Raw genomic sequence first — 57,671 nt, 5'->3', positions numbered from 1 at the left:
CTCGTCCTCGCGGCGGATGATGCGGATCACCTCATCGAGATTGAGATAAGCGATCAACAAACCGGCAAGGATGTGCAGCCGGCTCTCGACCTTATCGAGCCGGAACTGCAAGCGCCGGCGCACGGTCTCGGTGCGGAACTCGAGCCACTCGGCCAACAGATCGCGCAGGTTGTACACGCGCGGCCGGCCGTCGAGACCGATCATATTCATGTTGACGCGGTAGCTACGCTCGAGATCGGTGGTGGCGAACAAATGGTCCATTAGCTCGACCGCATCGACTCGATTCGAACGCGGCACGATGACCAGGCGCGTCGGGTTCTCGTGATCGGACTCGTCACGCAGGTCTTCGACCATCGGCAGCTTCTTCTGCTGCATCTGCTGCGCAATCTGTTCCATGATCTTGCCGCCCGACACCTGGTACGGCAGCGCAGTGATGATGATTTCGTCGCCTTCGCGTTCCCAGCGGGCACGGCAACGGACACTGCCGTTGCCGGTTTGGTAAATCGATTTCAATTCCGACGACGGACTGACGATCTCGGCCTCGGTCGGATAGTCCGGGCCCTTCACGAACTTCAGCAATTCGCCCAGCGTCGCATCCGGCTTTTCCAGCAGCTTGATACAGGCACCGGCGATCTCGCGCACGTTATGCGGCGGAATATCGGTCGCCATGCCGACGGCAATGCCGGTGGTGCCGTTGAGCAGCACATTTGGCAAGCGCGCCGGCATCGTCCGCGGCTCTTGCAGCGTACCGTCGAAGTTCGGCGACCACTCGACCGTGCCGTGCTCGAGCTCGGACAACAAGATTTGCGCATAACGCGTCAGCCGCGCCTCGGTGTAACGCATGGCGGCGAACGATTTCGGATCGTCTTGCGAGCCCCAGTTGCCTTGGCCGTCGATCAGCGGGTAGCGATAGCTGAACGGCTGCGCCATCAACACCATCGCTTCATAGCAGGCGCTGTCGCCGTGCGGGTGATACTTACCGAGCACGTCACCGACAGTACGCGCCGATTTCTTATGCTTCGACACCGCCGACAACCCAAGCTCGGACATCGCATAGATGATGCGACGCTGTACCGGTTTTAGGCCGTCACCAATAAACGGCAACGCGCGGTCGAGGATGACGTACATCGAATAATCGAGGTACGCCTTCTCGGTAAATTGCGATAACAACAGGCGTTCGACTTCGAAGCTCTTGCGCGGCGGTGCTACGGCTTCGCCTTTGCGCGCCGAACCTTTGCCTTTGCTCTTACCTTTACTGCTCGCTTTTTTCGTAGCCATCAGTGTTTCTTCGATTCCGCGATCTTCTTCAAGGCAACATTCATGCGCTCGATACCCGCTAACGTCCGCTTAGTAATGAAAGGCACGATCAACGGCGCGAGCAATCCGGAAAAATCTTCGCGTTGTATGAACGTCACGCCGTGGACACCGTTCGGCACCACAATGAACGTCTGTTCCCGATCGAATAAACCTCTCATAAAAATGTCGCGGCGCCAGCGCAGCTCCACCGCCGGCATCGCCTTCACGATGCGCGCCGCATATACCTGCGCCTGGCGTTTCGGTAACCGTCGACGAACTACTATCTGTTTGCCGACTTCAGCGCTGCCGATGACGCCGCGCAGATACGGATTCCATTTCGGATACTCCGTAAAATGTGTCAACACCTGCCACACCCGCTCCGCCGATGCACCGATCTCGACCAACGTCTTAAGCGTTAGCATCGCGTACTCCTCCCGTTTTCCCCTCTTGTGGGGGTCTGAAATGTAAGCGGACTCGTCCGCGTGCTGCTGTTAGAGCACTTCGGCTTTATCGCCCTTCTTCTCTAACCATTCCTTGCGATCGGCCGAACGTTTCTTGGCCAATAACATGTCGAGCAACTTTTGCGTGGTCTTGAGCTCGCCGAGCTCGAGTTGTACCAATCGGCGCGTGTCCGGCGCCATCGTCGTCTCGCGCAACTGGATCGGGTTCATTTCGCCGAGACCTTTGAAGCGCGTGATCATTACCTTCGCCTGGCGTTTCTCCGCTTGCAGGCGATCGAGCACGCCCTTCTTCTCGTCTTCATCGAGCGCGTAATACACGTCCTTGCCGACATCGATGCGGAATAGCGGCGGCATTGCTACGTACACGTGCCCCGCCTCCACCAACGGCCGGAAGTGCTTTACGAACAACGCGCACAACAGCGTCGCGATGTGGGCACCGTCGGAATCGGCGTCCGCCAGAATGCAAACCTTGCCGTAACGCAATCCATTCATCTGCGCCGAGCCGGGATCGATACCGAGGGCGACGGCGATATCGTGCACTTCTTGCGAACCGAGCACTTCGCCGTGCTCGACTTCCCAGGTGTTCAAAATTTTTCCGCGCAGCGGCAATACTGCCTGAAACTCGCGATCGCGCGCCTGCTTGGCCGAGCCGCCGGCGGAGTCGCCTTCGACCAGAAATAATTCGGTGCGCGTGAGATCGGTGCCGGAACAATCGGCGAGCTTGCCGGGCAACGCCGGACCAACGCCGATCTTCTTGCGCTCGATGCGCTTCTCGGCCTTCAGCCGCAGCTGTGCCGATTCAATAGCAAGACTAGCGATACGCTCGGCGTCTTCGACATGTTGGCCGAGCCAGATGCTGAAAGCATCCTTGGTGACGCCGGCGGCGAACGCCGCCGCTTCGCGCGACGACAACCGTTCCTTCGTCTGCCCGGAGAATTGCGGCTCGCGCATCTTGAACGACAACACGTACGCGGTTTTACCCCAGACATCTTCCGGCGCGAGCTTAATACCGCGCGGCAACAAATTGCGGAACTCGCAGAACTCGCGCAGCGCATCGGTCAGGCCGGTGCGAAAACCGTTCACGTGCGTGCCGTCTTGCACGGTCGGAATCAAATTGACGTAGCTCTCCATCACCGGCTCGGCAAGCTCCGCCGCCCAGACGATCGCCCAATCGGCTTCTTCGTTCGCGCCCTTGAAGTGACCGCAGAACGGCTCTGCCGGAATCATCTCGATGTCGCCGAGCTCGCTCAACAGATAATCCTTGAGCCCGTCTTCGTACTTCCACTCTTCGTCGTCTTTCGGCTCGGATTCGTTCTTGAAGGTGACGTGCAAGCCGGGACACAGCACCGCCTTCGCCCGTAGCAAGTGCTTCAAGCGCGGTACGCCGAACTTCACGGTGTCGAAAAATTTCGGATCCGGCCAGAAGCGTACGGTCGTACCGGTCTCGCGCTTGCCGACGGTGCCGATAGCACGCAGCTCGGAAGTCTTGGCGCCGTCGGCGAAGGTCATGCGATATTGCTTGCCGTCGCGCCGCACCAGCACTTCGAGCTTCTTCGACAACGCGTTGACCACCGACACGCCGACGCCGTGCAGACCGCCCGAGTAGGTGTAGTTCTTGTTCGAGAATTTACCGCCGGCGTGCAACCGCGTGAGGATGACTTCGACGCCGGAAATTTTTTCACCCTTGTGCTTGTCGACCGGCATGCCACGGCCGTCGTCGGTCACCGACAACGAGCCGTCGTCGTACAGCACCACGTCGATCGTCTGGGCATAACCCGCGATCGCTTCGTCGACGCTGTTGTCGACGACTTCTTGCGCCAGATGGTTGGGGCGCTCGGTCTGGGTGTACATGCCCGGGCGCCGGCGAACCGGCTCGAGCCCGGTCAAGACTTCAATGGCGGAGGAATCGTAGACGGTGCTCATAAGGGCTAATCCAATTATTCGCGGTCACGCGCCGTTAGCGACCGCAAAATTTCTTGCGGCGAACGAGGGCTGCCTCGATGGCAAATGTGGTAGTCGCGCAGCAGGTCGCGAAAAGCGTTCGGCCCTTCCTCGGCAATCGGCGCCCAACGCGGATTCTGCACGGCGCGGAATTTTTGCTCGGAGGTACCAATCGCATAGATTTTGTACTGTGCCGATCCGCAGCGCATACCTTCGTAAAACACGTTACGCGCCCCGCGCGCCGATTGCACGACTACCGCGAAACGCACTACCCCGTCCTGACCAAGGGACACGGACGTGCGGTCGATATCGATCGCGATGCCGGCGGATTTCTCCACCGGCACTTGCGCCAAATTGCTCGCATCCGGATATGCGGGGATGGCGACCTCAGCCAGCTCTTGCCAGATGACTTCCGCTGGCTCCGAATAGTTCTGCCGCGGCTTGTCTTTGCCGAATGCCAGCACCGCTGGCGAACCGCCAAGCAAACCGACGGCCGCGACAACCAGCAAGCAGGTACGCGCGTAATCAATCATTACTTTTTGCAGAAAGCCCCATGACACGGGGCGGCAGTATACCGAAGAGGTTGGGTGCATTCGATCATTCAACGCGAAGCGAACTAACTCCCCCTCCCCCTCGCAGGGGGTGAGGCGGGGATTTCGCGAACACACTTAACGTGTGTTCGCGCCGCCGAACGGGTGCGCGCGGTTCTGGCGCACCCTGGGCGGGAATGGCAAGGGGAGAGGGGGCGTTCCAATCCTTCCACCAGCCTGAAAAGCCTCACGTAGCTTAGTCGTTCAAATCGCACGCGAGCGCATCGCGCGTGTCACGCGCAACCGGGTCGGCGGCATGGCGATAGTTCGCATGATCTGTACCGAAAGCGATGTTCGCTCCCTGGCGCACGGCCTGCACCATGTCGCGCGTCAACTCGAAACGCAGAAAATGGACCGACGATGTCTTATTGTCGTCGGTGCGCTCCAGGTCCTCATCGGCAATGGCATAAATCGGATCAAAGCCGGCAATGCGTGCCCACACATGGCGCTCGACGTCGCGCAGCTGCGCGAGCGCGGTACGGCGTTCATCGACGTCGGGATACTCCAGCAAGAATGTGGCCTTCCAGTTACTACCATCCGGAATCAACGGATTGTAAGCATCGAGCTCGTCACGGATACCTTCAGCCTCGAAGATACGCTCGATGCGCAACATCTCTTGGATTTGGTACTGCATCGTTAATCGGTCTTCAAAGCTGAGCGTTGCGTTCGGTCCGATCGGCACCTGCCGCTGGCGCTTGTGCGCGATCACTTTGTCGCGGAACTCGGATCGGCGGCGAGCGTACTCTTCGAGAGAAAAAAGATCGTCGCGAGTTAATTTTTGCATAGAGGTTTTCCTAAAAATTTACCGGTCATTCCAGGCGAAACACAGAAACTTCGATCATCCGCCGCTCGCCTTACAGCCCGTAAGCCCGGCGTAACAACGTTAGCGGATGTGTCGGCTCGCGACCATCGCGCAATCCGTTTTCGATTTGATGACCCGCCATCGGACAGTCGCTGGCGTAATGCGCGGCTTCGGCGGCTTGCACGCGGCTCACCACCGGCCGGCAGATTTTCATGGACGTTTCATGGAACTCGGACTTCACGGCATAGGTACCGTCGTGCCCGGAACAGCGCTCGATCGGCTCGACCTCGGTATTCGGTACCAACGTCAATACGTCGCGCGTCTTCAAACCGATGTTTTGCACGCGCAAATGACAAGCGACGTGATAAGCGATCTTGCCGAGCGAATTTTTGAAATCGGTACGCAGCCGGCCTTCCTCATGACGCAACATCAGATACTCGAACGGATCGAACATGGCATCGCGCACTTTGCGCACGTCGGCATCGTCCGGGAACATGAGCGGCAGCTCTTGCTTGAACATGAGCACGCATGACGGCACCGGTGCAACGATGTCCCAGCCTTGATCGACGAGCTGCGCTAGCACCGGAATGTTGACGTCTTTCGCCTGTTGCACCGCTGCCAAATCGCCGAGCTCGAGCTTCGGCATGCCGCAGCAACGCTCGCGCTCGGCGATCCGCACTGGGATGCCGTTGTGCTCGAAAATTTTGATCAGGTCTACGCCGATCTCGGGTGCGTTGCGATTGCCGTAACAAGTCGCGAACAACGCGACTTGGCCGCGCGTATGCGCCGTCGGTTGCGGAACTACCGGTGACGTCGGCCGACGCTGGGCGCGCTTGCGCAATGTATCGGCGTGATATTTGGGTAGTGTTGCATCGGCATGAACGCCGAGGGTTTTATCGAGCACCCGGCGCATCGTTGGATTCTTGTTGGCAGCGTTGACCGCATGCACCACCACCGGAATACCGGCGAGGCGACCGACAACATCGGTATTCGTCAGCAGGCGATCGCGAAACCGCGTTTCGCCCTGCTTAAACTTCACCGCCTTCGCCCGCAGCATTAGGTGCGGAAAATCGACGTTCCAGGGATGCGGCGGCACGTACGGGCACTTGGTCATGTAGCACATGTCACACAGATAACAGTGATCCACAACCTTCCAATAATCTGCCTTGGCAACGCCGTCGACCTCCATCGACTCGGAGTTATCGATCAAATCGAACAGGGTCGGGAAGGAATTACATAGGCTGAAGCAACGGCGACAGCCATGACAGATGTCATAGACCCGCTCCAACTCTTTAAAGAGCGAGGCCTCGCTGTAGAAATCGGGATTCTGCCAATCGAGCGGATGGCGAGTCGGCGCTTCGAGGCTGCCTTCGCGCTGTTCCGTCGGCGTCGGTTTGGACATGACTGGCCCTCGTCCCGACCCGGCATACGCCGGGTCGGTTCGTCGTGACAGGAACGGCTTACTTGCCTAACGTGTCGAGCGCCTTTTGGAAACGATTGGCGTGCGAGCGTTCGGCCTTAGCCAGGGTCTCGAACCAGTCGGAAATTTCGGCAAAACCTTCGTCACGGGCGGCCTTGGCCATCCCTGGGTACATGTCGGTGTACTCGTGGGTCTCACCGGCGATGGCCGCCTTCAGATTGTTCGAGGTGGAACCGATTGGCAGACCGGTGGCCGGATCGCCGCAGGTTTCGAGGTATTCCAAATGACCGTGGGCGTGGCCGGTCTCGCCTTCGGCGGTCGAACGGAAAACCGCGGAAACGTCGTTATAGCCTTCAACATCGGCCTTGGCGGCGAAATACAGATAACGCCGGTTTGCCTGCGATTCGCCGGCAAAAGCGGCCTTCAAATTGCCTTCGGTCTTGCTGCCTTTGAGCTGTGCCATTGCAATACTCCTCCGGTTAAGGTTTAACAAGCTGCTGATTTTAAAAAGTAACTTATCGATCGGGAGATTTAGAATCAGTCTAAATTAGGGATGTTTTCACTGTCAACGCATAGCGAAAATAAGATTAAAAAACGCGGGTAGTGAATATTCCGTTCATCGCAGAAAGACGGCGCTATCGTCCATAGATTCAACCGCAACTGCGACTATTCTTACAGAGCGTCGCCAACCTGTTTCCCAGGCATCGTCGAGCCACAATTAAACACCACAACAACACCTTCGGGCATGTTTTTGTTATTTCAGTGGATCATTTGGCGTGACCCGCCGGGGTGCACTAGTATTCTTAGAACTAGGGATCAGCCAAACCGCACGGCGGTATCAATAAATAATCGATGGCAACCGTAAACCCCACCAACAATTTGAGCGGATTAGCCCTGCGGCTGGTGCGCGAGAACTTACTGACGCCGGCCGACGCCGAACGCGCACAGACCGATGCCCTGGCCGTCAAACTTCCGTTCGTAACATATCTCGTTGAGAACAAAAAGCTCAATGCCGGCATCATCGCCCGCATCGCGTCAGAAGAGTTTGGTGTCCCGCTCTTCGACATTTCCACCCTCGATTTAGAATCGGCGCCGGTTAAGCTGGTCGACGAGAAGATCCTGCGCCGGCACCACGTGCTGCCGCTGCACAAGCGCGGTTCGCGTCTGTTTGTCGCTATTGGCGACCCGACCAATCTGCAGGCACTCGACGAGATCAAGTTCCACACCGGCCTCGGCACCGAGCCGATCCTGGTGGAGGAAGACAAGCTCGCGAGCATGATCGAGAAGTGTCTCGAAGCGCAGGACACGCCGTTGCTCGATATGTCGACCGACGACAGTCTCGAAAACCTCGAGATCGTCGCCGGCCAGGAAGAAAAAGACGGACCGCAGACCGAAGAAGGCGTCAATGACACGCCAATCGTCAAGTTCGTCAACAAAGTGTTGATGGATGCGATCAACCGCGGCGCTTCCGATATCCATATCGAGCCGTATGAAAAGACCTATCGCGTCCGCTACCGCCAAGACGGCATCCTGAATGAAGTGGCCAGCCCGCCGCTGGCGCTGTCCGGCCGCATTTCTGCCCGCATCAAGATTTTAGCTCGACTCGACATCGCCGAACGACGTGTGCCGCAAGACGGCCGCATGAAGATGCGCATCTCCAAAAACCGAGCGATCGACTTCCGCGTCAGCACGCTGCCGACAATCTGGGGCGAAAAGGTGGTGATGCGTATCCTCGATCCGACATCGGCAACGCTCGGCGTTGAAAAACTCGGCTTCGAGGACGATCAAAAGAAGGTATTCCTCGAACAAATCCAACGTCCCTACGGCATGGTACTGGTGACCGGTCCGACGGGTAGCGGTAAAACAGTGTCGCTTTATACCGCGCTCAACATTCTGAATACGCCCGGTACCAACATCTCAACCGCCGAAGACCCGGTAGAAATTAACGTCGCCGGCATCAACCAGGTCAACATCAACGACAAGGCCGGCCTCACCTTCGCCAATGCCTTGCGCGCCTTCTTGCGCCAAGATCCGGACATCATCATGGTCGGCGAAATACGCGACCTCGAAACCGCCGAGATCGCCATCAAGGCGGCGCAAACCGGTCACATGGTGCTGTCGACACTACATACCAACGATGCGCCGGCCACATTAACGCGTCTCGTGAACATGGGCGTACCACCGTTCAATATCGCCTCAGCCGTCAACCTGATCGTTGCCCAACGCTTGGCTCGTCGTCTGTGCCCCAACTGCAAAGTACAGCTCGAGGTCCCCGAACAAGCGTTACTTAAGGCGGGCTTTGATCCCAGTGAGATCAACAAAATCTCGGTCTATGGACCCGCCGGTTGCGATCTATGCAACAAAGGCTATAAAGGTCGGGTAGGTATTTACCAGATTATGCCGCTGTCCGAACCCATTGGCGAAATTATCATGCGCGGCGGCAATCAGCTCGACATAGAACAGCAAGCGCAAAAGGACGGAGTCCCGGATCTCCGTCAATCCGGTCTGCGCAAAGTTCGCGCCGGCGTAACCAGTCTCGAAGAAGTCGAACGCCTTACTAACCAATAAATCCTATGGCCACAGCCGCAACCAAAACAAAACCTAAGTTCGATGCCTATGTTTGGGAAGGCACCGACAAGCAAGGCAAGAAGGTAAAGGGCGAGATGGAGGCGGCCAGCGTTGCCTTCGTCAACGCCACTTTACGCCGCCAAGGAATTAATCCGGCCAAGGTATCGAAACGTGGCAATAGCCTGTTCAAGGCGGCAAACAAGAAGAAAATTAAGACGAAAGACATCGCCGTATTTACCCGCCAACTTGCGGTGATGCTGCAAGCTGGCATACCGGTAGTGCAGGCATTTGATATCGTTGGCAAGGGCCACGAGAACCCGTCGATGCAAGATCTCATTATGAGCATCAAGAGCGATATCGAGTCGGGCACCAATTTGACGATCTCGCTCTCCAAGCATCCGCTCTACTTCGACTCGCTCTTCTGCAATCTGGTCGCCGCCGGCGAACAAGCCGGTATTCTCGACGGCATCCTAGAGAAGCTCGCCATTTACAAAGAAAAGATCGAGAACATCAAAGGTAAAATTAAATCGGCGCTGTTTTACCCAGCTGCCGTCGTCGTCGTCGCCTTCATCATCACCGCCATCCTTTTGGTGTTTGTGATTCCGCAATTCGAAGACCTGTTCAAAGGATTCGGCGCCGATCTGCCGGCACTAACAAAGTTCGTGGTCGATTTATCGCGCGGCTTCCAAGCAACGTGGTACATCATTATTCCTGGCGCCGTCGGCAGTATCATGTTTGCGAGCTATAGCTATAAACGCTCGATCAAGGCGCAGCACACCATGGATCGGTTGGTCCTAAAGGCCCCGGTTATCGGTGTCATCATCAAAAAGGCGACCATCGCTCGCTTTGCCCGTACCCTAGCCACCATGTTCGCCGCCGGCGTGCCGCTTGTGGAAGCGCTCGAATCGGTCGCCGGTGCCGCCGGTAATCGTGTCTACTTCGAAGGCACGCAAGCGATTCGTGCCGATGTATCGACCGGTATGCAGCTACAGGCGGCCATGAACGCCACCGGTCTGTTTCCCAACATGGTGATCCAAATGGTCGCGATCGGCGAGGAATCCGGCGAGCTCGATGCCATGCTCGGCAAAGTGGCGGATTTCTACGAGGCCGAGGTCGATGACGCCGTGGCCGCGCTGAGCAGCTTGCTTGAGCCGATTATCATGGCATTCCTCGGTATCGTCGTCGGCGGCATGGTAGTGGCGATGTATCTCCCGATCTTCAAGATGGCGTCAACCGTCTAACACCAGGTACGCATGCTTATCACACCGGCGATGCCGGCTATTTCATGACTGCATTAGCGCCATTTTTCGCCACCTACCCCGCGGCGTTTATCGTTACGATTTTCGTGTTAGGTCTGCTCGTGGGCAGCTTCCTCAATGTCGTTATTCATCGTTTGCCGATCATGCTCGATCGGCGCTGGCGCGCGCAGTGCGAAGAGCTGTCCGGCCAGCCGATGCGTGAAACCGAGCGCTACAACTTAATCGTTCCACGCTCGCATTGTCCGCAGTGCGAACATCGCATCACAGCGCTGGAAAACATTCCGCTTCTCAGCTTCGCTTGGCTCGGCGGCAAATGCGCCGGCTGTGCCAAACGCATTCCGTTGCGCTATCCGATGGTCGAGCTGTTTACCGGCGTGATGTCGGCATTCGTTGCTTGGCGCTTGGGCATCAGCACCGCAGCGCTGGGCGCTCTGCTGCTCACCTGGATCCTGGTTGCGCTAACGTTCATCGATTACGACCATCAGCTCTTGCCGGACGACCTCACGTTACCGTTGCTGTGGCTCGGACTGATCTTCAACCTGCAAGCCACCTATGCCGCGCTTCCGTCGGCCGTTATCGGTGCGCTCGCGGGCTATTTATCGTTATGGCTGGTCTATCAACTATTCAGGCTGCTAACGGGCAAAGAAGGCATGGGCTATGGCGATTTCAAGCTGTTCGCGGCGTTTGGCGCTTGGCTCGGCTGGCAACAACTGCCACTTATTATTCTGCTGTCGTCGTTTTTGGGGGCGGTAATCGGCGTCGGCTTTATCGCCTTTAAGGGCCGAGATCGCAGTCTGCCTATTCCGTTTGGGCCGTTTCTTTGCCTGGCCGGCTGGGTAGCGCTGCTTTGGGGGGACGATATTACCCGCGCTTACTTGCAGTTGGCCCGCTTCAGCTAAGCTATGCGTATGTTACGGATCGGACTGACAGGCGGAATCGGTAGCGGAAAATCCACGGTCGCGGCTATGTTCGCCCGCCGCGGCGCGCCGGTGATCGACACCGATGAAATTGCGCATGATCTCGTGCGCGCCGGCCAACCAGCGCTGCAAGAAATCGAGCGTGCCTTTGGCGCCGACGTCATCGATGCCAACGGCAATCTCGATCGCGCCAAAGTCCGCGGACTCATATTCGACGATCCGACCGCGCGCCATCGGCTCGAAGCGATTCTCCATCCGCGCATTCGCAACACCGTGAAAGCGGAGCTGGCCAAGCTGAACGAACCTTATTGCATCATTGTGGTACCACTGCTGATCGAGACCCACTTCGAGGAATTTGTCGATCGAGTGTTGGTCGTCGACGCCGATAAGAAACATCAGATCGAGCGAACCATGATGCGCGACGGCGTCGCTGAACAGGCGGTGGTTCGCATCATGGCAGCACAGGCCGGTCGATCGCAGCGACTTGCTCACGCTGACGACGTTATCGCCAACAAAGGTACGCTCGAACAACTGGAACACGATATCGAGCGACTCGACACCCGCTATCGCGCGCTCGCCGCTGCCAACTAACTTTGTGGGCTGAGCGCCCGCACGACGCGCTCGAAGTCGTCACACCCCCACACACCACTGATCATCGCTAGCCCTTGCGCACCGTTCGCTCGTGCTGGCGAAATATCGTCGGTGCGCATCCCCCCCAGCGCATAAATCGGCAACGGAGAGTCGACACTCAGCGCCGCAAAAGCGTCCCATCCGAGCACGGTCGCTGCCGGATGACTCGCCGTCGATTGCACCGGACCGAGCACGACGAAATCGACCGCCAACGCTTGGGCACGTTTGATCTCCGCCGCATTGTGGCAAGAAGCAGCGACCCATTGATCGACACCGAGCGGACGCACCGACAGCGTCATGAGCCGCCGGCTATTTAGATGCACCCCGTCAGCGTCGCATTCGCGCACCCACTCCGGTTCCGCATTCACTAACAGCCGTGCGCCGTACTGCCGGCAGACCGTCGAAAGTCGTCGCGCATAAGCACAAAATCGTTGGCGGTCGAGCCCAGGCTCACGCAACTGAACCAAACGCGCGCCCGCGGCCAACGCCCGCTCGAGCCGCTGCTCGAACACGGCTTCGCCCAAACGGTGCGCGTCACTGATGAGGTACAACGATGGAAGTTGCAGGCGCCGCAATACCGGCCGGTCAGCGTTGGGAAATTCACTGGGTACAAGCTGCGCAATATCGGACCAGCGCACTTCTTGATCCTCTCGACCATAAGGCACGCCGCGATAGCGCTGTACCTGCCAGATATCGAGCAACACATCGAGCTCGGGATAGGCGTGGTGCACCTGTACGAACGGCTGCGCCTGCTCGACGTCGATACCGAGCTCTTCGTGCAACTCGCGTGCGAGCGCGGCATACGGCGTCTCACCCGCGTGCAATTTACCGCCAGGGAATTCCCATTTGCCAGCTTGATGCACATCGGCCCGGCGGCGCGAAAGACATATGCGGCGGCCGTCGATCAGCAGGCCGGCAACGACATGGATTGCAGGTCGCGTCACTTCACGCTTCTAGCGGATTAGCTGCGGTAATCGGCGTTGATTCGCACGTAGTCGTGCGAGAAGTCACAAGTCCAAACCTGCGTACGATGGTGACCAAGCCCGAGCGATACCCGCACATGAATTTCGGCCGGACGCATCGCCTCGCGCCCCTTGGCTTCGGTGTAATCGGCGGCGAGCGCGCCGTTCCGTACCACACAGGTGTCGTTGAGCCAGATCGCCACTCGGTCGACATCGAGCCGCGCAATCGGCGCGCGACCGACCGCCGCCAATAGCCGGCCCCAATTCGGATCGGAAGCGAAGAACGCCGTTTTAACCAACGGCGAATGAGCAATGGTGTAGGCCACTGCCAAACAATCCGCTTCGGAGTCACCATCGATTACTTCGACGGTGATGAATTTGGTCGCACCTTCGCCGTCGCGCACAATCGCCTGCGCCAGCTCGATACAGACTTCGCGCACCGCCGTACGAAAGCGTTCGTAAAGCGCACCCTGCGGTTGGTCGATGCGATCGTTACCGGCGCGACCGGTTGCCAGCAACACACAGGCATCGTTAGTCGAGGTATCGCCGTCGATTGTAATACGATTGAACGAGGCGTCGGTCGCGTCGCTGATGCAGGCCGCCAGCGCCGCTTGGCCAACGGCAGCGTCGGTGGCAATAAACGCCAACATCGTTGCCATATCGGGGCGGATCATGCCGGCACCCTTAGTGATACCGGTAATGGTAATCTCATGCTCGCCGAGCTTGAGACGACGCGAGCTGCCTTTGGGCACGGTATCCGTGGTCATGATGCCGTACGCGGCGTCGGCCCAGCCAGACTCGCTCAGCGCAGCCACCGCCGACGGCAATCCGGCCGTCAAACGGTCGAGCGGAAAGCGCTCGCCAATCACTCCGGTCGAGAACGGCAATATCTGTGATGCATTGCAACTAATTGCGTGCGCGAGCGCGGCGCAGGTGGCGTTCGCATCCTGCAGACCGGCGTCGCCGGTACCGGCATTGGCAAAACCGGTATTGATTACCAACGCCCGCACTGCACCGCTCTCGAGATGTGCCCGCGCAACGTGGACCGGCGCGGCGCAAAAACGATTGCGGGTAAAGGTCGCAGCGGCTTCCGTACTCGGCGTGCATTCAATCACGACTAGATCGCGACGATTCGCTTTACGCAGGCCCGCCATGGTCGTGCCCAGCCGAACGCCGGCAACGGGATGCATGGTCGGAAGACCGGTGAGTCCAACTGCCATCGAAGTTTCGCCTAACGGAAGCGGCGGCTCATTCGAGCCGGCCGTGACACTGTTTATATTTCTTACCGGAGCCGCACGGACACGGTTGATTGCGACCGACCTTCGGCTGCTTGCGCACCGCTGGACGCTGGGCCACAGCGACATCATCACCTTCGTGGGTGGCTTCATTGCCGTCAGCGGACGGATGCAAAAACTGCATCGGCGGTTGCGGTCGCGGTGGCGGCGGTTCAACCACCGGCGCCGCTTCCGGCTGCTGTTGAAATTGCAGGCGCGCGAGCATCGTTACAACTTCGTGCTTCACTCGCCCGAGCATATCGGAGAACAGCTCGAACGCCTCGCGCTTGTATTCCTGCTTCGGGTTCTTCTGGGCGTAGCCGCGCAGATGAATGCCCTGACGCAAATAATCCATCGCCGCCAGGTGATCTTTCCACTGTTGATCCAGCACCTGCAGCATCACCGCTTTCTCTAAGTGACGCATTACCTCTGGGCCGGCGCCGGCGGCTTTTTCTTCTTGGCGCCGCTCGATTTCGCTAAGGATGCGTTCGCGCAGTTTGCTGTCGTCGAGGGCACTGTCCTCGTCCAACCAACGCGCGAGCGGTAGCTTCGCGCCGAACTCGCGTTCTACATTCTCTTCCAGCGCCGGGACATTCCACTGCTCCGGTAGACTTTGCGCCGGGAGGTATTGATCGATGGCGGCGTTAACCACATCGTGGCGAATAGCGCGAATACTGTCGGAGATATCGCCGACGTCGAGCAAGCGATTGCGTTGATCGTAAATAACTTTGCGCTGCTCATTAGCGACGTCATCGTACTCGAGCAACTGCTTGCGGATATCGAAGTTGCGCCCTTCGACCTTGCGTTGCGCGTTTTCGATCGCCCGCGTTACCCACGGATGCTCGATCGCCTCGCCTTCCTCCATGCCGAGTTTTTGCATGAGGCCGGCGACTCGGTCGGAACCGAAGATACGCAGTAAGTTGTCTTCGAGCGATAGATAGAAGCGAGTCGACCCCGGATCGCCTTGCCGACCGGAACGTCCACGCAGCTGATTGTCGATACGGCGCGACTCGTGGCGCTCGGTGCCGACTACGTGCAAACCACCGGCGGCGACGACTTGCCGGTGACGTTGCTCCCAATCGGCGCGAATTTGTTGCTGCTTTTGCGCGTCATCGCCAACCGCGGCGAGTTCCATGGTCAAGTTACCGCCGAGCACGATGTCGGTGCCGCGGCCCGCCATGTTGGTCGCAATCGTCACCGCACCCGGGCTGCCCGCCTGCGCGACGATCAACGCTTCGCGCTCGTGTTGCTTGGCGTTCAATACTTGATGCGGAATCTTTTCCTTTTCAAGCAGACGCGACAGCTGCTCGGACGCTTCGATTGAGATCGTGCCGACGAGCACCGGCTGTCCACGGGCGTTGCAATCTTTGATGTCGGTAAAGATGGCAACGTGTTTTTCCTTAGCGGTCCGGTAAACCTGATCGCCGTTGTCCTGCCGCACCATCGGGTTGTGCGTCGGGATGACAACGACTTCGAGGCCATAAATCTGCTGGAACTCGAAGGCCTCGGTGTCGGCGGTTCCGGTCATGCCCGACAATTTCTTATACAGCCGGAAATAATTCTGGAAGGTGATGGTCGCGAGCGTATGGTTCTCGTTCTCGATCCGCGCGCCTTCTTTGGCCTCGATCGCCTGATGCAGACCCTCGGACCAGCGCCGCCCTACCATCATGCGGCCGGTGAACTCATCGATGATGATGACCTGCTCATCACGCACGATGTAGTCGACCTCGCGCCGATACAACGCATGCGCCCGCAAAGCGGCGTTGAGGTGATGCATCAACGCTAGACTGGAAACGTCATAGAGATTGCCGCCTGCCTCAAGCAAGCCGGCTTGTGTAAGCAAACGTTCGACCTTCTCGTGCCCGGCTTCGGTGAGGAACGCCTGGCGCGTTTTTTCGTCGACGCTGTAATCGCCCGGACCGTCTTCCTGCTCTTGTTTCTGCAGCTTCGGGATGATCGTGTTGATCTTGACGTAAAGATCGGTGCTCTCTTCCGCCGGGCCGGAGATGATCAGTGGCGTGCGCGCCTCGTCGATCAGGATCGAGTCGACTTCATCGACAATGGCAAAATTCAGACCGCGCTGGGCACGATCCTCGGCACGAAATGCCATGTTGTCGCGCAGGTAATCGAAACCGTATTCGTTGTTGGTGCCATAAGTAATATCGGCGGCGTAACCGGCGCGTTTGGTGTCGCGATCCTGTCCAGGCACAACCACACCTACGGTCAGCCCCAAGAAGCTATAAACCTTGCCCATCCATTCCGCGTCGCGGCGGGCGAGGTAGTCATTCACCGTTACCACATGCACCCCGCGGCCCGACAGCGCGTTGAGGTACGCCGGCAAGGTTGCCATCAGCGTTTTGCCTTCGCCGGTACGCATCTCGGCAATCTTGCCCTGATGCAGCACCATGCCGCCGATCAGCTGAACGTCGAAATGCCGCATGCCGAGCGCGCGTTTGGCCGCTTCGCGCACCGCTGCAAAGGCTTCCGGCAGCAGTGCGTCCAGCTCTTCGCCTTGCGAGACACGCGTCTTAAATTCAGCCGTCTTGGCTCGCAAGGCTTCATCGGACAACGCTGCCACGCTCGGCTCGAGCGTATTAATGCGCTCGACCTGCCGTTGCATGGTCTTAAGTAGCCGAGAATTTCGGCTACCGAAAATCTTGGTAAGTGTTTTGGTGATCATTGAGAAAAAACCGCGCGGTGCGCAACAAATTCGGCTTGAAGCGCGGGATTATGGAGGAAAATGACAGCGACTTGAAGCGACAGATCCCGACCTAACGAGCAGCTTGTAAGTATGCCATCGGATTCACTGCTTGGCCGTCCTTTAACACCTCGAAATGGACATGAGGGCCCGTAGATCGGCCCGACGAGCCTACCAATGCAATAGCGTCGCCGCGGGTCACCTTATCACCGACCTTGACCAACAGCGATAGGGTATGCGCATAGCGCGTGACCAGGCCGCTGGCATGGGTAAGCTCGATGACTCGACCATAGCCGGTCGTTTCCCCCGAGAATGAGACAACACCATCGGCCATTGCGCGAATGGGTGAACCAAAGTGGGAGGCAATATCAACGCCCGAATGAAACGCAACATTGCCGGAAAAGGGATCGGCACGTTCACCGAAACCAGAAGAAATAAAACCTCCTTCGACCGGCCAGCCGGTGGGCGTCACTGCTTCCGTCACTCGGCGATGCAGCAGCAAGGCATCAAGCGCCCTTAGGCGCGTCTCTGAGCCGCGGATTTCATCAGCCAATCGATCCAGGCTGGTCGAAACATCTATCCCCTGCGCTTGCGTCAGACGCTCCGGTCCGCCCTGCGCCACCTCGCCCTCAAAATCGAACTCACGATCGTCCAACCCTGCCATCCGCGTCAGTCTTCCGCCCAACGCATTAAGCCGAAGTACCTGCGCTTGCAGTTGGCCCATGCGCAATGCCAACGCGTTAAGGTGCGTGCTTGCTTGTTGCTTTGCAGCTTCCAGTGCGCGCGACTGATTGGTGATCTCAGCGGCAAACGTCGTAATTCGATCTTCCGCAACAGCGGATCGATTCACTAAGGATTGAATACGTAGGGCGACGAATCCAATAATGAACGGCAGCAGCACACCGCCGACGAAGATAATCACCATGAGGTGGCGGTGAGAAAGGCAGCTGTTCCTACCGCTACCTGACTTGCCTGGAACGAGAATGATGTTCATCGGCTCTCTCTTATTTTTAGTTAAGCCGCCCTCAGGCGCGGGCTGCCTTGCAAACGACGGCTGGCGCGAGCCAGCAAATTACACTGTGCTCGCGTCGTCGGAAAAGTCGGGTGGACGAACTTTTCCGATCTGACCTAAATCAGGTTGCCGGCAGCGTCCGGATAAACGAGATGGGTGCTTCCTCGTTATCGGTGTAAGTCATCAGCTCCCAGGCATCGCGCGTAGCGACGAGCTGACGTAGTAAACGATTATTGAGCGAATGGCCAGACTTATAAGCACTGAAAGCACCGATCAAGGGGCAACCTAACAAATAAAGATCGCCGATGGCATCCAGCACCTTATGCTTAACAAACTCGTCTTCGTAACGTAGCCCATCGTCGTTCAGCATGCGGTATTCGTCGAGCACGATGGCGTTGTCCATACCGCCGCCGCGCGCTAGCCCGGCCTGACGCATGGTCTCGAGATCGGCCATAAAACCGAAGGTACGCGCGCGGCTTACTTCGCGTACGAACGAGGTAGTCGAGAAATCTACACAGGTATGCTGCGCCGAGCTGCGGAACATCGGATGATCGAAGTCGATACCGAACGAAACCTTAAAGCCCTCAAACGGCTCGAATGCAGCCCATTTGTCACCATCGGTCAGTTCGATACGGCGTTTAATACGAATAAAGCGCTTAGGCGCCACCTGCTCGGCAATGCCGGCAGATTGAATAAGAAATACAAACGGACCAGCGCTACCGTCCATGATCGGAACTTCGGGCGCGGTCAATTCGACATAAGCGTTGTCGATACCTAAACCGGCAAACGCCGACATTAAATGTTCAACGGTCGATACGCGTACGCCGTTCGATTCAAGCGTGGTTGATAAACGCGTATCGGAAACATTCTCAGGACGAGCACGGATCTCGACCGGAGCCTTGAGATCCGTACGACGGAATACAATGCCGGTTTCCACCGGCGCTGGACGCAGCGTCAGGTAAACCTTTTCCCCCGTATGCAAACCGACGCCGGTAGCGCGGATGACATTTTTAAGTGTGCGCTGCTTAATCATTACTCTTTATCGCGTGTTTTTTCGCTCACAAACGATTGGATAAATGCAACGTCCCAGTCACTGTGGAGGTGAGCGCGGCTACCCCTGCTGCGGAACATTGCGACGGCAGCCAATCCATCCTCCGTGGAAACAACGGATTCGGAGTAATTTAAGAACAAATAGCTGAGGCTGTCCAGCCGCATTTCGTGGGTATTTACTATTTGGACCTCATCCCACGACGAACGGATGAACAGCCTTGCACTTAGTCAGCTTGTTTGCGCAAGAAAGCGGGTATATCCAAATATTCTAACCCACCGTCCACAGCGCCCTCTGAGCGCCGATCGGACCGGCGATGGCGAATCACGGTCGGGGTGTCCAGCGACTCGTAATCCATTGTTCCAGTTCCTGTTTTTATCACCTTATACGGCTGGTGTTGGTGCTGGTGTTGCTGCTTACGCTTATCTTGGCCAAGGCCGGTGGCAACCACCGTCACCCGGAGCTCGTCGGTCAACTGCGGCTCGATGACCGTACCGATGACCACAGTCGCGTCTTCCGCGGCGAATTCCTTAATCGTATTACCGACCTCCTCGAACTCACCAATCGACATATTAAGTCCAGCCGTGATGTTCACCAGCAAACCACGCGCGCCAGAAATATGGACATCCTCGAGCAGCGGGCTGGAGATCGCCGCCATAGCCGCTTCTTGCGCCCGACCCTCGCCAGTAGCCGTGGCCGAACCCATCATCGCCATACCCATCTCTGACATCACCGTACGAACGTCAGCAAAGTCGACGTTGATAAGGCCCGGACGAGTAATCAACTCAGCGATACCCTGCACGGCATTCTGCAGCACTTGGTTCGCCTTGGCGAAGGCATCGAGCAAACTTGCGCCCTTGCCAAGGATGGTTAGGAGCTTTTCATTCGGAATAGTAATGATGGAGTCGACGAACTCGCTGAGCTCGCGGATACCTTGCTCGGCTATCGCCATGCGCTTCTTGCCTTCGAAGGGGAACGGTTTGGTCACGACCGCGACCGTCAGCACGCCCATATCCTTCGCCACCTGCGCCACTACCGGCGCCGCGCCGGTGCCGGTGCCACCGCCCATGCCGGCGGTAATAAAGATCATATCGGCGCCCTGCAACACTTCAGCGATACGCTCGCGATCTTCGACTGCCGCCTGCCGACCGACCGTAGGATCAGCACCGCAACCCAATCCTTTGGTTAGGTTGGTGCCAAGCTGTAGCACGGTTTTCGCCTGCGTGCGCTTCAACGCCTGGGCATCGGTGTTGGCGATAATGAACTCGACGCCGTCGATATTAGCCGCAACCATGTGGTCAACCGCGTTTCCGCCGCCGCCGCCCACTCCTATTACTTTGATAACGGCTTGTTGGCCGTAGGTGTCGATGAGCTCAAACATTGTTAGTACCTCCAGATATATCCGTCATAAATAGAAAATCGTTAGAAGTTGCCTTCAAACCAACCTCGCATTTTTGTCCAAAGGCCTTTCACTCCGGCTACTTGTGGCCGGGGCACGAAACCTCTGCCTTGGCGACTGCGCGCACCGTAGAGCACGAGCCCGACACCAGTCGCGAAAATCGGGTTCTGCACAACGCCCTTCAACCCGCCAACGTACTGCGGGATGCCCAAACGTACCGGCATGTGGAATACCTCTTCCGCCAAATCCACCATGCCTTCCATCTTGCTGCTGCCACCGGTGATGACCATGCCCGAACCGAGCACGTCCTCGAAACCGCTGCGGCGCAATTCCGCCTGCACCAGGCCGTAAAGCTCTTCGATGCGCGGCTCGATCACTTCCGCCAGCATCTGTCGCGACAATTTGCGCGGCGCACGATCGCCGACGCTCGGAACTTCGAGCGACTCGTCGCGATGCGCGAGCTGCGTCAACGCGCAGCCGTATTTCTGTTTGATGTCCTCGGCGAACTGCGTCGGTGTACGCAACGCAATCGCGATGTCGTTCGTGACTTGATCGCCGGCGATTGGAATCACGGCGGTATGCCGGATCGCGCCTTCGGTGAACACCGAGATATCGGTAGTACCGCCGCCGATGTCGATCATGCACACACCGAGCTCTTTCTCGTCTTCGGTCAGCGTCGACATACTGGAAGCAAGCTGCTCCAGAATGATGTCGTCGACTTCGAGCCCGCAGCGACGCACGCACTTGACGATGTTCTGTGCCGCACTCACGGCGCCGGTAACGATGTGCACCTTCGCTTCAAGCCGCACCCCGCTCATGCCGATCGGCTCGCGGATACCGTCTTGCTTATCGATGATGAATTCCTGCGGCAAGATGTGCAGCAGTTTTTGATCGGCCGGAATCGCCAACGCCCGCGCCGCTTCGAGCACGCGCTCGACGTCGTCCTGACCAACTTCTTTGTCCTTGATAGCGACGATGCCGTGCGAATTGAAGCTGGCAATATGCGAACCGGCGATTCCAGCGAATACCGAATGAATTTGGCAGCCGGCCATCAGCTCGGCCTCTTCGACCGCGCGCTGAATCGATTGCACGGTCGACTCGATGTTAACCACCACACCCCGCTTCATACCGCGCGACGGATGATGGCCGACACCGACGATTTCGACCTCACCCGTCGGTGTCACTTCAGCCACGATCGCCAGCACCTTCGAGGTGCCGATATCCAACCCCACGATCAATTTTCCGTCGTCTCTTTTTGCCATTCTTTTGTTAACCCTCGTTGCGCGAGGCTGCCGCCTCTGCGGTACTCGCGCTTGCTGCATTCGGGTCACGCCATTCCACCGCGAACCCGTTCGTGTAACGCAGGTCGACTTGCTTGATCGCATGCGCCTGCTCGGCCAGCGTTGCGCCGTAGACCTGCGCAAATCGTTCCAGTCGCGCCTGCGGTTGTTGGTGATCGAGCACCAGCACCAGCGGGCCGCCTTCGGCCGCGCCATCGAGCTCCAATCGCCAACTACGCCGCGCCGTTAAGCTCAATCCCGTCAACCGAAGATTGAGCTTGGCCAGCGACGCTTGAAAATCGCTAAAAGCGGTCAGCACCTGCGGCGCCGTTCCATCAGGACCGGCCAGACGCGGCAGATCGGTCGGCAAGTCGCTACCGTCGACCCGCACCACCTCACCGTTGGAATTCACCCAGGCGGCGTCGCCCCAACGAGCGATCAATTGCTGCTCGGTAAATTCGACGACGATGTCCTGCGGAAAGCGGCGGCGCACCGAGACGCCCTGCACCCACGGCACGCTCTCCAGCCGTTGCCGCACGGCGGTCAAATCGACCAGAAAAAAGTTGCCGCGGACGGTACTGAGCACCGCCGCTTCGAGCTTGCGATGCTGGACATGTTTGAACGGACCTTCGAAATACAACGCCCGTACCGGATAGTTCTCCGCCCGCAACAACCAATCGGCAGCGTACGAAAACGCCACCAGAAATCCGAGCGCAATGACGAACCGCAGCGCCGTCGCGACCGCAGCGTAATTGATCGTGTTAGCGCGTTCAGCGATCACGATGGCTCGTTTCCAAAATGCGTAACGCCAATTCGTCGAAGTCGATGCCGGCTTGCTTCGCCGCCATCGGCACCAGACTGTGGCCGGTCATTCCCGGCGAGGTGTTGACCTCTAGAAAATACGGCTTGCCGGAGCTGTGCAAAATTACATCGACCCGGCCCCATCCTTCGCAACCGACGATGCGATACGCCTGCAACGCCTGCTGTTGAATCGTCCGTTCCTGCTCGGCCGGCAGGCCGCTCGGACAAAAATATTTCGTGTCATCGGAGAAATATTTCGCTTGGTAGTCGTACAACTCGACCATCGGTTGGATGCGCACCAGCGGCAACGCGGTATCGCCGATAATCGCGGCGGTCAGTTCCTGTCCGGCGATGAACTCTTCGACCAACACCAAACGATCGTGTTGTGCGGCAAGTTGGTACGCCGTCGGCAAATCTTTCGCGGTCGTCACTTTGCTCAAACCGATGGTGGATCCTTCGCACGCCGGCTTCACGATCAGCGGCAATCCCAAATTCTTGACCACGGCATCGAAATCGCTGTCGGCATCGAGCATCGTATAGCGCGGCGTCGGCACACCGACCGCCTGCCACATGAGCTTGGTGCGCCACTTGTCCATCGCGATCGCCGACGCCATCACGCCGCTGCCGGTGTACGGAAGGCCGAGCAGCTCGAGCGCGCCCTGCACCGTGCCGTCTTCGCCGAAGCGCCCGTGCAAAGCGATATGGGCGCGCGCAAAACCGTCGCGCCGCAAATCTTCCAGCGGCCGTTCCGCCGGGTCGAACGCATGCGCATCGACGCCCTGGCGACGCAACGCCGCTAATACCGCGTTACCGCTCAACAGCGAGATCTCGCGTTCCGCCGAGCGGCCACCCATCAGTACGGCAACTTTGCCAAATCGTTTGTTATTCATACCGCTTCACCAATGACCCGCACCTCGGTCTCGAGGTGCACCCCTTGTTTGGTTTCAACTTCCGCCTGCACCAGCGCGATCAGCCGCTCGATATCGGCGGCACGAGCGCCGCCGGTATTGACGATAAAGTTCGCATGCAATTCGGACACGGCGGCGGCGCCAACGCGCGCGCCCTTCAAACCGCAAGCCTCGATCAACCGTGCGGCATGATCGTTCGGCGGATTCTTGAAGATCGAACCGGCGTTCGGCAGCTGCGTCGGTTGAGTTGCGCCGCGGCGCGCCAGCAAGCGTCGAATCAGACCGCGACCTTCTTGTTTCGTGTCCTTGGGGAAACGAAAGTGACCGGCGATAAACCATTCGTTCGTCGGGCCCTGCACGCGCCGATAGGTGACTTGGTATTCGGCGGCGGTACGCTGCCGCAGCACGCCGGCGCGATCGACCGTTTCGACCGCCTCGACGAAGCTCCAGGTCTCGCCACCGTGCGCACCGGCGTTCATTGCCAACGCGCCGCCGACGGTGCCGGGAATGCCGGCCATGAATTCGGCGCCGCTCAAACCTTGGTTAACGCACAAGCGCGCGAGCTTGGCACAAGCGACGCCGGCCTCAGCCCGCACGCGCTCGGGCGCCAGCACTTTCAGCCCGCCGAGCGCGCCGCTGGTAACGATCACGGTGCCGCGCACGCCGCCATCGCGAACTAATAAGTTGCTGCCCAAGCCCACCCAATGGATGGCCTCGTCAGCCGGCAACGTTCGCAAAAACGCCGCCAGATCGTCGACATCGGCCGGCACGTAAAAACGATCGACTGGACCGCCGACACGCCAGCTCGTATGGCGCGCCATCGGCTCATTTTTAAGCAGTTGACCGCGCAGCAACGGCTCGCCTCCCTCCCCCTCAGGGGGAGGGAATGAGGGTGGGGGTGGGTTGCGTCGCAGCCCCATCATTCAGCCCTCCCGGTCGACAACGCGTCCGCCAAGCTCGCCGCGACTTGACCGATGCTGCCGGCGCCGAGCGTCAATACCACGTCATTCGCTCGCAGCACGCCTTGCAGGGCTTCCGGCAACGTCTGCACATCGGCAACGAAGATAGGATCGGTGCGGCCGCGCGTGCGGATTGCCCGTGCCAGCGCCCGACCATCGGCGCCGCTGATCGGTGCTTCGCCGGCCGCGTAAACCTCGGTCAACAACAACACGTCGAGTTCGCTCAGCACGGCGCTGAAGTCGTCGAGCAGATCGCGTGTGCGCGTGTAACGATGCGGTTGGAACACCACCACCAAGCGCCGCTCCGGCCATGCACCGCGCGCGGCGGCGATAGTGACGGCGAGCTCGCGCGGATGATGGCCGTAATCGTCGACCAGAATGACATCGCCGCCGTCGACAGTAACGCGGCCGTTGATTTGGAAACGCCGACCGATGCCGCCGAATTGCGCGAGCGCGCGCACGATCGCCTCTTTTTTAATCTCGAGCGCGTGCGCGACGGTGATGGCGGCGAGCGTATTCAATACGGTATGCCGGCCGGGATGATTAACCGTGATCTCGGCCCAGTTGGGCGCGCCCGGCAAGCTCACACGGAAGCTCATCTGCAATCCGTCTTGGCGCACGTCGTGCGCCCGCACGTCGGCCGCCGAATCGATGCCGTAGGTACGCACGGGTTTGTGCACCGCCGGCAGAATGTCGCGCACGACCGGATCATCGGTGCACAACACCGCCAACCCGTAGAACGGCAAATTGTGCAGAAAGTCGACGAAGGTTTGCTTCAACTTTTCGAAGTCGCCGCCGTAGGTTTCCATGTGGTCGGCATCGATGTTGGTGACGACCGCCATGAACGGCGTTAGATGCAGGAACGACGCGTCCGATTCGTCGGCTTCGGCGACCAAGTATTCGCCGCGACCGAGACGCGCGTGGGTGCCGGCGCTGTTCAAGCGACCGCCGATGACGAAGGTCGGATCGATCCCACCCTCCGCGAGGCAGCTCGCTACCAAGCTCGTGGTCGTGGTCTTGCCATGCGTGCCGGCGATGGCAATGCCACGCTGCAGCTTCATCAATTCACCCAGCATCTCCGCACGTGGAATCACCGGGACCTTGGCGGCACGGGCCGCCACCACTTCCGGGTTGTCGTTGGTGACCGCCGACGAGATGACAACCACGTCGACGCCCTTCACCCAATCGGCGACATGGCCGATGCGTACGGTGACGCCCAGTTGCTGCAAACGACGCGTGTTGGCGCTCTCGCGCGCATCCGAACCGGATACTTCATAACCCTGGTTGTGCAACACTTCGGCGATGCCGCACATTCCGACGCCACCGATGCCGACGAAGTGCACGCGCCTGACGCGATCACGCATGGCACACCTCCAGACACAGCTGCGCCACCGTATCGTCGGCGGTCGGCAAGCTGCAGGCACGTGCCGCTTGCGCCATCTTTAATAAGGCTTGCCGATCGGCGCTGAATGTCTGCAGCAACTCCACCAACCGCTCGGCCATGAGCTCGCGTTGTTGCACTAATACGGCAGCGCCGCGATCTACCAAAAAGCGCGCATTGGCCGTCTGATGATCATCGACCGCATGCGGATACGGTACGAGGATGGCGCCGAGACCGGCGGCAGCAAGCTCAGCAACCGTCATCGCGCCGGCACGACACAGAACGACATCGGCCCAGGCATACGCCGCCGCCATATCGTCGATAAACGACAGCACTTTCGCCGGCACATCGCCGTAGGCCTGTTCAACCTTGACCACCGAATCGCGTCCACATTGATGCCACACCTCGGGCCGCGCGGTTGCATTCAGTGCGCGCAAGGCTTGCGGCACCACCTGATTCAACGCCGTCGCCCCCAAGCTGCCGCCGACGACCAGCAAGCGCAATGCGCCCTGGCGGCCGATGAAGCGCGCCGTCGGATCCGGCAGACGGGCGATTTCGGCGCGTACCGGATTACCGACGTGGCGCACGCGTTTGTGATTACCGAAGGTGATCGGAAAACCGGTAAGCACTTGGCGCGCGAACAACGCCAGCCATTTATTCGTCATGCCGGGGATCGCGTTCTGCTCATGAATCAACAGCGGCGTGCGTGTGAGCCAGGCCACTAATCCGCCGGGGCCGGCGACAAAACCGCCCATCGACAACACCACTTGCGGTCGCCGCCGACGTAACACCGCGAACGCCTGCGCCATCGCCCGCGCCATGCGCCACGGCAACGCCAACCAACGCAATACACCACCGCCGCGCACGCTGCGAATCGTGATCCATTCCATATCGATATCGGGCGCCGCTGCCGGCACCACGCGCGCTTCTAAACCTTCGCGGGTGCCGAGCCACATCACCGGTACTTGTTGCGCACGCAAGCGCCGCGCCACCGCGAGACCGGGAAACACGTGACCGCCGGTGCCGCCGGCCATGATCATGACGCCGCTCAATGGCGCCCCCATACGAGGCCGCGCGATTCGCGTTCGATCATCAGCAGTAAGCCGGCGGCGATCGAACAGACGACGATGCTCGAACCGCCGTAGCTCAAGAACGGCAAGGTCAGCCCCTTGGTCGGCAGCAGTCCCATGTTCACGCCAAGATTGATCATCGCTTGCGTCGACAGCAGCATGCCGAGCCCCTGCGCCAGACGTGCGCCATAGAGCTGGCCGGCGGCCTCCGCCTGACGAGCGATGGCGAAGGCACGCAGCGTTATCACACCGATGAGTCCGATCACCGTGAGCACGCCCATGAGACCGAGCTCTTCGGCGATCACCGCCATTAAGAAATCGGTATGTGCCGCCGGCAAGTACGACAACTTCTGCACGCTCGCGCCGAGACCGACGCCGAACCACTCACCGCGACCGAACGCGATCAACGCCTGCACCAGCTGAAAGCCGGTACCGAACGGATCGGCCCACGGATCGAGGAAACTGGTCACGCGGTTCATGCGGTACGGCGCGATCAATGTCAGCGCGACGACACCAACGGCACCGGCACCGACGACGAGCATGAAGTGCCAGAAACGGACGCCGCCGAGGAACAACATCGTCAACACGGTAATGCTAATGACGACGACACTGCCGAGATCAGGTTCCAGCAACAGCAGAATGCCGACCATGGCGACGACGATGCCGATCATCAAGATGCCGCGCGTGAATTTTTTGAGCTCTTCCTGCTTGCGTACGAGATAGCCGGCAACGTAGGCGACGATGAACAGCTTCATGAATTCGGACGGCTGCACCGTTATCAGCCCTAAGCGTAACCAGCGCGAGCTGCCGTTGACGTTCATGCCGATACCGGGCAACAGCACCACCACCAGCAACACCAGCCCGACTAATAATAAGTACGGACCGGCAGCAGCCCACCAGCTCACGCGGGTGCGTACGGCGAAGGCGGCGAAGATGGCGCCGATGAATAGATAAAATCCGTGATGCAGCAGAAAATACAGGCTGCTGCCTTGGGTACGCGTGGCATAGTCGACCGACGCCGAGTGCACCATTACCAACCCGAACGACGCCAGCGCCAGCACCGCGCCGATTAGCGTGTAGTCCCACGGAGCGCGGGCGCGGCCGGCGGCGCGTGTATCGTCGGCGGTCAGCACGCGGCTCATCGGAGCAGCTCCTCGACGGCGGCGCGGAAGGTCGCGCCGCGATGCTCGTAGTTCTTGTACATATCGAGACTGGCGCACGCCGGCGACAGCAAGACGATATCGCCCGGCTGGGCGAACGCGTGCGCCGCGCGTACCGCCTCTTTCATATCGTGTGCGTGCTGCGTCGGTACGACGCCCTGCAGCGCCGCCTCGATCTTGGCGGCGTCGCGGCCGATGAGGACGACGGCGCGCGCATGCGCGGCGCAAACGTCCTTGAGCTCGCTGAAGTCAGCACCTTTGCCGTCGCCGCCGGCGATCAACACCACCGGCGCCGTCATACCGTTCAATGCCGCCGCGGTCGCACCGACGTTCGTGCCCTTCGAATCGTTGATCCAGCGCACACCATCGCGTTCGCCGACCAACTCGGTGCGATGCGGCAAGCCTTTGAACGCGCGCACCGCCGCCACTTGCGCCGCGCGCGGAACATTGAGCGCATCGGTCAGTGCCAACGCCGCCAACACATTCGCCAAGTTGTGACTTCCCGGCAGCGGCACGTCGACCGCGCGCAGGATCGGCTCGTCGCCATGCACCAACCAAGTTTCACCGTTGCGTTGCTGCAGACCATAGTCAATCGATGACGACGGCTCGCCTAAACAGAAACGCGCGACCCGCCGCGCCGGCTGGACCAACTGCTGCACGATCGCGTCGTCGGCGTTGAGCACCATCAAGCCGTCGCCGCGAAAAATGCGCGCTTTAGCGGCGGCATAATCGTTAATGTCGGCGTAGCGGTCCATATGGTCGGGGGTAATGTTGAGCACCGTCGCCGCACGCGCATTCAAGCTCGACGTGGTCTCCAACTGAAAGCTCGACAGCTCCAGCACGTACACGTGCGGCTCACGCGGGCCGAGCAATGACAGCGCCGCGACACCAATGTTGCCGCCGACTTTCGTATTGAGGCCGGCAATCTGGCACATTGTTCCAACCAACGACGTCACCGTGCTCTTGCCGTTGGCGCCGGTAATGGCCAACACCGGCGCTTTGGCAGCGCGCGCGAACAGCTCGATGTCGCCGACCACTTCGCTACCGGCAGCGATCGCTTGCGCAATCGCCGGCTCTTTCAACGACACCCCGGGGCTAACGACCAGTAAGTCATGATCGCGTAACAAACGTTCGTCGAGACCACCGGTGTGCAGCACTACGTTCGGGAATTCGCGCTGCAGCTCGTGGAGATTCGGCGGTTGCCGACGCGTATCGACGCCGACGACGTCGTAACCTTGCTTCAGTAAATAACGCACGCAGGTCGCGCCCGTGAACCCGAGGCCCACCACCAGTGCACGCTTCTTCATCGCTGTCTTTGCCATTGCCAACATTACCGAATCTTCAACGTCGCCAAACCGATCAAGACCAGGATCAGTGAAATGATCCAGAAGCGCACGATCACGCGCGGTTCCGGCCAACCCTTCAATTCAAAATGGTGGTGCAACGGCGCCATCCGGAAGATGCGCTTGCCGGTGAGCTTGAACGACACCACTTGTAAGATGACCGACACCATCTCCATCACGAACACGCCGCCCATGATGAACAACACCAGTTCCTGACGTACGACCACGGCAATGGCGCCGAGTGCCGCACCGAGCGCGAGCGCGCCGATGTCGCCCATGAACACCATCGCCGGATAGGTGTTGAACCAGAGGAAGCCGAGGCCGGCGCCGACGATGGCGGCGCAGATGATCAGCACTTCGCCGACACCGGCGATGTGCGGAAATCCTAAGTACGCCGAGAAGTTGGCGTGACCGGTGACGTAGGCGAACACACCGAGACCGGCGGCGACCAGCGCCGACGGCATGATCGCCAAGCCGTCGAGACCGTCGGTGAAGTTAACGGCGTTGCTGCTGCCGACGATCACGCAGTAGCTCAGCAGGATGTACACCGGGCCGAGCGGCACGATCACATCCTTCAACAGCGGCACCAATAAGCCGGTCTCCGCCGGTGTCTGCGCCGTCAGGTACAGAAAAGTAGCAGCGCCGAAACCGAATACGGTCTGCCAGAAAAACTTCCACTTGGCGGCCAACCCTTTCGGATCTTTGTTGATGACCTTTTTGTAATCGTCGACCCAACCGATCGCGCCGAAGGCGAGCGTTACCAACAAGACGACCCAGACAAAACGATTGCGCAGATCGGCCCACAATAACGTGGCGACGAACACCGCGATCAGGATCATCGCCCCGCCCATGGTCGGTGTGCCGACCTTGGACAAATGGCTTTGCGGCCCGTCTTTGCGGATCGCCTGACCCATCTGCCGATAGACCAATCGGCGGATGACGACCGGACCGATACACCACGAGATCACGAGCGCCGTGATCACGCCCAAGATCGCGCGAAAGGTGAGATAGCGAAAGACATTGAAAATCGAGAACTCGGTCGCTAAGCGCTCAAACAGGTAGTAGAGCAATTAGGTGGCTCCAGTTATTAAAAGTGTTTTCATTCCGTCTCTCCCTCCCCACTCGTGGAGGAGCTATGAGAAGAGGAGGAAACCGACGACCGCTCGACTTCCTTCGCGCCCGCGCTCCCCTCTCCCGCGAGGTGAGCGGCGACCTTCATAAGATCGGGCTGCTGAATAATCCCAGCAACAACCTTCTCCATCTGCATCATGCGAGATCCCTTCACCAGCAACGTCATATCGCCGTGCATGCAATCGACCAGCGCCTCGATCAACGCCTCGCGCGCGCGGAAATGCTTGCCGCCTTTACCGAAGCGTTCGACCGCGAGCGCACTGAGCTCGCCGAGCGCATATAGCCGATCGATGCCGAGATGCTGCGCCAACTCGCCGATGCGCCGATGAATGTCGGGTGCCGACGGTCCGAGCTCGCCCATATCGCCGAGCACCAGCACGCGTTCGCCCCTCGATTCGCGCAACACTTGCAGGCCGGCGGTGACTGAACCGGGATTGGCGTTGTACGTGTCGTCAATCACGCGCGCGCCGCTGAGGCCGGCTTTGAACTCGAGCCGACCGGAGATGGCTTGGAGTTTTTCCAATCCTTTGATCACATCGGCAGCGGTGGCACCGGCGCTCAATGACGCCGCCGCCGCGGCAAGGGCGTTCAACACGTTGTGTTTGCCGATCAACGCAATGCGCATTTCGACCTCTCCGTGGGGGGTTTGCATCTGGATGGCGCTACCCGCGGTGCTCAACTGATACTGCGCCGTGAAATCCGCAGGATGGTCCAAACCGAATGTCAGGCACTTGCGCGGCGCCGCTAGCGAGCGCCACAGTCCGAGGTAAGGATCATCGGCGTTGAGAATGGCCACACCGTCCTTGGCCAGGCCCATAAAAATTTCGCCCTTCGAACGCGCCACCTGATCGAGACTGCCGAGACCGGCGAGGTGCGCTTCGGCGGCGTTGTTGATGAGCGCCACCGTCGGCTGCGTCAGACGCGACAAGTAGTCGATCTCGCCGCGATGGTTCATGCCCATCTCGATCACCGCGGTGCGATCACTGCTGCGCAGACGCAATAACGTCAGCGGCAAACCGATATCGTTGTTGTAGTTGCCGCGAGTCACGCAAACCGGGCCGACCTGCGCCAAGATGCTGCCGATCATTTCTTTGACGGTGGTCTTGCCGTTGCTGCCGGTAACAGCGACCACCGGGATATTGAATTGGCGACGCCAAAACGCCGCGAACTCGCCGAGCGCGAGTCGAGTGTCGGCGACATGCACATACGGCAGCGCGGTATCGAGCTCGCGCGCGACCAACGCCGCGACCGCGCCCTTCGCCATCGCTTGCGCCAAAAAGTGGTGGCCGTCGAAGTTGGGGCCGGTCAAGGCGACGAACAGATCGCCCTTTTGTAAGGTACGCGTGTCAGTACCGACGCCGGTGAAACGAACGTCCGGTCCGACCCAAGGTGCGCGCAACTCGTTGGCAAGCAATTCGAGCGACATCATGCGGCCCGCCCCAATAGCTCGCGCACGGTGTCGCGATCACTGTACGGGTGACGGGTATCGCCGATCTGCTGATAGTCCTCGTGACCTTTGCCGGCGATCAGCACGACATCGTCGCTAGCCGCTTCGCTCAGCGCGGCGGTAATGGCGGCGCGCCGATCGCGGATCACACGCGCCGGTTGCCGCATGCCAGCGCGAATCTCGTCGATGATGGTCGCGCCCGCTTCGTGCCGTGGATTGTCGTCGGTGAGGATAACGACATCGGCCAGGCGCTCGGCGATCGCCCCCATCTGCGGCCGCTTACCGCGATCGCGGTTGCCACCGCAACCAAACACGCACCACAGCTGCCCGCTGACATGCGGCCGTAACGCCTGTAATACTTGCTCGAGCGCATCCGGTGTATGTGCATAGTCGATCATGACCAGCGGCTGCACGCCGCCGCCGAAACGTTCGACCCGTCCCGGTACCGGCCGGGCGCCGGCGAGCCGTTGCGCGGCGTCGGTGGCGTCGAGCCCAAGCGCAAGCAACGTGGCCAACACCGCGACTAGGTTCAAGGCATTGAACTCACCGAAGAGCGGTGCGCGAATTTCGACGTCGCCTTGCGGTGTGGCGGCGATTAACTGCAACCCCTCACGCGAGCACTTCAATGAACGAGCGTAAACGTCGCCGGCCGAACGACCGTAAGCGATGACGCGCGCACGACCGGCCAAGAGATCGATGAGCTTGCGACCGTGCTCGTCATCGCCATTGATCACTGCGGTCTTGAGACCGGCGCAGGTAAACAGCCGGGTCTTCGCCGCCGCGTAATGTTCCATCGCACCGTGATAGTCGAGATGATCGCGGCTCAAGTTGGTGAACACCGCGACCTCGAAGGCAACGGCGTTGACGCGACCTTGATCGAGCGCATGCGAGGACACTTCCATCGATACATGCGCGGCCGAGGCAGCGACGAATTCGGCTAACAGGCGATGCACGGCAAGCGCATCGGGCGTTGTATGCAGACCGGCGTCGAGCGCACCGGGGAAACCGTAGCCGAGCGTGCCGATGATGCCGCAGCGACGCGGCGGGCGATCGAGCGCCTGCGCCAACAATTGCGTGCACGTGGTCTTGCCGTTGGTACCGGTCACGCCGACGACGACTAAACGCCGTGACGGCGCATCGTAGAAACGATCGGCGATGGTGCCGAGATGGTCCGCCAAACCGTGCACACCGATCGCCGGAACCGGTAATACCGACGGCACGAAATCGTTGGCCTCGTAAACAATTGCCGCAACACCGCGCGCGGCGACATCCGTGAGAAAGGTACGACCGTCATGACGCGCGCCCGGCAAGGCGACGAACAACGCGCCGGTAGAAACGGCGCGGCTATCCAACGTTAGCGCCTGCACCAAGCGATCTTGAGCGCCACTGACGGCGCCGATGCCGGCCAGCAACTCGCTCAATTTCTTGCCAGCGCTCATGTGCCGGCCTCCATCGATCGCATCAACGCGCCAACTTTCCCTTCGCCTGGGTGCGGCGGCTGACTGGCGAGCGGAATAGATTTTGGTTCCGTGACTACCTTCGCCACCGGCGCACGATCGTGCGCTGGCGGCGTCTTCACGATCTGCGTTCCCGCCGGCCGCGGCGCATCCGGCGGAATATCGAGCAGCCGCAACGCGCCCGCCATGACTTGTCCGAATACCGGCGCGGCAACGTCACCGCCAAAGTGGTGGTCTCGTTGTGGACCGTCGATAGCCACGACCATCACCAAACGTGGATTAGTCGCCGGCGCAAAACCGGCGAACCAGGCGACGTAATCGTGACTGGCATAATTACCGGCAATGAGTTTGTGTACGGTGCCGGTCTTGCCGCCGACACGATAATCGAGCACGCGCGCGGCACCGCCGGTGCCGTCGCCACCGACCGCAAGCTCCAGCATCTGCCGCACCGCCTGCGCGATCTTCGCTGACATCACTCGCTTACGCGCCGGCGGGGTGTCTTGCCGCAGCAAAGTCACCGGCGCCAACTCACCGCCGTTGGCAAGCACGGTATAGGCGCGCGCGAGCTGGATCGGCGTCACCGAAAGACCATAACCGTATGACACCGTTGCCTGCTCGATCGGCACCCAGGTCGTCGGCGGATGCAGAATGCCGGTCACTTCACCGGGCAACTTGCTACCGGTCGAACCGGCGAGACCGACCCGCCGCAACATGCTCCACAGCGTTTCGCCTTTCATCGACAACGCGATCTTGCTGGCGCCAACGTTGCTCGACTTTTCGATAACGCGGGCGACTGAGATCACACCGTAGTTATGCATGTCGCGGATAAGCTTATTGCCGACTTGGAACGTGCCCGGTGTCGTATCGATCAGCGTCGTCGGCGTATATCTGCCGGTCTCCAGAGCCGCGGCGACGGTGAATGGTTTCAATGTCGAGCCCGGCTCATAGAGATCGGTGACGACGCGATTGCGGAATGTCTGACTATCCAGGTGCGCGCGATTATTCGGATTGAAGTCGGGCTCGTTCACCAGCGCCAACACCTCACCCGTATAAGCATCGAGCACCACCGCGCTGCCGGCGCGTGCACCGCTCGCTTCTACGGCCGCCTTCAACTCTCGATAAGCCAGATATTGAATGCGGCGATCCAAACTAGTGACGAGATCTTTGCCCGGCACCGGCAACTGCAGGCTCTCGATCATCTCCACCGTATTGCCACGCATGTCTTTCAGCACGCGCTTGGTGCCAGGGATGGCGCGCAAACTAGCGTCGTACGCGAGCTCAAGGCCTTCTTGACCGTGATCGTCGACGTTGGTGAAACCGAGCACGTGCCCGGCTACCGGCCCCGACGGATAGTAGCGACGATATTCACGCAGCAGCGACACCCCGGGCACCTTGAGGCGCATCACCTGCTCGGCGAAGCTCGGCGGTACGTGCCGCTTCAAATACAGGAATTCGCGATCGGCATTGCGTTCGAGCAACTGGGTCAACTCGGCCGACGTCATCGCCAACACCCGCGCCAGCGCGCCGAACGATTTACGGTCTTCCAAAGCGGTGGCGGGATGCACCCATACCGAATCGACCGGTGTGCTGATAGCGAGCGGCACCCCGTTGCGATCGAGGATCATGCCGCGATGCGAGTTGTCCTTAACGACGCGCGTGTATCGCGCCGTCCCTTGCGATTGCAGATAACTCGCATTGATCACCTGCAAATACACCGCGCGCGCCGCCAGCAGCGCGAAGCCGCTGAACAGGAATATCAGCACCAACCGCGAGCGTAGGCGCGAAACCGGTTTGGGGCGGGCGTTCGTCATGGCGCGCCTGCGATCGGGCGCACGACGACAATGCGGTCGCGCGCCGGAGTATTCATATCGAGCTGCAACCGAGCTGCCGTCTCAACCCGCCGATGCTCGGACCACGTGCCCTCTTCCAACAACAACTGACCCCACTCGGTGTTGAGCGAGTCGCGCTCACCCTGCAACTTCTGCAGTTGCGCGAATAACTGGCGACTTTGATGGCGTTCTTCAATAACAAACATCGCACTGGCGAGGACCGCGAGGCTAAGCAGTAACAACGGCTTAGGCATGGGCCACCTCGGTGCGCTCGGCAACGCGCAACACGGCACTGCGAGCACGCGGATTGCGCGCGACTTCAGTGTCGCTCGCGCGAATAGCGCGGCCCAGTGCGCGCAACCGCGGCCGAAACGGCACCGGTGGCGCCGGCATGCCGCGCGGTATCTCCGGGCCGTTGGCCTCGTTACGGATGAAATTTTTTACGCGGCGGTCTTCGAGCGAGTGAAAACTAATAACTGCAAGACGTCCGGCCGGCGCGAGCACGCGCAAGGCTTCCGGCAACGCCGCATCGATCTCATCGAGCTCGCGATTGATATACAGGCGGATCGCCTGAAATGTGCGTGTCGCCGGGTCCTTCTTGCGCTCACGACCCGGCACGGCGGCGGCGACGAGCTTGGCCAGCGTAAGGGTATCGGTGATCGGCGCTTGCGCACGTGCGCGGACGATGGCGCGGGCAATACGACGCGAGTGACGCTCTTCGCCGTATTCAAAAATCACATTGGCGATATCGACTTCATCGGCGCGATTGACCCAATCCGCTGCCGATTCACCGGTGCTGGGATCCATGCGCATATCGAGCGGACCGGCATTGCGGAAACTGAAGCCGCGGGCGGCATCATCGAGCTGTGGCGAAGAAACACCGAAATCGAACAAAATGCCATCGACCCGGCCGCTAAGCGCCAGGCGGTCGCAGACGCGACCGATTTGTGAAAATCGGGATTGTTCAACCTGCACGCGCGATTCGCCGGCAAAACGGCGACGCGCATCAGCAATCGCTTGCGGATCTCGATCCAGCGCTATCAGCCGACCCGACCCACTCAACTGTTTCATGATTTCCCCGGCATGCCCACCGCGGCCGTAGGTCGCATCGACCACTACCGCATCGGGCTTGACGTTGAGTGCCTGTATTACCTCAGCGAGGAGTACAGGGATGTGCGACGCTTCATTCACGCGCCTCTACAGCGACAATGATTCGAGATCCGGCGGCAAATCGCCGCCGTCGTCGTCACCGGCGGCTAACCACTCCGCACGGCGCACGTTCCACACTTCTTCACTCCAAAGTTCGAATTTATTTCCCTGACCAATCAACACCACAGACTTGTTGAGGCCGGCGAATTCCCGCAACGGGGGTGGTACCAGAATACGGCCGGAAGCATCGAGGTCGCACTCGGTAGCATGCCCCATCAGCAAACGTTGGAGCCGACGCGCTTGCTTGTTGAAGCTTGGCAATTTGACCAGCTTGCGTTCGATTTCTTCCCAGTCGGGTAAGGGGTAAAGCAATAGGCAGCGATCACGATCAACCGTCATGATCATCTGGCCATTACATTGACGTATCAGTGTCTCGCGATAACGCGTCGGTATAGCAAGGCGACCCTTGCTATCGAGTTGGAGCGCGTTGACCCCGCGAAACATCATTTATTTCCCCTTTCTCCCGCTGTAAACCACAAAAATCCACTATTCCCCACCTACAGACACTATAGTGGCTCGCAGTAAAAGCCGTCAAGGAATTGTTGTGATCGCGCGTCAGCTTCTTCCTTGAAAGACAAAACGTTAGCGCGGTTGTCGAACCGACGACCGGTATTCAGATAGGCTAGGCGGAAATTCGTACAAAAAAGATGGCCTTGACGCGCAAAATCAGCGCCGACAGGGCGAGTAAAAACAGTGGATTAGAAAACTAACTTAAAGTGCTCGCTCAAACTTGAGCTCAGAAGACACCGCCGAGCGCTGGTGGCTCATTCGCCGGTACAAACGCGTTAATTGGGGTTCGTTACCGCTCCGACCCGCCGTTGTGTAGGACGGAATAGTACGTTCCTACACAACAAAAAAGTGTGGAGTCAGCCGATAAGCCGGGTTTTGTCGAGGACAGTCATTCGTCTGGGACGCACGTCGCCGTGCGCCTCAAGCAACCAACCCGGGAACGGTACGGGCCGCACCATAGTTCCCCTATTTGGTCTTGCTCCGGGTGGGGTTTGCCCTGCCACGAGATGTTGCCACCCGCGCGGTGCGCTCTTACCGCACCTTTTCACCCTTACCGGCCTTCGTGAGAAGGCTTAGGCGGTATATTTTCTGTGGCACTTTCCGTCGGCTCGCGCCGCCCAGGCGTTACCTGGCACCCTGCCCTATGGAGCCCGGACTTTCCTCTCCGCCACTGAAGGCAGAGCGACTGTCTGGCTGACTCCGGGCGGTATTTTATCGCATCCTGCCTAAGGAAACCCGCAATTACGCGTCAGCATCAGTCGCTAAATCACGCTTTAACGCCAGGGCACGCTCATACAACGGATTTTTGTGCATTCCTGTCAGGCGCGCGGCTAAGTTCACCGCCTCCTTCAACGACACCGATTCGAGCAATATTCGCAACACGCGCTCGGCTTCGGCATCCTGTGGGGCGATCGCAACATCAGCGGCGCCATGGATGAGCACGACAAATTCACCGAGCTGCTCATTCGCCTCACGCTGTACCAACGCCTGCAAATCGGCAAGTGTGCCTTCGAGGATCGTCTCGAATTTCTTCGTCAACTCACGACCGATGACGGCCAATCGCTCACCGCCGAAAACGCTAACCATGTCGACGAGCGACGCCACGATACGATGTGCGCTTTCGTAGTAGACGAGCGTGCGCGTCTCGCTTTTTACCGCCTCGAACGCCGCTCGGCGCGCCGCTTCACGCGGCGGCGGAAACCCTTCGAAGGCGAAACGATCGGTCGGCAAGCCGGCGACCGACAATGCGGCAATTGCCGCGCACGGACCTGGCACCGGCACGACACGAATACCGGCGATGCGGGCGGCACGTACGAGTTGAAATCCAGGATCGCTTAACAGGGGGGTACCGGCATCGCTGATGAGTGCGATAGACTTACCGGCGCGCAATGCCTCAATCAATATAGGTACTTGCTTGCGCTCGTTATGTTCATGGACGCTCGTTAGCTTGGTAGGAATCCCATAGTGCTGCAGCAGCTTAGTACTGTGCCGCGTATCTTCAGCGGCGATCAGGTCGACGTGCGCGAGCACTTCGAGCGCACGCGCGGAGATATCTTCAAGATTGCCGATGGGCGTCGCCACCACATACAACGCCGCCGTCAGGTTTGACACGATGCCCCCACTGCTCTCAGCGTCCAACACCCATCTTAACATGCACGCCACTCGCTCATGGCTCGGTACGCTGGGCACAGCGTTACTACTCATCGGTTGTACGACATTTCCGATGGCGCCGGCGGCAACGTCGACGATCGAACCCGCGTCGGTAGAAACAGCGGAACGAGCCAAGAACAGCGGCGAGTATGTGGTCGCGGCGCGCCAGTTCGAGCAACTGGCGGAAACGGCACATCCCCCGCAAAAGCAAACGTATCTGTTGAACGCGGTCGAGTCTTTGATCAAAGGCGGCTGGTTAAAGTCGGCGCATGAAAAACTCGACACGATTTCGGTCAACGGGCTAGCCCCAGACATCATCGCCCGCAAACGTATTCTTGAAGCACGTTTAGCGCTCGCCGACGGCGCACCGGCAAAGGCCGTCGTTGTTCTCGACAGCGCTGCGCGCAGCAGTGGCCTCAATCCCGCCGTGCAAGCCGATCTCTACGAAGCGCGGGCACAAGCCGAACTCGCGCTCAATCGCCCGTTCGCCGCCACTCAACAACTCGCGCAACGCGAACAATACCTACACGCTGACGCCGCCGTCGCCGACAATCAGATGAAGTTGTGGCGCGCGCTCGAATCGGTACCGCAAGACAAACTGCGCGCCGAACTCGCGCAAGCGCGCGATCCGGTGATCGCCGGTTGGATCGAGCTGGCGTTAACGACACGCGACAACGCCAAGAACGCTACCGCAATCACCCACAGCATCGCCGAATGGCGTGCCCATTACCCGCAACATCCAGCCGGCAAACCGTTGCTCGATAGCTTGACGGTCGGCGCACCGGCGATCACTGGCCGGATCGAACACATTGCCCTGCTGCTACCGCTGACTTCCGACTACGCATTAGCGGCCCAAGCCGTGCGCGATGGTTTTCTGGCGATGCATTCGACGACACCGGAAGCCGAGCGCCCCAAAGTGACTATTTACGATCTCGGCGCTAACCCCGCGTTAGCGCCGCAAGTGTACGACCGCGCGGTACGCGAAGGCGCACAAGTCATCGTCGGCCCGCTCGGCCGCGAGGCCACCGATACGATTGTGCGCCAGGCGAATCTCGGTGCACCGACACTGTTACTGAGTCATACCGATGAAAAACCTGCCGGCGCGGCACGCCTGTTTCAATTCGGCCTGCCACCCGAGCAAGAAGCGCGCGAGGCGGCCGAGCGGGCTTACCTCGATGGCTGCCGGCAAGCGGCGATGCTTTATCCAACCGGTGCCTGGGGCGAGCGTATGAGCACCGCCTTCAGCGGTCATTGGCAGCGACTCGGTGGATTGGTGCAGGCCAGCCATGGCTATAACGAAAACGAGGTCGATTTTTCAGGACCGATCAAGCAACTGCTCAATATCGTGCAAAGCGAAGAGCGGCGTGCACTGATTGAACGCCGCATCGGTCAGCGACTGCAATTCGATCCGCGGCCGCGTCACGATATTCAGTGCTTGTTCCTGGCCGCTAAGCCGCGCCATGCGCGACTGATCAAACCGCAGCTCAACTATTTTCATGCCGGCGACATCCCGGTATACGCCACGTCCGACATCTACGCCGGTAGGCCCGATCCGGCGCAGGACGCCGACCTCGACGGTATTCAGTTCGGCGACATGCCGTGGATGCTGATCAACAGCGGTCGCTACGCCGAGCTGCGGCAATTACAAACCGACTGGCGCTACGCGCACACCGAGCTCGACCGGCTGTACGCGCTTGGCATGGATAGCTACGCGATCCTGTCGCAGTTGAACCGCATCAGCACGGAGAATTCCGCACGCTTCGCCGGCGTTACCAGCGGCTTGAGCCTGGATTCGGAAGGTCGCCTGCAACGGCAACTGGCGTGGGCCAAGTTCCGTAACGGCGTGCCGCGCCTGCTCGACGCCCGTTGACGCGGAGATGCCAAGCGATCGGCTTCGCGGCGTACTTCAGCGCTTCGCTCGCCGGCGACCGGCACCGCGCCCGCCGACAACGAAACAACGCGACGGCGCCACCGCCGAAGCGCTCGCCGCCGCGCATCTGGAACACGCCGGTCTTGCCCTGCTCGCACGCAACTACCGAACGCCGTTCGGCGAAATCGACCTAGTGATGGAGCAGGGACAAGTGCTGGTATTCGTCGAGGTTCGCTTTCGCGGGCGCGTCGATTACGGTATGCCGGCCGAAACCGTCGGCAACCGCAAGCAAGCACGACTACGGGCGACCGCCGAACATTTTTTGCAGCATGATCGACGGGCCTCCAATCGGCCGTGCCGATTTGATATCGTAGCGATCACTCCCGCGCCTTCCGGGGCCCATCAATTGGAATGGCTGCAAGATGCCTTCTAGCGACAATCCTCCTATGAGCCGAGTCAGCGTAAAAACAACCAGTCCGGAAATTTTGATCGCCCGGGTTAAGCATCACTTCCAAGAAAGCGTCATGACGCTACGCGACTCGATGGAGCCGCTAGCGCCGCTGATTGCAACGGCCGCCGAACATATGGGCCAAGCGTTGTTGTCCGATCGAAAAATTCTCGCCTGCGGTAACGGCGGTTCGGCCGCGGACGCGCAGCACTTCTCGGCCGAGTTACTGAACCGTTTCGAGCGTGAACGTCCGGGCTTGCCCGGCATCGCCCTCACCACCGATGCGTCAACACTGACGTCGATCGCCAACGACTACAACTTCGAAAGTATTTTTGCCAAGCAAGTGCGCGCGCTCGGTCAACCCGGCGATGTGTTGCTCGGCATCACGACGTCAGGCAATTCGCCGAATGTATTGCGTGCGGTTGAAGCGGCGCATGAGCGCGGCATGGTAGTGGTGGCACTCAACGGCCGCCAGGGCGGCGAGCTCTCGAGTCTACTCGACGACGACGACGTCAACATCTGCGTCGTCGGTCCATCGACCGCGCGCATTCAAGAAGTGCATGGCCTGGTGATCCACTGCCTATGCGACCTCATCGATCATCAACTTCTGGGCCAGTTGTAGATTGATTCGAGCCAGCCAAAAAATCGCCCGCGACAGCAACGAGCTGGCCGCGCGTCTCGCGGCACTGCCACGACCGCTGGTGTTCACCAATGGTTGCTTCGACATTCTGCACCGCGGGCACGTGACGTATCTCGAAGAAGCGCGCGCGCTCGGTGCCAGTCTAATCGTTGGTGTTAATACCGACGCGTCGGTCAAACGCCTGGACAAGGGCAGCGATCGGCCCATCAATCCGCTCGACGATCGCCTAGCGATCTTGGCGTCACTCGAAAGTGTTTCGCTGGTGGTACCGTTCGACGACGACACGCCGCTCGAGCTCATCCAACGTATTCGTCCGGAGCATCTCGTCAAAGGTGGCGATTGGTCGATCGACAAGATCGTCGGTCATGACGTCGTTCAATCTTACGGCGGCAAAACACATTCGATTCCGTTCCGCTTTGAACGTTCGACAACGGATCTACTGCGCCGTATCCGCAACTAGTCCCGCTTCCGTTCGACCGGCACCCAGCGCCATAACGAAAGCGCCAGCAACGCTGCCACCACATAGATCAGTGAGAATATCCAAAGCGGCACGTTGTAGTAGAGCAGCCACGACAGCCAACGCACGATAAATCCACCATCGCCATCGGTGGCGCCGCGCAGCGCGTCTTCCCATACTGTCAACGGACATGTGATGCCTAGCAGTGCTTCGGCGGCAACAAACAAGATACCACCGAGATGCAGCAATCGCAGTGAGCGGTGGCGCACAAAACGCCAGTGGCACAAATTTCCGAGCGGGATAACGACAAAGCCGAGCGCAATAAAACCGACGATGAGGGCATGAGTAACGAGGATGACATCAGCTAACATGAAGGCGTTGTGTTAATTAGATGCGTCAAGAGACCAACAAGCGTTACTACTCCCGCAACAAGCGCTCATACATCGCCTGATCCCCGGCACTGAAGCAACAAGCGATGATCTCCTCGAAGCGACGCTCGTACTCGCGCAGCACCGACACCGCAATGCGCGCCGCCTCTTCCTTCGGGTAACGATAGACGCCAGTGCTGATCGACGGAAACGCAATGGAACCGACGGCATGCGTCAACGCCAACTCCAATGAATGGCGATAACAGTTGGCTAGCAACGTCGCTTCGTGATGGTCACCACCGCGCCAAACCGGCCCAACCGTGTGGATGATCCATTGAACGGGAAGTTTAAAGGCGGGCGTAATTTTCGCTTCACCGGTCGGGCAACCGCCAAGTCTCCGGCAATGTGCTAGCAGCTCGGGACCGGCGGCGCGATGAATCGCGCCGTCGACACCGCCACCGCCGAGCAACGTTTCATTGGCGGCATTGACGATGGCCCCGACCTTGAGCGTCGTGATATCGGCTTGCAGGACGCGAATCATACGGGCGACTCCGAACGCGAACGGGCGCCCATTATCGCCCGGTTACTTGATGCGCTTAAGCACCGGACCCTTGCGCGGTACCGGTGGCGGAGTGACATCCGGCGGCGTACTCGGTGTGGCTTCTTCGGCTTCGGGAAATGCAATCCCCTGGCCGTTCTCGCGCGCATAGATGGCGCGAATAGCGGCGAGCGGGCAAAACACATTGAACGGTCGGCCGCCGAAGCGAGCGGAAAACGACAGCGCTTGCTCGGTCAGCTCAAAGTGTTGTACGGCTCGGGCAGCGACATTCAATACGATCTTGCCGTCCTGCACATACGCCGATGGAACGCTGACCTCGGGTTGACCGGCATCGACGATCACATGCGGAGTAAGGCCGCCTTCGACCGTCCAGTCGTAGACAGCACGCAGCAAGTAAAGCTTTAACGGCGTCATGGCGGCGGCCTAAACCGGCTTATGCATTTCCTTTTCAGGCTCAGTCAGGCTGAGCTTGAACGCCTTACGCGCAAATAGGCGCTCGGCATAGTCGAGGATCGGTTTGGCCTGCTTCGGTAACTCGATTTCGTAAATCTGTAGACGCCACAACAATGGCGCCAGCGCGCAATCGACCAAACTCAGCTCTTCGCCCAGGACGAATTGCTGGTCCTTGAAGATCGGCGAGATCACCGCCAAACCGTCGCGGATGATCGTACGGGCACGCAGGCCGACTTTCTTGTCGCCGCCGGTGATGTCCGGGATCAAGCTGTACCAATCGCGATCGAAGCGCAGCAACATCAAACGCGCACGGGCGCGCGACACCGGATCGACCGGCATCAACGGCGGATGCGGCAACCGTTCGTCGAGGTACTCGTTGATGATGTTCGATTCGTACAGCACCAAATCGCGGTCGACCATGGTCGGAACCTGGTTGTACGGATTGAGATCCGCCAACTCTTGCGGCTTCTTGCTGATATCGACATCAACAATTTGGCACTCGACATCTTTTTCGAACAACACGATGCGGGTGCGATGGCTGTAGGGGTCGGACAGACCGGCATACAGCGTCATAATCGGCTTACGCGCCGCCGGCACCAATGGATCAAAAGTACGTTCTACGGTCATATACGCGGACTCCGGGCCTTCAAAAGCACCGCCGCGCATAACGCACGGCGGTGGTGAACGGACAACTAGTGGACGTCTTTCCAGTATTCCTTCTTCAGCAGATAAGCGAAGACCAGGAATATGGCGAGGAATAGCAACACATAACCGCCGATACGATAACGATCGAGCTTGGCGGGTTCACCCAAATACACGAGGAAGTTCGTCAGATCGCGCATCGAGCGATCGTACTCGGCCGGCTTCATGGTACCAGGCTTCGCCAGCTCGAACTTCTCGAACACCGACGTCTCGACGACCTTCTCGACCTGCTTGCCGTCTTGCTCAACGTGCGTCGTCTGCTTCTCGATCTTGTAAACTGGCCGTTGCTCGCCTTGCCACTCGTACAACACGTGCGGCATGGCAACATGCGGGAAGACCATATTGTTCCAGCCGGAAACCGACTTATCATCGCGGTAGAAGCTGCGCATGTAAGTGTAAACCCACTCCGGACCGCGCGAACGCGCTACCAGCGTGAGATCTGGCGGCGCTACACCGAAGGTTGCCTTGGCCTCATCCTTCGGCATAACTGCCTTCATGAGGTCCCCGACCTTGTCGGCGGCGAACAGCAGGTTTTCTTCTACCAACTCTTCAGAGATACCGAGGTCTTTCCCCATACGGTTGTAGCGCATGTAAGCAGCGCTGTGACACGACAGGCAATAGTTGACGAAGATGCGCGCGCCGCGCTGCAGTGACGGCTTGTCGCCCAAGTCGATCTTGACCGGGTCGAGATGCGCCTCGCCACGGCCACCGGCGAAGGCAGCGGCCGGCACCAGGGCCAGCATGAGCACTAATAGAAGCTTTCTCATTTGGACGTCACCCTCTCCGGCACCGGTTTAGTTTTGTCTAACTTCGTGTAGATCGGCATCAAGAAGAAGAATGCGAAATACAGCACGGTACCAAGCTGCGCCCAGTACACGTTCTTGAAGAGAAACAAATCGATGTCGTCCGGCTTCTTGGTTCCGAGATAGCCGAGAACAAAGAAACTTACGGTGAAGATCGCCAACGCGGTTTTGTACATCCAGCCACGATAACGGATCGACTTCACCGGCGAGCGATCGAGCCACGGCACTAAGAAAAGGACCGCGATCGAAAGCCCCATGAACAACACGCCCCAGATCTTCGCGTTAACCCAGAGAAAGTTAATCGTGTTGGCGCGCAGGATCGAATAGAACGGTGTGAAGTACCAAAGCGGCGTGATGTCGACCGGCGTCTGCAGGATATTCGCCGGCGTGAAGTTATCGTGCTCCAGAAACCAGCCAGACATTTCCGGCCAGAAAAACACGATGGCCGAGAAAATCATCAAGAACACGGTCGTGCCGACCAGATCCTTCAACGTGAAGTACGGATGCATCGGAATACCGTCGAGCGGCAAACCATTCGGACCTTTGTTCTTCTTGATTTCGATGCCGTCCGGATTGTTCGAGCCGACCTTGTGCAGGGCGACGATGTGGATGAATACCAACAGGATCAACACGATCGGCATGGCGATAACATGCAACGAGAAGAAGCGATTCAACGTGGCATCGGATACGACGAAGTCGCCGCGGATCCACTCGGACAGACCAGGACCAACGACCGGGATAGCGTCGAACAGCGAGATAATTACCTGCGCGCCCCAGTAAGACATGTTGCCCCACGGCAGCAGATAGCCCATGAACGCCTCGGCCATCAGCACGATGAAGATGACGACACCGATGATCCACAGCAACTCACGCGGACCGCGGTGCGAACCGTATAAGAACGCCCGGAAGATGTGGAGATAGACGACGACGAAGAACATCGATGCGCCGGTCGAATGCAGGTAACGCAGCAACCAACCGTACTCGACGTCGCGCATGATGTACTCGACCGACGAGAACGCCAAGCCGGTGTCCGGCTTGTAATGCATCGTCAGGAAGATGCCCGTCAGGATCTGCATCGCCAACACCACCAGCGCCAGCGAGCCGAAGTAGTACCAGAAGTTGAAGTTCTTCGGCGTGGAGTACTTGGAAGCGTGTAGCTCCCAGGTCTCGGTCAGCGGGAAGCGCTCATCGACCCAGCCGACCAATCCTTTACTTTCGCTCGGCTTCATTAGGCGGCTCCTTTCTGATCTTTCTGATCTTTCGGATCGACGCCGATGAGAACGCGGCTGTCGCTCAGGTAGCTGTGCTGCGGCACCACCAGGTTGGTCGGCGCCGGCACGTTCTTGAACACGCGGCCGGCGAGGTCGAACTTAGAGCCGTGGCACGGGCAGAAGAAACCACCCGGCCAGTTGTCGCCGAGACCAGAGGTAGCACCAGCGGTGAGGCGCTTGTCGGGCGAGCAACCGAGATGGGTACAGATACCGACCAGCACCAACACCTCTGGCTTAATCGAGCGTCCCGGGTTCTTGGCGTACGCCGGCTGCTGCGACACGACCGTCGACTGCGGATCAGCCAGAATCCCTTCGTCCTGCTTCAGGGATTCCAACATCTCTGGCGTGCGCCGCACGATCCAGACCGGCTTACCGCGCCATTCGACGGTGATCAGCTGGCCCGACTCGAGCTTGCTGATATCGACTTCAACCGGCGCACCGGCGGCACGCGCACGCGCACTCGGCAGCATGCTCTTAACGAAGGGTGTAGCTGCAAATGCAGCCCCGACCAATCCAAGACCCGTCGTCGCTACCAGCAATCGCCGGCGACGCGGATCGACACCCTCAGCGCTCATGAAACCCCCTGAAATTTTCGAACGTAATAATCTTACCGGGCGATAAATCGGCCGGCGTAGAAACTTGGTGTGTTGGCATGTACTTCTAGGCTAAAAAAGGCGGCATAGGATCATATAAGGCCTGGTTCTAGTCAAGCGAAACGCCATGATCCGCGCGGCCAAGAAGGTGGATTCTATCGGAGTTAGGCGCGGCCGAACCACTTTGCAATTATTTTATCGCTGCCTGACTAATCCCCCTGCCGATTGTCCGGCGCCTACTCGGGCCGGGGCGAACGCTTGTGGATCCGGCGCGCCACCAATGCGCCGACCTCATACAGTAAGCACATCGGCACCGCCAATAACAACTGCGATAGCACGTCCGGCGGCGTCAAAATGGCGGCGGCGATAAAGATCCCGACAATTACGTACGGTCGCTTCTCACTCAGCGCCTCGGGGCTGACGACGCCCATGTAGACCAAAATGACGACGGCCACCGGTACCTCGAAGGCAATGCCAAACGCGAAGAACAGCGAGAAAACAAAATCGAGATAGGCCGAGATGGATGGCATCATCATCACGCCTTCCGGGACGGTGCCGACAAAAAACTTGAACACCACCGGAAATACCGCGAAATAGGCGAATGCCATGCCGCTGTAAAACAGCACAACGCTCGATACCACCAGCGGCACGACCAACCGGCGCTCGTGCTTATACAACCCCGGCGCGACAAATGCCCAAATCTGATAGAGCAGAATCGGCGCCGCGATTGCGACCGATACCATCGCCGTCAATCGAATCGGTGTGAGGAATGGCGAGGCCACGTCGGTGGCGATCATGCTGGCGCCGGCCGGCAATACCGCCAGCAGCGGTTGCGCCAACAGCGTGTAAACGTCGTTCGACCACGGCACCAACCCAATGAACACGACGGCGACGGCAATCACCGCATACAGAATGCGATTGCGCAGCTCGAGCAGGTGCGAAATGAGCGTGCCGCTGACCTCGTCGGTCTCAGCCACCGGTATTACTCTTTGATTTCGGGTTTAACTTCGGGTTCGGCGTCTGCAACTTCCGGCGCCTGGACGCTTTTCTTCTTAGTAACGGCCTTCGGTTTACGAACTGCCGTTTTGCGGCGAGCCTTCGCCTTCTTGGGTACGGCGGCAGCACTCTCTTCCGCTGCTACGGCTTCGACTGCCGCTGGCTCGGCAGCCGGCGGTGCAATCGACGGAACGCCGATATCGCTGGCATTCGGCACAGCACTGGCAAGATCGTGCGATAACTGCGCCGATGTTTCGTCCATCAACCGGCGCGCATCGTCCAACTCGCCCGTCAGCTGCTGCCACTCGGGTATATTCGCCTGCTGAATCTCACGGTCCAAATCGCGTTTGGCATCCGCCATAAACGCCCGCAACCGCCCGAGCCAGCGCCCAGCGGTGCTGGCAACTTCGGGCAACCGTTTTGGACCGAGCACCAGTAGTGCGACTAGGCCAACGATCAGCAACTCGGAAAAACCGACGTCAAACATACGAGCGGCGCGCCGTCTGCGCGCTTAGGCCTTGCTCTTGTCCTTGGTAGTGGTGACTTCGGCGTCGATCACGCGACCGCTGTTAGCGAATCGCGGCGGCTCGGCCGGCGCCGGCGCTTGCTTCTCGTCTTCCTGCTCGCCGTCCTTCACTGCCTTTTTGAAATTGCGGATGGCTGAGCCCAAATCACCGCCAATATTGCCGAGCTTCTTGGTGCCGAAAACCAGCATCACTACGACCAGAACGATCAACCAATGCCAAATACTCCAGCTACCCATGCGATATCTCCAGATCAAATGAACCGCGTTAGCGAACCTGCTCTCCCTCCCCCCTTGCGGGGGAGGGATGGGGAGAGGGGGCCATTTCGAAGCCCGCTCTCCTTCCCTTCCCACAACGGAGGAGGGAAATATTAAAAGTTACCGCGGGTCTTTCAACGCACGCGACGCCTTTTCCTCGAGCCCGGACCGGCCCAATCGCCGATCGAGCTCCTGCAAGATGTCGTCCGGTTTGAGTCCTTGCTGCGCCAGCAACACCAGGGTGTGAAACCAGAGGTCAGCGACCTCGTGGATCAACTGCGACCGCTCTCCGCCTTTGGCCGCAATTACCGTCTCCGTCGCCTCTTCGCCGATCTTCTTAAGTATGGCATCGAGCCCTTTGGCATAGAGGCTGGCGGCATACGACGTCTCCGGCGCTGCACCCTTGCGCGCCTCGAGCATCGCTGCCACCTTACTTAAAGTATCTGACATCGCTATTTCTTGCCATAAATTTCCCGGGCCGGCTTCAATACCGGCTCGACCGCGGCCCACTGGTCCTGGGTCAGGCGCTGATAAAAACAGCTTTCCCGACCGGTATGACAAGCGATACCGCCCAGTTGTTCGACCAACAACAGGACCGCGTCGTTGTCGCAATCCAGGCGAATTTCGCGAATTCGCTGCACGTGCCCCGATTCTTCACCCTTGCGCCATAACTTGGCGCGTGAACGCGACCAGTACACCGCCCGGCCCTCGAGCGCAGTTGCCGCCAACGACTCGCGATTCATCCACGCCAGCGTCAGCACCTTACCGGTGCCGGCGTCTTGAGCAATAGCAGGGACGAGGCCATCGTTTCCCCACTTTACGTTGTCGAGCCAGGAGTCACTCATAGGTTGAACCATGATAGCAGAGGCTATCCCCCTCTTAATTCCATCTTCGCGTTTTTAACGCGGGGAATAATTAGGGTGGCTTGGCTATCTTCGTACCTCAAGACCGGCCTCCGCCATACGCTGCTTCGCTTGGCCGACGGTGTACTCGCCAAAATGGAAAATACTAGCCGCCAACACCGCATCGGCGGCGCCTTCACGCACCCCAGCTACCAAGTGGTCGAGATTGCCGACACCACCGGAAGCAATCACCGGCACGCTCACGGCATCGGCCACCGCCCGTGTCAGCGGTAAATCGAAGCCATTCTTAGTGCCGTCACGATCCATGCTGGTCAACAGGATTTCGCCGGCGCCGTACGCCGCCATGCGCGCGGCCCATTCGATGACGTCGAGGCCGGTCGCCCGCCGGCCGCCGTGGGTGTAGACCTCCCAGCGCGGCGCCGGGCCCGTCTGCGTCTGTTTGGCATCGACCGCGACAACGATGCACTGCGCACCGAAACGATCAGCCGCGCGTTTGACGAAATCGGGGTCAGTAACCGCAGCGGTATTGATCGATACTTTGTCGGCACCGGCGTTCAACATGCGCCGGACGTCGTCGACGGTGCGAATACCGCCGCCGACGGTGAGCGGAATGAACACCTGGTCGGCCATACGCTCGACCACATGCACCATCGTGCCGCGGTTATCGCTGCTGGCGGTGATATCGAGAAAGGTGATCTCGTCCGCCCCCTGCTCGTCGTACCGGCGCGCGATCTCGACCGGATCGCCGGCATCGCGGATTTCGACGAACTTGACGCCCTTAACCACACGACCATTATCAACGTCGAGGCAAGGGATGACGCGTTTTGCTAGGCCCATAGCGCGATTCTAACGTACCGTGCGTGTGCTTTAGAGCAAAAAATGCGGCGCCGACCGACGACGGCGGCCGATTGTTGTAATTGCGACGTCTTTTTAACAAAAGCGCTAGCTGAGTTATTTGATAGGATCGACCCCACTCATTTCCGCCGATTCCAGAGACATTCATGACGAAAATTGAGAGCCTGCTGGTCGCCAATCGCGGCGAAATCGCTATCCGCGTCATGCGCGCGGCAGCGGAAATGGGCATTCGCACGGTTGCGATCTACGCCAACGAAGACCGCTTCTCGCTGCATCGGTTCAAGGCCGACGAGAGTTACCTGGTCGGCGCCGGCAAAAAGCCGATTCAGGCCTACCTCGATATCAACGACATCGTCCATATCGCCAAGCAGGCGAAAGTCGACGCCATCCACCCCGGTTACGGCTTTCTGTCGGAGAACCCGGAGTTTGCCGCGGCTTGCGCCGCCCATGGCATCGCCTTCGTCGGCCCGACGCCCGAGGTCATGCGTACGCTCGGCAACAAAGTCGCCGCGCGCAACGCCGCGATCGCCGCCGGCGTGCCGGTGATTCCGGCGACCGGCGCGCTATCGCGCGACATCGCCGAGGTCAAACGCGCCGCCGCCAAGGTCGGCTACCCGCTGATGCTGAAGGCGAGCTGGGGCGGCGGCGGCCGCGGCATGCGTACGATCGAAGCCGAAGCCGATCTGGCGGAGCAACTGGACATTGCCCGGCGCGAAGCGCTGGCGGCGTTCGGCAACGACGAGGTGTACCTCGAAAAACTGGTGCGCCGTGCGCGCCACGTTGAAGTGCAAATCCTCGGCGATACCTACGGCAACGTCGTCCATCTCTACGAGCGCGACTGCTCGGTGCAGCGGCGCAATCAAAAAGTGGTCGAGCGCGCGCCGGCGCCGTACCTCGCCGAAGCTAAGCGACAAAAATTATGCGACGCCGCGCTCAAGCTCGCGCGTGCTGTCAATTACACGCACGCCGGCACCGTCGAATTTCTGATGGACGCCGACACCGATGAGTTCTATTTCATCGAGGTCAATCCGCGCATCCAAGTCGAGCATACCGTCACCGAAGTCGTCACCGGCATCGATATCGTCAAGAGCCAGATCCGCGTCAGCGAAGGCGCACGCATCGGCGGCGACGCCGGCGTGCCATTACAAGACGGCATTCGCTTGATGGGACACGCGCTGCAGTGCCGTGTTACCACCGAAGATCCGGAAAACAACTTCACGCCGGATTACGGTCGCATCACCGCCTATCGCAGCGCCGCCGGTTTCGGCGTGCGCCTCGACGGCGGCACCGCCTACGCCGGCGCGGTCATCACGCCGTATTACGACTCGCTGTTGGTGAAAGTCACGACCTGGGCGCAGACGCCGGAAGAAGTTATCCAGCGCATGAACCGCGCACTGCGCGAGTTCCGCGTCCGCGGCGTTTCAACCAATCTGCAATTTCTCGAAAACGTTATCGATCACCCGTTGTTCCGCAACGGCGAGTGCACGACACGCTTCATCGATACGACGCCGGAGTTGTTCCAGTTTCCGCTGCGCCGCGACCGTGCCACGCGCTTGCTGCGCTTCATCGGCGAAGTCGCGGTCAACGGCAATCCGGAGATGAAAGGTCGCGAAGCGCCGGCCGCTTGGCAGGCCGGCCATCTCACCCGCGCGACACCGCCGGCGTTCGATTTGACGCAACCGATTCCGCCGGGCACGCGCCATCGGCTGCGCGAGCTCGGCCCGGAAAAATTCGCACAGTGGATGAAACAGCAACAACGCGTGCTGCTAACCGACACGACCATGCGCGATGCGCACCAGTCGCTGTTCGCGACGCGCATGCGTACCAAGGACATGCTCGAGATCGCACCGTACTACGCGCGGCTGTTGCCGCAGCTGTTCTCGCTCGAATGCTGGGGCGGCGCGACATTCGACGTGGCGATGCGTTTCCTGAAGGAAGATCCGTGGGAACGCCTGACCGGCCTGCGCGAACGTGTGCCGAATATTTTGCTGCAGATGCTGCTGCGCGCATCGAACGCTGTCGGCTACACGAACTACGCCGACAACGTCGTGCGTTATTTCGTCGAGCAAGCGGCTAAGAGCGGCGTCGACGTGTTCCGCGTGTTCGACTCGCTCAATTGGGTCGACAACATGCGCGTCGCCATGGACGCGGTACGCGAAGCCGGCGCGCTATGCGAAGGCACGATTTGCTACACCGGCGATTTGTTCGACGCCAAGCGGCCGAAGTACAACTTGAAGTACTACGTCGATATGGCCAAGCAATTGGAAAAGGCCGGCGCGCACATTCTCGGTATCAAAGACATGGCCGGCGTTTGCAAGCCGCGCGCCGCACGCGAGTTGGTGCGGGCATTGAAGCAAGAGGTCGGCCTGCCGATCCATTTCCACACACACGACACCAGCGGCATCGCCGCCGCCTCAGTGCTTGCGGCCGTCGACGCTGGCGTCGACGCCGTCGATGGCGCGCTCGACTCGATGAGCGGCCTGACGTCGCAGCCGAACTTGGGCGCGATCGCCGCCGCTCTCGCCGGCTCCGAGCGCGATGCCGGCGTCAATCTCGATGCGATGCAGTCGATCTCGAATTACTGGGAAGGCGTGCGCCGCTTTTACGAGCCGTTCGAGGCTGACATCCGTTCCGGTACCGCCGATGTCTACAAGCACGAGATGCCCGGCGGTCAGTACACCAACCTGCGCGAACAGGCACGCGCGATGGGCCTGGAACATCGCTGGCCGGAAGTATCGCGCGCCTACGCCGACGTGAATTTGCTGTTCGGCGATATCGTCAAAGTGACGCCGACGTCGAAGGTGGTCGGCGACATGGCGTTGTACATGGTGGCGAACGATCTCACGCCGGATGACGTGAAGAACCCGGACAAAGATATCGCCTTCCCCGAGTCGGTGGTGTCGTTGTTCAAAGGCGAGCTTGGGTTTCCGGCCGATGGCTTTCCGAAAGCGCTCGAACGCAAAGTCTTAAAAGGCCAGCCGCCGCTGTCCGGTCGTGCCGGCGCGCATTTGCCGCCGGTCGATCTCGACAAAACGCGCACGCAGCTGGCCACGATTATCGGCCGTAAGCCGAGCGATCAAGACTTGGCATCGCATCTCATGTATCCGCGCGTGTTCAAGGATTTCGCCGAGCATCAGAAACATTACGGCAGCATTAGCGAGTTGCCGACGCCGGTGTTCTTTTACGGCTTACGCGATCACGAAGAGATTGTGATCGACATCGACAAAGGCAAGTCGCTCATCGTCCGCCTGCAAGGCCGCGCCGAGCCGGATGAGGACGGCGACGTGAAATTGTTCTTCGAGCTGAACGGCGAGCCGCGCTTGATCCGCGTACCCAAAGCCGGGCTGGTGTCTACCGCTGCTGCGCATCCGAAGGCGCAGGACGATAACGCTAAGCATGTCGGTGCGCCGATGCCGGGTATGGTGGTGACGGTCGCTGTCAAAGCGGGACAGCGTGTGCATGCCGGCGATCCGTTGGTGTCGATTGAAGCGATGAAGATGGAAACGATGGTACGGGCGACGCGGGACGGTGTGGTGAAGCATGTGTACGTGAAGCCGGGGAAGACGATTGTTGCTAAAGATTTGTTGGTGGAATTGGAGGGATAGTTGAATCGCCCCGTTGGGGCGATGTCTGTCGAGGGTAATAAATATATTCAGCGGGATGCTCCGCCCCGCACCCAGGGTTACTTTTCTTTGCTTGTGCAAAGAAAAGTAACCAAAAGAAAGCACCCCCCGGGGTGGCGCAAAGCATCCTGCGCTTCTCGCTTTTGGCTCACTAACTATGTCTGACAGCAACTGCAACTACCCATTTCACTCACCCCCCACCCTAACCCTCCCCCGCTAGGGCGGAGGAGGGAATGGATCGGTGGCGGCGGGTGTTATGTAACTAACGGCCTAGTCGGTTTTGCGTTTGCTTTTCATCCCCTCCCCTGCGCAGCGGGGGGTGAGGCGGGGTTTTCGCGAGTGTCCGGTGGACACTCGCGCCGCCGAACGGGCGCGCTGAAGTTAGCGCGCACTGGGCGGGAATGGTTAGGGTGGGGGCGGTTGTTGTTGTGGTTGCTGTTCTCCATCCTGCACGCTTGCGAAGCCGTGGTACTTTCATCCACGAGGCTTATCGCCATCAACTAAACGATTTACTTCCGCGCCGTCGTATACAAGAAATTCTCCATCGTATGCTCGGCCAATCCATGCCACGGTTGTACCGTGCCGCGGAACTTGAGCCAGTCGGTGTAGATCTTCTTGAACGCCGGATTTTTGCCGGCCTCGTCCTCGAACAGCTCGAACGCAATCTTGTAAGCCGCCACCATCACGTCTTGCGGATAACGATGCAGCTTCACGCCGTAACCGAGCAAACGTTGAATCGCCAGCGGATTTTTCGAGTCGTACTCGGCGGTCATGTATTGATTGGCTTCGGCGGCAGCGCTGCTGAACGCTTCTTGATAGGGCTTCGGTAACTTATCCCACTCTTTGGCGTTCACGTACAACGACAGCTGTGCCTCCGGTTCCCACCAACCCGGGTAGTAATAGTTCTTAACGACCTTATAGAAGCCGAGCTTCTCGTCGTCGTACGGGCCGACCCATTCGGTGGCATCAATCGTACCCTTTTCCAACGCCGGATAGATGTCACCGCCGGCCAGCGTTTGCGGAATGACGCCGAGCTTCGACATGATCTCACCGCCGAAGCCGGGAATCCGCATCTTGATGCCTTTGAGATCGGCGACCGATTTGATTTCGTTGCGGAACCAGCCGCCCATTTGCGTGCCGGTGTTGCCGCCCGGGAAATTGAGAATGTTGTAGTCGGCGAAGAACTCGCGCGTGAGCTTCAAACCGTTGCCATAGTACATCCAGGCATTTTGCTGGCGCGCCGTCAGACCGAACGGAATCGCGCAGTCGAACGCAAACGCCTTGTTCTTGCCGACGAAGTAGTAACTCGCGGTATGACCGCACTGCACCGTCGCGTTCTGCACTGCTTCCAGGACTTGCAGTCCCGGCACGATCTTGCCGGCGGCAAACACTTGGATGTCGAACTTACCGTCGGTGAGCTTGCGCACGCGTTCCGCCAAATATTGCGCACCACCATAAATAGTGTCCAAACTCTCCGGAAAGCTCGATGCCAAACGCCATTTGACCGCCGGCGATTCCGCGGCGATCGCCGCACCGGTAACGGTGGCGGCGCCTACGGCCACGCCGGCACCGGCTTGCTTCAGGAACGAGCGTCTATTCTTGTCGGTCATTTTTCCTCCTTGGTGGTGACAACGTGGTGACGGCTAATAGCATATCTGAACCGTCATTGACTATAGTCACGTTCCGCCGGAGCACCCACAAGGAGTAGCTATGGATTTACTGTTGAAAATCGCCGGTGCTATCGACACGCTGAACAAGGGCTTCGGCAAGCTGGCGAACTGGGCGGTGCTGCTGGCGTGTTTGATCAGTGCCGGCAACGCACTGGTGCGCTACGCGCTGCACATGAGCTCGAACGCGTGGCTCGAGGTGCAGTGGTATCTGTTCGCCGGTATCGTCATGCTAGGTGCGTCTTACACGCTCAAGCTGAACGAACATGTGCGCGTCGACATTTTTTACAACCGCTTGCCGCCGCGAGTTTGCGCCTGGATCGACTTGATCGGTTGCCTGCTGTTCCTGTTGCCGGCGACGGTGCTGTTGGCATGGTTCGCGTGGCCGTTCTTCGTCAACTCGTATCGTCTCGACGAGATCTCGGCCAACCCGGGCGGCCTCACGTTGTGGTGGGTTAAGTTGTTGCTGCCGCTCGGCTTCACGCTGTTGTCGTTACAAGGCGTCGCTGAAGTCATCAAGCGCATCGGCTTTCTGACCGGTCGCTACTCGATGGACACGCATTACGAGCGACCGCTGCAATGATCACGGTCGAAATGATGCCGCCGTTGATGTTCGGCGCGCTGGTGATCGTCATGCTGCTCGGCTATCCGGTGGCATTTTCGCTGGCGGCACTGGGCTTGGTCAGCGCTTTCGTCAGTATCAAACTCGGCTTCTTCACCGTCGATTTCTTACAGGCGTTGCCGCTGCGCGTGTTCGGTATTTTGTCGAACGAGCTGCTGCTGGCGATTCCGTTCTTTACTTTCATGGGCGCGATCCTCGAGCGCTGCGGTCTGGCCGAGGACCTGCTCGAAGGAACCGGTCAATTATTCGGGCCGGTGCCCGGCGGCCTCGCCTACGCCGTCATCATCGTCGGCGCGATTCTCGGCGCCATCACCGGCACAGTCGCTGCCTCGGTCATCGCCATGGGCATGATCTCGTTGCCGATCATGATGCGCTACGGCTACGACATGAAGACCGCGACCGGTGTGATCGCTGCGTCCGGCACGATCACGCAACTGATTCCACCCTCACTGGTGCTGATCGTGCTTGCCGATCAACTCGGCCGCTCGGTCGGCGATATGTACGCCGGCGCCATCGGCCCGTCGATCCTGCAAACACTGTTGTTCATCGTTTATATCTTCGTCATCTCGCTGATTAAACCGCAGTGGGTACCGCCGCTACCGAAGTCGGCACGCGCACTGCACGGTTGGCCGCTGATCAAACGCGTGCTGTGGGGCATGGTGCCATCGCTGGTACTGATCTTCCTCGTACTCGGCACCATTTTCATGGGCTTGGCGACCCCGACCGAAGCCGGCGCCATGGGCGCCGTCGGCGCCCTGGTTTTGGCGGCGCTGCACAAACGCTTGTCGTGGCCGCTGGTGCAACAAGGCATGGAAACCACCATGCGCATCACCGCCATGGTGATTTTCATTCTGATCGGCTCGACCATTTTTAGTCTGGTATTCCAGGGTGTGGACGGCAGCCGCTGGATCGAGCATCACTTATCGTCGTTACCCGGCGGCGTCGTCGGCTTCCTGGTATTCGTTAACCTATTCGTATTTTTCTTGGCGTTCTTCCTCGATTTCTTCGAGATCGCCTTCATCATCGTGCCGATGCTCGCTCCCGTTGCCGCCAACATGGGCATCGACTTAATTTGGTTCGGCGTGTTGTTATGCGTGAACATGCAGACGTCATTCATGCATCCGCCGTTCGGTTTCGCATTGTGTTATTTACGCGGCATCGCGCCGAAGCAAGTGAAGAGCAGCGAGATCTACCTCGGCGCGTTGCCGTGGGTGGGGCTGCAGCTGGTGATGGTTTTGGTCGTCATCTTCTGGCCGGGCTTGGTGACGAGCTGGGTCGAGCAGAGTCCAACGATTGATATCGATAAGATTGAAATTCCGAGACCGGAATATCAGCCGTTGGACGGTAGCGACATATCGACACCGGAATCGCACTGGAACGAACAACAACCACAAACGCCCCCACCCTAACCATTCCCGCCCAGTGCGCGCTAACTTCAGCGCGCCCGTTCGGCGGCGCGAGTGTCCACCGGACACTCGCGAAAACTCTGCCTCACCCCCCGCTGCGCAGGGGAGGGAATAAAAAAATGTAGGGTGGGCAAAAAGGCGTTGCCCACCCTAATGCAATGGACTCCACCCCCTTACTCAACGGCGTCACAATGCGCCAAGCGGGTTGAATCGGTCAACGCGCTATCGTCAGGAGGTGGAGCCCAGATGAATACTAACGCAGCGGTGATCGGATTGGATATT

54 protein-coding genes and 1 other RNA gene (1 of these 55 running past the window's edge) are annotated in these 57,671 nt (G+C 59.4%); 11 read left to right on the top strand and 44 right to left on the bottom strand.

Annotation, left to right across the window (positions count from 1 at the left end; all coding sequences use genetic code 11):
- The 7 genes from parC to HY308_12995 form a co-directional block, all read right to left on the bottom strand.
- Positions 1-1,278: the 5' portion of a DNA topoisomerase IV subunit A gene (gene parC / locus HY308_13025; GenBank protein ID MBI3899202.1), read on the bottom strand. 1,047 nt of this gene lie to the left of the window's left edge; only the first 1,278 of its 2,325 coding nucleotides appear in the window; it begins with the start codon at positions 1,276-1,278; the stop codon falls past the left edge of the window.
- Entirely contained in the window at positions 1,278-1,718 is a 441-nt protein-coding gene (locus HY308_13020; protein ID MBI3899201.1) for an SRPBCC domain-containing protein, read from the bottom strand. The genes parC and HY308_13020 overlap by 1 nt, the downstream gene beginning before the upstream one ends.
- Positions 1,719-1,787: 69 nt before the next feature.
- Complete coding sequence (gene parE / locus HY308_13015) at positions 1,788-3,680, bottom strand: DNA topoisomerase IV subunit B (protein MBI3899200.1); 1,893 nt, start codon at positions 3,678-3,680, stop codon at positions 1,788-1,790.
- A 14-nt stretch (positions 3,681-3,694) separates the two neighbouring features.
- Positions 3,695-4,231 (bottom strand): hypothetical protein, encoded by a 537-nt coding sequence (locus HY308_13010; GenBank protein ID MBI3899199.1) that lies wholly within the window; start codon positions 4,229-4,231, stop codon positions 3,695-3,697.
- Between the two features lie 253 nt (positions 4,232-4,484).
- Entirely contained in the window at positions 4,485-5,090 is a 606-nt protein-coding gene (locus HY308_13005) for a DUF3501 family protein (protein ID MBI3899198.1), read from the bottom strand.
- Positions 5,091-5,142: 52 nt separating this feature from the next.
- Positions 5,143-6,492 (bottom strand): Fe-S oxidoreductase, encoded by a 1,350-nt coding sequence (locus tag HY308_13000; protein MBI3899197.1) that lies wholly within the window; start codon positions 6,490-6,492, stop codon positions 5,143-5,145.
- Positions 6,493-6,550: 58 nt separating this feature from the next.
- Entirely contained in the window at positions 6,551-6,973 is a 423-nt protein-coding gene (locus HY308_12995; GenBank protein MBI3899196.1) for a rubrerythrin, read from the bottom strand.
- Positions 6,974-7,362: 389 nt separating this feature from the next.
- On the opposite strand from HY308_12995, the gene pilB reads away from it, so the two are divergent.
- The 4 genes from pilB to HY308_12975 are packed head-to-tail and all read left to right on the top strand — an operon-like array spanning position 7,363 to position 11,845.
- Positions 7,363-9,078 carry a type IV-A pilus assembly ATPase PilB gene (gene pilB / locus HY308_12990; protein ID MBI3899195.1) on the top strand — a complete coding sequence of 572 codons (1,716 nt, stop codon included), beginning with the start codon at positions 7,363-7,365 and terminating at the stop codon, positions 9,076-9,078.
- A 5-nt stretch (positions 9,079-9,083) separates the two neighbouring features.
- The gene (locus tag HY308_12985; GenBank protein ID MBI3899194.1) at positions 9,084-10,319 is read left to right on the top strand and encodes a type II secretion system F family protein; all 1,236 of its coding nucleotides are present in this window, start codon (positions 9,084-9,086) and stop codon (positions 10,317-10,319) included.
- A gap of 44 nt (positions 10,320-10,363) precedes the next feature.
- Entirely contained in the window at positions 10,364-11,236 is an 873-nt protein-coding gene (locus tag HY308_12980) for a prepilin peptidase (GenBank protein ID MBI3899193.1), read from the top strand.
- Positions 11,237-11,245: 9 nt separating this feature from the next.
- Positions 11,246-11,845 (top strand): dephospho-CoA kinase, encoded by a 600-nt coding sequence (locus tag HY308_12975; protein MBI3899192.1) that lies wholly within the window; start codon positions 11,246-11,248, stop codon positions 11,843-11,845.
- Here HY308_12975 and HY308_12970 read toward each other — a convergent pair.
- The 23 genes from HY308_12970 to rsmI form a co-directional block, all read right to left on the bottom strand.
- Positions 11,842-12,828, bottom strand: coding sequence for a Nudix family hydrolase (locus tag HY308_12970; protein ID MBI3899191.1), 987 nt, complete (start codon positions 12,826-12,828; stop codon positions 11,842-11,844). The two genes, HY308_12975 and HY308_12970, sit on opposite strands and share 4 nt — an antisense overlap.
- Positions 12,829-12,845: 17 nt before the next feature.
- Positions 12,846-14,066, bottom strand: a complete 1,221-nt coding sequence (gene argJ, locus HY308_12965; GenBank protein ID MBI3899190.1) for a bifunctional glutamate N-acetyltransferase/amino-acid acetyltransferase ArgJ — start codon at positions 14,064-14,066, stop codon at positions 12,846-12,848.
- A gap of 28 nt (positions 14,067-14,094) precedes the next feature.
- Positions 14,095-16,797 (bottom strand): preprotein translocase subunit SecA, encoded by a 2,703-nt coding sequence (secA, locus tag HY308_12960; protein ID MBI3899189.1) that lies wholly within the window; start codon positions 16,795-16,797, stop codon positions 14,095-14,097.
- A gap of 94 nt (positions 16,798-16,891) precedes the next feature.
- A complete protein-coding gene (locus HY308_12955; GenBank protein ID MBI3899188.1) occupies positions 16,892-17,812 on the bottom strand; it encodes a M23 family metallopeptidase in 921 nt (306 codons plus the stop codon).
- Between the two features lie 139 nt (positions 17,813-17,951).
- Positions 17,952-18,863: a UDP-3-O-acyl-N-acetylglucosamine deacetylase gene (locus tag HY308_12950; protein MBI3899187.1), complete on the bottom strand. Its 912-nt coding sequence runs from the start codon at positions 18,861-18,863 to the stop codon at positions 17,952-17,954.
- Positions 18,864-19,104: 241 nt separating this feature from the next.
- On the bottom strand, positions 19,105-20,259 hold the full coding sequence (gene ftsZ, locus HY308_12945) for a cell division protein FtsZ (GenBank protein MBI3899186.1): 1,155 nt from the start codon (positions 20,257-20,259) through the stop codon (positions 19,105-19,107).
- 41 nt (positions 20,260-20,300) lie between these two features.
- Positions 20,301-21,539 (bottom strand): cell division protein FtsA, encoded by a 1,239-nt coding sequence (gene ftsA, locus HY308_12940; GenBank protein MBI3899185.1) that lies wholly within the window; start codon positions 21,537-21,539, stop codon positions 20,301-20,303.
- A gap of 7 nt (positions 21,540-21,546) precedes the next feature.
- On the bottom strand, positions 21,547-22,338 hold the full coding sequence (locus tag HY308_12935; GenBank protein ID MBI3899184.1) for an FtsQ-type POTRA domain-containing protein: 792 nt from the start codon (positions 22,336-22,338) through the stop codon (positions 21,547-21,549).
- Positions 22,328-23,248 carry a D-alanine--D-alanine ligase gene (locus HY308_12930; GenBank protein ID MBI3899183.1) on the bottom strand — a complete coding sequence of 307 codons (921 nt, stop codon included), beginning with the start codon at positions 23,246-23,248 and terminating at the stop codon, positions 22,328-22,330. Before HY308_12930 ends, HY308_12935 begins: the two co-directional genes overlap by 11 nt.
- Positions 23,245-24,186 (bottom strand): UDP-N-acetylmuramate dehydrogenase, encoded by a 942-nt coding sequence (gene murB, locus HY308_12925; GenBank protein ID MBI3899182.1) that lies wholly within the window; start codon positions 24,184-24,186, stop codon positions 23,245-23,247. The genes HY308_12930 and murB overlap by 4 nt, the downstream gene beginning before the upstream one ends.
- Entirely contained in the window at positions 24,186-25,589 is a 1,404-nt protein-coding gene (gene murC, locus HY308_12920) for a UDP-N-acetylmuramate--L-alanine ligase (GenBank protein ID MBI3899181.1), read from the bottom strand. The genes murB and murC overlap by 1 nt, the downstream gene beginning before the upstream one ends.
- Positions 25,582-26,646 (bottom strand): undecaprenyldiphospho-muramoylpentapeptide beta-N-acetylglucosaminyltransferase, encoded by a 1,065-nt coding sequence (gene murG / locus HY308_12915; GenBank protein MBI3899180.1) that lies wholly within the window; start codon positions 26,644-26,646, stop codon positions 25,582-25,584. Before murG ends, murC begins: the two co-directional genes overlap by 8 nt.
- A gap of 8 nt (positions 26,647-26,654) precedes the next feature.
- Entirely contained in the window at positions 26,655-27,818 is a 1,164-nt protein-coding gene (gene ftsW, locus HY308_12910; GenBank protein MBI3899179.1) for a putative lipid II flippase FtsW, read from the bottom strand.
- Positions 27,815-29,158 carry a UDP-N-acetylmuramoyl-L-alanine--D-glutamate ligase gene (locus HY308_12905; protein ID MBI3899178.1) on the bottom strand — a complete coding sequence of 448 codons (1,344 nt, stop codon included), beginning with the start codon at positions 29,156-29,158 and terminating at the stop codon, positions 27,815-27,817. The genes ftsW and HY308_12905 overlap by 4 nt, the downstream gene beginning before the upstream one ends.
- An 8-nt stretch (positions 29,159-29,166) precedes the next feature.
- A complete protein-coding gene (locus HY308_12900) occupies positions 29,167-30,249 on the bottom strand; it encodes a phospho-N-acetylmuramoyl-pentapeptide-transferase (protein MBI3899177.1) in 1,083 nt (360 codons plus the stop codon).
- A 29-nt stretch (positions 30,250-30,278) separates the two neighbouring features.
- A complete protein-coding gene (locus tag HY308_12895) occupies positions 30,279-31,739 on the bottom strand; it encodes a UDP-N-acetylmuramoyl-tripeptide--D-alanyl-D-alanine ligase (protein MBI3899176.1) in 1,461 nt (486 codons plus the stop codon).
- The gene (locus tag HY308_12890) at positions 31,736-33,196 is read right to left on the bottom strand and encodes a UDP-N-acetylmuramoyl-L-alanyl-D-glutamate--2,6-diaminopimelate ligase (GenBank protein ID MBI3899175.1); all 1,461 of its coding nucleotides are present in this window, start codon (positions 33,194-33,196) and stop codon (positions 31,736-31,738) included. Before HY308_12890 ends, HY308_12895 begins: the two co-directional genes overlap by 4 nt.
- The gene (locus tag HY308_12885; protein ID MBI3899174.1) at positions 33,193-35,025 is read right to left on the bottom strand and encodes a penicillin-binding protein 2; all 1,833 of its coding nucleotides are present in this window, start codon (positions 35,023-35,025) and stop codon (positions 33,193-33,195) included. The genes HY308_12890 and HY308_12885 overlap by 4 nt, the downstream gene beginning before the upstream one ends.
- Positions 35,022-35,297, bottom strand: coding sequence for a cell division protein FtsL (gene ftsL, locus HY308_12880; protein MBI3899173.1), 276 nt, complete (start codon positions 35,295-35,297; stop codon positions 35,022-35,024). Before ftsL ends, HY308_12885 begins: the two co-directional genes overlap by 4 nt.
- On the bottom strand, positions 35,290-36,234 hold the full coding sequence (gene rsmH, locus HY308_12875) for a 16S rRNA (cytosine(1402)-N(4))-methyltransferase RsmH (protein MBI3899172.1): 945 nt from the start codon (positions 36,232-36,234) through the stop codon (positions 35,290-35,292). Before rsmH ends, ftsL begins: the two co-directional genes overlap by 8 nt.
- Positions 36,235-36,240: 6 nt before the next feature.
- Positions 36,241-36,696, bottom strand: coding sequence for a division/cell wall cluster transcriptional repressor MraZ (gene mraZ / locus HY308_12870; protein MBI3899171.1), 456 nt, complete (start codon positions 36,694-36,696; stop codon positions 36,241-36,243).
- A 414-nt stretch (positions 36,697-37,110) separates the two neighbouring features.
- An RNA gene (gene rnpB / locus HY308_12865) (RNase P RNA component class A) lies at positions 37,111-37,463 on the bottom strand.
- 40 nt (positions 37,464-37,503) lie between these two features.
- Positions 37,504-38,415, bottom strand: a complete 912-nt coding sequence (gene rsmI, locus HY308_12860; protein ID MBI3899170.1) for a 16S rRNA (cytidine(1402)-2'-O)-methyltransferase — start codon at positions 38,413-38,415, stop codon at positions 37,504-37,506.
- Between rsmI and HY308_12855 the strand changes: the two genes are divergently transcribed.
- The 4 genes from HY308_12855 to rfaE2 are packed head-to-tail and all read left to right on the top strand — an operon-like array spanning position 38,414 to position 41,830.
- The gene (locus tag HY308_12855; GenBank protein ID MBI3899169.1) at positions 38,414-40,282 is read left to right on the top strand and encodes a penicillin-binding protein activator; all 1,869 of its coding nucleotides are present in this window, start codon (positions 38,414-38,416) and stop codon (positions 40,280-40,282) included. The two genes, rsmI and HY308_12855, sit on opposite strands and share 2 nt — an antisense overlap.
- A gap of 7 nt (positions 40,283-40,289) precedes the next feature.
- Entirely contained in the window at positions 40,290-40,715 is a 426-nt protein-coding gene (locus tag HY308_12850; GenBank protein ID MBI3899168.1) for a YraN family protein, read from the top strand.
- Between the two features lie 13 nt (positions 40,716-40,728).
- On the top strand, positions 40,729-41,352 hold the full coding sequence (locus HY308_12845; GenBank protein MBI3899167.1) for a phosphoheptose isomerase: 624 nt from the start codon (positions 40,729-40,731) through the stop codon (positions 41,350-41,352).
- Between the two features lies 1 nt (position 41,353).
- Complete coding sequence (gene rfaE2, locus HY308_12840; protein MBI3899166.1) at positions 41,354-41,830, top strand: D-glycero-beta-D-manno-heptose 1-phosphate adenylyltransferase; 477 nt, start codon at positions 41,354-41,356, stop codon at positions 41,828-41,830.
- Here the strand turns inward: rfaE2 and HY308_12835 are convergent.
- The 13 genes from HY308_12835 to hisF form a co-directional block, all read right to left on the bottom strand.
- Positions 41,827-42,198, bottom strand: a complete 372-nt coding sequence (locus HY308_12835) for a DUF2784 domain-containing protein (protein ID MBI3899165.1) — start codon at positions 42,196-42,198, stop codon at positions 41,827-41,829. The genes rfaE2 and HY308_12835 overlap by 4 nt on opposite strands.
- A 46-nt stretch (positions 42,199-42,244) precedes the next feature.
- Complete coding sequence (locus tag HY308_12830; GenBank protein ID MBI3899164.1) at positions 42,245-42,736, bottom strand: O-acetyl-ADP-ribose deacetylase; 492 nt, start codon at positions 42,734-42,736, stop codon at positions 42,245-42,247.
- 42 nt (positions 42,737-42,778) lie between these two features.
- Complete coding sequence (locus HY308_12825; GenBank protein MBI3899163.1) at positions 42,779-43,168, bottom strand: ClpXP protease specificity-enhancing factor; 390 nt, start codon at positions 43,166-43,168, stop codon at positions 42,779-42,781.
- A gap of 9 nt (positions 43,169-43,177) precedes the next feature.
- On the bottom strand, positions 43,178-43,783 hold the full coding sequence (locus HY308_12820; protein ID MBI3899162.1) for a glutathione S-transferase N-terminal domain-containing protein: 606 nt from the start codon (positions 43,781-43,783) through the stop codon (positions 43,178-43,180).
- Between the two features lie 116 nt (positions 43,784-43,899).
- A complete protein-coding gene (locus HY308_12815; protein ID MBI3899161.1) occupies positions 43,900-44,676 on the bottom strand; it encodes a cytochrome c1 in 777 nt (258 codons plus the stop codon).
- Entirely contained in the window at positions 44,673-45,941 is a 1,269-nt protein-coding gene (locus HY308_12810; protein MBI3899160.1) for a cytochrome bc complex cytochrome b subunit, read from the bottom strand. The genes HY308_12815 and HY308_12810 overlap by 4 nt, the downstream gene beginning before the upstream one ends.
- Positions 45,941-46,558 (bottom strand): ubiquinol-cytochrome c reductase iron-sulfur subunit, encoded by a 618-nt coding sequence (petA, locus tag HY308_12805; GenBank protein ID MBI3899159.1) that lies wholly within the window; start codon positions 46,556-46,558, stop codon positions 45,941-45,943. The genes HY308_12810 and petA overlap by 1 nt, the downstream gene beginning before the upstream one ends.
- Before the next feature lie 254 nt (positions 46,559-46,812).
- On the bottom strand, positions 46,813-47,559 hold the full coding sequence (gene tatC / locus HY308_12800) for a twin-arginine translocase subunit TatC (protein MBI3899158.1): 747 nt from the start codon (positions 47,557-47,559) through the stop codon (positions 46,813-46,815).
- Positions 47,559-48,059 (bottom strand): twin-arginine translocase subunit TatB, encoded by a 501-nt coding sequence (gene tatB / locus HY308_12795; protein ID MBI3899157.1) that lies wholly within the window; start codon positions 48,057-48,059, stop codon positions 47,559-47,561. The genes tatC and tatB overlap by 1 nt, the downstream gene beginning before the upstream one ends.
- A gap of 24 nt (positions 48,060-48,083) precedes the next feature.
- Positions 48,084-48,335 carry a Sec-independent protein translocase subunit TatA gene (tatA, locus tag HY308_12790; protein ID MBI3899156.1) on the bottom strand — a complete coding sequence of 84 codons (252 nt, stop codon included), beginning with the start codon at positions 48,333-48,335 and terminating at the stop codon, positions 48,084-48,086.
- A 138-nt stretch (positions 48,336-48,473) separates the two neighbouring features.
- Complete coding sequence (locus HY308_12785; protein MBI3899155.1) at positions 48,474-48,803, bottom strand: phosphoribosyl-ATP diphosphatase; 330 nt, start codon at positions 48,801-48,803, stop codon at positions 48,474-48,476.
- Between the two features lie 2 nt (positions 48,804-48,805).
- On the bottom strand, positions 48,806-49,198 hold the full coding sequence (hisI, locus tag HY308_12780; GenBank protein MBI3899154.1) for a phosphoribosyl-AMP cyclohydrolase: 393 nt from the start codon (positions 49,196-49,198) through the stop codon (positions 48,806-48,808).
- Positions 49,199-49,282: 84 nt separating this feature from the next.
- Positions 49,283-50,053, bottom strand: coding sequence for an imidazole glycerol phosphate synthase subunit HisF (gene hisF / locus HY308_12775; GenBank protein ID MBI3899153.1), 771 nt, complete (start codon positions 50,051-50,053; stop codon positions 49,283-49,285).
- Between the two features lie 164 nt (positions 50,054-50,217).
- Between hisF and HY308_12770 the strand changes: the two genes are divergently transcribed.
- A complete protein-coding gene (locus tag HY308_12770) occupies positions 50,218-53,676 on the top strand; it encodes a pyruvate carboxylase (GenBank protein ID MBI3899152.1) in 3,459 nt (1,152 codons plus the stop codon).
- Between the two features lie 527 nt (positions 53,677-54,203).
- Here the strand turns inward: HY308_12770 and HY308_12765 are convergent.
- Positions 54,204-55,304 carry a TRAP transporter substrate-binding protein gene (locus tag HY308_12765; GenBank protein MBI3899151.1) on the bottom strand — a complete coding sequence of 367 codons (1,101 nt, stop codon included), beginning with the start codon at positions 55,302-55,304 and terminating at the stop codon, positions 54,204-54,206.
- 100 nt (positions 55,305-55,404) lie between these two features.
- Here HY308_12765 and HY308_12760 point away from each other — a divergent pair, with 100 nt between their 5' ends.
- Both HY308_12760 and HY308_12755 read left to right on the top strand, forming a co-directional pair.
- Entirely contained in the window at positions 55,405-55,944 is a 540-nt protein-coding gene (locus tag HY308_12760; GenBank protein MBI3899150.1) for a TRAP transporter small permease subunit, read from the top strand.
- Positions 55,941-57,392 (top strand): TRAP transporter large permease subunit, encoded by a 1,452-nt coding sequence (locus HY308_12755; protein ID MBI3899149.1) that lies wholly within the window; start codon positions 55,941-55,943, stop codon positions 57,390-57,392. Before HY308_12760 ends, HY308_12755 begins: the two co-directional genes overlap by 4 nt.
- Positions 57,393-57,671 lie beyond the last annotated feature (279 nt).

The organism is Gammaproteobacteria bacterium (genome assembly GCA_016199745.1).
Classification (GTDB): domain Bacteria; phylum Pseudomonadota; class Gammaproteobacteria; order Acidiferrobacterales; family Sulfurifustaceae; genus JACQFZ01.
The sequence above is the reverse complement of the archived record's forward strand: the minus strand, read 5'-3'. Positions and strand labels throughout refer to the sequence as shown.

Excerpts from the sequence above, each read along its gene's own strand:
- HY308_13020 (MBI3899201.1), bottom strand. The coding sequence starts at position 1,718 with ATGCTAACGCTTAAGACGTTGGTCGAGATCGGTGCATCGGCGGAGCGG.
- parE (MBI3899200.1), bottom strand. The coding sequence starts at position 3,680 with ATGAGCACCGTCTACGATTCCTCCGCCATTGAAGTCTTGACCGGGCTC.
- HY308_13010 (MBI3899199.1), bottom strand. The coding sequence starts at position 4,231 with ATGATTGATTACGCGCGTACCTGCTTGCTGGTTGTCGCGGCCGTCGGT.
- HY308_13000 (MBI3899197.1), bottom strand. The coding sequence starts at position 6,492 with ATGTCCAAACCGACGCCGACGGAACAGCGCGAAGGCAGCCTCGAAGCG.
- HY308_12995 (MBI3899196.1), bottom strand. The coding sequence starts at position 6,973 with ATGGCACAGCTCAAAGGCAGCAAGACCGAAGGCAATTTGAAGGCCGCT.
- pilB (MBI3899195.1), top strand. The coding sequence starts at position 7,363 with ATGGCAACCGTAAACCCCACCAACAATTTGAGCGGATTAGCCCTGCGG.
- HY308_12985 (MBI3899194.1), top strand. The coding sequence starts at position 9,084 with ATGGCCACAGCCGCAACCAAAACAAAACCTAAGTTCGATGCCTATGTT.
- HY308_12980 (MBI3899193.1), top strand. The coding sequence starts at position 10,364 with ATGACTGCATTAGCGCCATTTTTCGCCACCTACCCCGCGGCGTTTATC.
- HY308_12975 (MBI3899192.1), top strand. The coding sequence starts at position 11,246 with ATGTTACGGATCGGACTGACAGGCGGAATCGGTAGCGGAAAATCCACG.
- argJ (MBI3899190.1), bottom strand. The coding sequence starts at position 14,066 with ATGGCAGTTGGACTCACCGGTCTTCCGACCATGCATCCCGTTGCCGGC.
- HY308_12955 (MBI3899188.1), bottom strand. The coding sequence starts at position 17,812 with ATGAACATCATTCTCGTTCCAGGCAAGTCAGGTAGCGGTAGGAACAGC.
- HY308_12950 (MBI3899187.1), bottom strand. The coding sequence starts at position 18,863 with ATGATTAAGCAGCGCACACTTAAAAATGTCATCCGCGCTACCGGCGTC.
- ftsZ (MBI3899186.1), bottom strand. The coding sequence starts at position 20,259 with ATGTTTGAGCTCATCGACACCTACGGCCAACAAGCCGTTATCAAAGTA.
- ftsA (MBI3899185.1), bottom strand. The coding sequence starts at position 21,539 with ATGGCAAAAAGAGACGACGGAAAATTGATCGTGGGGTTGGATATCGGC.
- HY308_12930 (MBI3899183.1), bottom strand. The coding sequence starts at position 23,248 with ATGAATAACAAACGATTTGGCAAAGTTGCCGTACTGATGGGTGGCCGC.
- murB (MBI3899182.1), bottom strand. The coding sequence starts at position 24,186 with ATGGGGCTGCGACGCAACCCACCCCCACCCTCATTCCCTCCCCCTGAG.
- murC (MBI3899181.1), bottom strand. The coding sequence starts at position 25,589 with ATGCGTGATCGCGTCAGGCGCGTGCACTTCGTCGGCATCGGTGGCGTC.
- murG (MBI3899180.1), bottom strand. The coding sequence starts at position 26,646 with ATGATCATGGCCGGCGGCACCGGCGGTCACGTGTTTCCCGGTCTCGCG.
- ftsW (MBI3899179.1), bottom strand. The coding sequence starts at position 27,818 with ATGAGCCGCGTGCTGACCGCCGACGATACACGCGCCGCCGGCCGCGCC.
- HY308_12905 (MBI3899178.1), bottom strand. The coding sequence starts at position 29,158 with ATGGCAAAGACAGCGATGAAGAAGCGTGCACTGGTGGTGGGCCTCGGG.
- HY308_12895 (MBI3899176.1), bottom strand. The coding sequence starts at position 31,739 with ATGATGTCGCTCGAATTGCTTGCCAACGAGTTGCGCGCACCTTGGGTC.
- HY308_12890 (MBI3899175.1), bottom strand. The coding sequence starts at position 33,196 with ATGAGCGCTGGCAAGAAATTGAGCGAGTTGCTGGCCGGCATCGGCGCC.
- HY308_12885 (MBI3899174.1), bottom strand. The coding sequence starts at position 35,025 with ATGACGAACGCCCGCCCCAAACCGGTTTCGCGCCTACGCTCGCGGTTG.
- ftsL (MBI3899173.1), bottom strand. The coding sequence starts at position 35,297 with ATGCCTAAGCCGTTGTTACTGCTTAGCCTCGCGGTCCTCGCCAGTGCG.
- mraZ (MBI3899171.1), bottom strand. The coding sequence starts at position 36,696 with ATGTTTCGCGGGGTCAACGCGCTCCAACTCGATAGCAAGGGTCGCCTT.
- HY308_12855 (MBI3899169.1), top strand. The coding sequence starts at position 38,414 with ATGCACGCCACTCGCTCATGGCTCGGTACGCTGGGCACAGCGTTACTA.
- rsmI (MBI3899170.1), bottom strand. The coding sequence starts at position 38,415 with ATGTTAAGATGGGTGTTGGACGCTGAGAGCAGTGGGGGCATCGTGTCA.
- HY308_12850 (MBI3899168.1), top strand. The coding sequence starts at position 40,290 with ATGCCAAGCGATCGGCTTCGCGGCGTACTTCAGCGCTTCGCTCGCCGG.
- HY308_12845 (MBI3899167.1), top strand. The coding sequence starts at position 40,729 with ATGAGCCGAGTCAGCGTAAAAACAACCAGTCCGGAAATTTTGATCGCC.
- HY308_12835 (MBI3899165.1), bottom strand. The coding sequence starts at position 42,198 with ATGTTAGCTGATGTCATCCTCGTTACTCATGCCCTCATCGTCGGTTTT.
- HY308_12830 (MBI3899164.1), bottom strand. The coding sequence starts at position 42,736 with ATGATTCGCGTCCTGCAAGCCGATATCACGACGCTCAAGGTCGGGGCC.
- HY308_12825 (MBI3899163.1), bottom strand. The coding sequence starts at position 43,168 with ATGACGCCGTTAAAGCTTTACTTGCTGCGTGCTGTCTACGACTGGACG.
- HY308_12815 (MBI3899161.1), bottom strand. The coding sequence starts at position 44,676 with ATGAGAAAGCTTCTATTAGTGCTCATGCTGGCCCTGGTGCCGGCCGCT.
- HY308_12810 (MBI3899160.1), bottom strand. The coding sequence starts at position 45,941 with ATGAAGCCGAGCGAAAGTAAAGGATTGGTCGGCTGGGTCGATGAGCGC.
- petA (MBI3899159.1), bottom strand. The coding sequence starts at position 46,558 with ATGAGCGCTGAGGGTGTCGATCCGCGTCGCCGGCGATTGCTGGTAGCG.
- tatB (MBI3899157.1), bottom strand. The coding sequence starts at position 48,059 with ATGTTTGACGTCGGTTTTTCCGAGTTGCTGATCGTTGGCCTAGTCGCA.
- tatA (MBI3899156.1), bottom strand. The coding sequence starts at position 48,335 with ATGGGTAGCTGGAGTATTTGGCATTGGTTGATCGTTCTGGTCGTAGTG.
- HY308_12785 (MBI3899155.1), bottom strand. The coding sequence starts at position 48,803 with ATGTCAGATACTTTAAGTAAGGTGGCAGCGATGCTCGAGGCGCGCAAG.
- hisI (MBI3899154.1), bottom strand. The coding sequence starts at position 49,198 with ATGAGTGACTCCTGGCTCGACAACGTAAAGTGGGGAAACGATGGCCTC.
- hisF (MBI3899153.1), bottom strand. The coding sequence starts at position 50,053 with ATGGGCCTAGCAAAACGCGTCATCCCTTGCCTCGACGTTGATAATGGT.
- HY308_12770 (MBI3899152.1), top strand. The coding sequence starts at position 50,218 with ATGACGAAAATTGAGAGCCTGCTGGTCGCCAATCGCGGCGAAATCGCT.
- HY308_12765 (MBI3899151.1), bottom strand. The coding sequence starts at position 55,304 with ATGACCGACAAGAATAGACGCTCGTTCCTGAAGCAAGCCGGTGCCGGC.
- HY308_12760 (MBI3899150.1), top strand. The coding sequence starts at position 55,405 with ATGGATTTACTGTTGAAAATCGCCGGTGCTATCGACACGCTGAACAAG.
- HY308_12755 (MBI3899149.1), top strand. The coding sequence starts at position 55,941 with ATGATCACGGTCGAAATGATGCCGCCGTTGATGTTCGGCGCGCTGGTG.